Here is a 57,183-nt window from a genome sequence, read left to right on the forward strand (position 1 = left end):
ACGGTGCGCCTAGCCTGGCAGCACTGGTTCAGCGTGGCCTAAGCGACGGGCCAGGTAGAGGTCGATCAGGTAGCGCGCAATCGAACGTGAAGCGGGCAACGGCGGCAGATCGTGGATGTTGAACCACTGCGCGTCCTCGATCTCGTCAGCCTGGGGCACGATATCGCCACCGGCGTACTCGGCGTGAAAGCCCAGCATCATCGAATGGGGGAACGGCCAGCACTGGCTGCCCATGTACTGAATGTTCTTGACCTCCACCTGCACTTCCTCGCGCACCTCTCGAATCAGGCAGTCCTCGGCCGACTCGCCCGGCTCGGCAAACCCCGCCAGCGTGCTGTACACGCCAGTGACAAAACGCGGTGAACGCGCCAACAGAATCTCGTCGCCGCGGGTCACCAGCACGATCATGCTCGGCGAGATCCGCGGGTAACTGCGCAGGTCGCAGGCCTGGCAGAACATCGCTCGCTCCCGCGGCACCTGGACCATGGCCTGGCCGCAACTGCCGCAAAAACGATGCTCCCGCGCCCAGGTGCCGATCTGGGCGGCGTATCCGAGCACTTTGTACAGGGTGTGATCGCCTTGCAGCATAAAGCCGCGCAGGCCTTGCCAGCCGCAGCCCGGCACGTCAGCGGCAGAGTTCAGTTCCAGCAAGTACACCGGCTCCCCGTCGAGGTGTCCGATGCCGTGCTCGGCGAACACCGACAAGTCCTGGCGCTTGAGCCATTCCCGAGGGAACAGCGGGCCATTGGTGTCATGTAAAAAGCCGTCGCGGCTGCGGGCGACGGCCCAGCCGCCGGGAGTGTCGTTGTCCAGCAACGTTGTGGTAATCCAGCCTTGGGTCATGTCAGTCAATCCACGAATTCGGGTTTCTGCTTACTCATATGGGCCGCGATGGCCACGCGCAGGTCGTTGGATTGCAACATAGCCGAGTTCCAGGTGGCAACGTATTCGAGACCATCATTGACCGTATGGTCACGCATATAACTGATCATGGCCTTGGTGCCGGTCACAGCAATCGGCGACTTGGCGGCGATCTGATGGGCGATTTCCATTACGCCGGCCAGCAGTTGCTCGTGATCGGGATAAACGCGGTTGACCAGGCCAATGCTGCGCGCTTCCTCGGCACCGAATTGGCGACCGGTATAGGCCAGCTCACGCAGCATGCCGTCACCGATGATGCGTGGCAGGCGTTGCAGGGTGCCGACGTCGGCAGCCATGCCGATGTCGATTTCCTTGATGGAAAACTGTGCGTCTTCAGCCGCGTAGCGCATGTCGCAGGCGCTGATCAGGTCGATGGCGCCGCCGATGCAATAGCCGTGGATCGCCGCCAATACCGGCTTGCGGCAGTTGTCGACCGCGTTGAACGAGGCTTGCAGCTCCAGGATTTTGCGGCGCAGCAGCCGCGCGTTGCGGCCCACGTCCTTGCCAAAGGCGTTGGCCACGGAGGCCAACATCATCAGGTCGATACCGGACGAGAAATGCTTGCCGGCGCCGCTGAGCACCACGGCACGCACGGCGTCGGTGTCTTCGACCCATTGGAAAATGTCGATGATCTCGGTCCAGAACACCGCGTTCATCGCGTTGATCTTTTCCGGGCGGTTGATCTGCACATGGGCAACGTTGCCAATGACTTCGACGACGAACGCTTGGTATTCGGACATGGCAGTGATCCCTGACTGGCGAGTGATAAGGCCCGAACTATAACAAGGGTCCACCACGGCGCATCGGCCAAAAGCGGGACTGGCAAAAAACCCTGCCAGGCGCCATCCTTGGCGCTTTAAGCCGCCTTCTGTGCGGCGCTCGACGTTTTAAGGAAATGCCATGCACGCCCAACCCCTTGCCCCCGCCGATTTCGACTTCATCGAAGAAACCCTGCTTAAGTACGGCGATGACCATTCGGTGCTGAACCTGGCGGAGCTCGACGGTTACTTCACCGCATTGGTGTCCAGCCCGGCACAGGTGGATGTAGCCGAGTGGTTCCCGGCAATCTGGGGTGGTCAGAACCCTGAATGGGACAGCATGGACGACGCCCAGCGCTTCCTGGAGTTGTGCGTACGTCACAGCAACACCCTGGCCGCCCAACTGGCGACCGACGCACAAGGCTTCAAAGCACGCTTCGACGACACCGAACATCAAGGCCAAACCGTAACCCTCGCGGAAGAATGGTGCTTTGGCTATATCCGAGGCGCAGCCATCGGCAACTGGCCGCAACTGCCTGCCGAACAGGCCGCGCAGTTGGAGAAAATCTCCTGGTGCGCCGAGCAGGACAACTTCGAGTTGCCGGCCGACCTGGATGTGCAGGCTCACCAGCAACGCGTCAGCGAGATCGAACCGGCCGCGCGGGCCCTGCATGATTACTGGTTGAGCCGGCGCTAAACCTCGACAAGCACTGCACCTTTGGCCGATTATTCGGGTCCGCCCGTCGGCCACTCCGTCCCACCTTGCCTTGATCAGGAGCCTTGTACCTTGAGTTCGCAGAAAACCGTGACCGTTACACCGCCCAACTTCCCCCTGAACGGCAAGGTCGCACCGCCCGGCTCCAAGTCCATTACCAACCGCGCCCTGCTGCTGGCCGCCCTGGCCAAGGGCACCAGCCGCCTCAGTGGCGCGCTGAAAAGCGACGACACCCGCCACATGTCGGTGGCCCTGCGCCAAATGGGCGTCACCATCGATGAGCCTGATGACACCACCTTTGTCGTCACAGGCAGCGGCAAGCTTCAATTGCCTGCGCAACCGCTGTTCCTGGGCAATGCCGGCACGGCGATGCGCTTTCTCACCGCCGCCGTCGCCACCGTCGAAGGCGCCGTGGTGCTGGACGGCGACCACTATATGCAGAAGCGCCCGATCGGCCCGCTGCTGACCACCCTCAGCGAGAACGGCATCCAGGTCGACAGCCCGACCGGTTGCCCGCCGGTGACCGTGCACGGCGTGGGCAAGGTCCAAGCCAAGCGTTTTGAGATCGACGGCGGTTTGTCCAGCCAATACGTCTCGGCCCTATTGATGCTGGCCGCGTGCGGTGAAGCTCCGATTGAGGTGGCGTTGACCGGCAAGGACATCGGCGCCCGTGGCTACGTGGACCTGACCCTGGACTGCATGCGTGCCTTCGGGGCGCAGGTTGATGAGGTCAACGACACCACCTGGCGTGTAGCCCCCACTGGCTACACCGCCCATGACTACTTGATCGAACCCGACGCGTCCGCTGCCACGTACCTGTGGGCTGCTGAAGTGTTGACCGGTGGCCGTATCGACATCGGCGTGGCCGCGCAGGACTTCACCCAACCGGACGCCAAGGCCCAGGCCGTGATCGCCCAGTTCCCGAACATGCAGGCCACCGTGGTCGGCTCTCAGATGCAGGACGCGATCCCGACGCTGGCCGTGCTGGCCGCGTTCAACAACACCCCGGTGCGCTTCACAGAGCTGGCCAACCTTCGGGTCAAGGAATGTGATCGCGTGCAGGCACTGCATGACGGCCTCAATGAAATCCGTCCAGGCCTGGCGACCATCGAAGGCGATGACCTGCTGGTGGCCGCTGATCCTGGACTGGCCGGTACATCGTGCAACGCGCTCATCGACACCCACGCCGACCACCGCATCGCCATGTGCTTTGCCCTGGCTGGTTTGAAAGTGTCGGGTATCCGCATCCAGGATCCGGACTGCGTCGCCAAGACCTATCCTGAGTACTGGAAGGCCCTGGGCAGTCTTGGGGTCGCGCTGAGCTACTGAGTCAGCGGCGCCGAAATGGGGAGGGAATGCACATGACAATTCGCCAACCCTGCCCACCCGGCGCCTGTGTCTGCGACCGCGAGCAATTGCTTGAAGCCCCCGGCGCCGACCTGCGCATCCTCAACCTCACGCGCCAGGAAGAAAAACGCCTGCTCGACCGCCTCGAAGACCTCAAGAGCCTGCAAGACCTGGAGCGCATGCAACAGCTGATGTACCAGCAATTGGGCATTCGCGTGCATATCGCACCGGGACACACCGAGGTCAAAAGCATGCGCGGGATCCAGATCGTTATCGACGAACTACCGGGCATGTGCCGCAAGACTCGGCAATCGATCCCGGCGGCGATTCGCCGAGGCCTTGAGAAACGCCCGGAAATCGCCTACCGCCTGCTGGATGCCCACGACCTGTTTCGCGAAGGTTGACTCAACCGGCGACTGTCTCGGCTTCGAACAGCTGCTGCCCGACGGCCTTTGCCGTTTTCAGATGCGCCTCGGCCGCGCCGCCTTCCGAGTCCAGCAACAATTCGGACGTCACCACCTTCGCCCCACAGTAATCAAAGATGCCGTAGTCGATCTGCGTGCGCATCGCCGTGGCATAGCCGTGGCGGTCAAACGCGCCGGCATCCGCAGCGCCGAGGGCCAACAGGTGCACCTGCAAATGCCGCAGTTTTTTCACCACTGGGGTATCCGGGCCGTAGTCGATCGCCCAGCCATTGACGAACACTCGATCGACCCACCCCTTGAGCAGCCCCGGCAGCGACCACCAGTAGATAGGGAAAGCGAGCACCAAGGCGTCGGCGCGGTCGAGCCGCGCCTGTTCAGCGAGCACATCGGCCGGTGGCGTGGCGTGGTTACGGTGTACGCGGTGGTCGGCGGCGGTGTAGCGCGGGTCGAAACCTTCGGCGGCGAGGTCGGCGATTTCGTAGGTGTGGCCGGAGGCGCTGAGGCCTGCAGCGACTTGCGTGGCGATGCTGTGGGTGAGGGATTGTGGGTCGTGATGAGCAACAACGATCAGTGCGTGCATGACATTGACTCCCTTTCGGTTTAGGCTGGGCTTAGTTACTTTTGGTAAGTTAATTCAAATAAGTTACTTTTGGTATATAAGCATGTCAAGCAATGAATCCCCTGCCCCACGTCGTCGTTTGTCCCGTGAGGATCGCCTGCATCAATTGTTGGAAGTGGCCTGGCAACTGGTGCGCGAGGAAGGCACCGACGCCCTGACTCTGGGCCGCCTGGCGGAACTGGCGGGCGTGACCAAACCGGTGGTCTATGACCATTTCGTCACCCGTGCGGGGTTGTTGGCGGCGCTGTATGAAGACTTCGACGGGCGTCAGAACCAAGCCTTCGCCGATGCCATCGAGGCCAGCCGTGCAACCCTGCAAGACCGCGCCTGGGTCATCGCCGCGTCCTACGTGGACTGCGTGTTATTGCAGGGTCGGGAAATTCCGGGCGTGACCGCCGCGTTGAGCGGCTCACCGGAGCTGGAAGCGCTGAAGCGCAAATACGAGGCCATTTTTCTCGACAAATGCCGTGACGCCCTGGCGCCCTTCGCCCCCAACGGCACGCTGTCACAAGCCGGCCTGCGGGCCATGCTGGGCGCGGCGGAAGCCTTGTCCCACGCAGCGGCCGACGGCGAAATCAGCCGAGAAGAAGCCCAGCACGAATTGTTGGCGATCCTATTGGCGATGGTTAACCGCGCGCCTGTTTTGTCACCTGACCCACTGCAATCGCTGCCTCGCTAAAGCTCGGGAGCGCCTACAGGGGATCGGTGGTTGACGCTCTGTTTAGCCCCGCTCCTGAACGAATAACCGGACTTTGCGCGTCAATTGGTCAAGATGCCGATCCCGCTGCTTCTCCGCGTCGACCATCGCCCGCTTGCCGTGTTTTTGCAGCAGGTAGGTATGGATCTGCCGCACTTCGAGGGAGCTATAGATCGCGGCTACGTCCAGCACGCCCATCAGGCCATCCGTGCCGTAGTCGCGAGTGTTCATCAGCACCTGGGTGCCACGTGCGGCGCGTACTTGAAAGCCCAGGGCTTCGAACGCAGGCACCTTTTCCACGGCACACGCCAATTCGGCATGGGGATAGCGCGCCAGCACGTCTTGCATCATCCCCCGTGCCACGCCCTGGCGGCGCAAACCGGCTTTTACAGCCATGAAGGCAATGCCACAGGCTTCGGGATCATCCTTCACCGGCAGGCAAAGAAAAAAACCGATGACGGTCTCCGAGTCCTCGGCGTCGGTAGCCACGATCAGTTCGACGTCAATGCCCTTCTCCCCATTCAGCGCCTGCAGGTAAAGGTGCACTTCAAAGCCAACCGCATACTGGTAGATGTTGTAGAGCAGGTTGCTCGGCGGCAACGCGACGCTGCTGATGTCAGTGAGGTTGTCTACCACCATCTGCAGGATCTGGCCATTGATGGGCTCGGGGCATGGTGTGGTGTAGCGGGTAAGGCTGAACATGCAAATTCCTGGGGGTTCACGTCTAGGCAGCGGGGATTGTACCTGTTGCGCACGGTCTATTGCCCGCAGACCTCACGCAGGCACCCGCGCAGCCAGCGGTGCGCCAAGTCCGCGTCCAGCCGTGGGTGCCAGAGCATCGCAACAGTAAAGGTCGGCAACGTCAGCGGCAGGGCAAAGCAAAACAGGTCGCGACGGTGGGCGGTGTAGCGTTCCGGCACACTGGCGATCAGGTCGGTGTCGCGGGCCAGGGAGATGGCAGTGGAGAAACCCGCGACAATGCTGGTGATCTGCCGCGTGAAGCCCAAGGTTTCGAGCGCATCGTCGATCTGACCGCGCGCCTGCCCACGCCGCGAGACATAGACGTGCTGGCCCTCGGCATAACGCGCGACGCTGATTTCACCCAGGCTCAGGGGATGGCCGTTGCGCACTACGCCAATCAAGCGGTCGCGGAACAACGCCTGGGTCAGCACTTCAGGGCTGGCAGTGGGATCGACCACGCCGGTTTCCAGATCAACACTGCCGTCGCGCAGCAGCGTGCTGTCCTTGTCGTTTTTATTGATAAAACGCAGGCGCACGCCGGGCGCCTCTCGGGCGATGCGTGCCAGCAGCGCCGGGCCAAAGTTTTCGACGAACTCTTCGCTAGTGCGCAAGGTGAAGGTACGCGCCACCACCGCCATGTCCACAGACTGCGCAGGCCGCAGCACCGCGTGGGCAGCCTGAACCAAATCACTGACCTGTTCACGCAGCTCCACCGCCCGTGGCGTGGGCACCAAGCCGCGACCGGCACGCACCAGCAAGGGGTCGCCGGTGGTTTCACGCAGGCGGGCCAAGGCGCGACTCATGGCCGAGGGGCTCAAACCCAGGCGCTTGGCCGCGCCGGCGACGCTGCCTTCGGCGAGCAGCACATCCAGGGTGATCAGCAAATTCAGATCAGGCATAAGAGGTTCTCATCAGGCGTTTGGTGCAGGTATTCACTGCAACTCCTGCGTCTTCCGCCATGTTAGGCGACGCCGTAGATTTGTGACAGTTGCTTTCATTCAAGGAATTGCCCATGTCTACGTCCCCGCGCGGCAGCCTCATCAGCCTGTCGCTGTCCATGCTGCTGGCCTCACTCGGCACCAGCATCGCCAATGTGGGCCTGCCCAGCCTGACGCAGGCGTTCGACGCGTCCTTCCACGCCGTGCAGTGGGTGGTGCTGGCGTATCTGCTGGCGATCACGGCGGTGATCCTCAGCGCCGGCCGCCTGGGTGATCGCCTGGGGCGACGTCGGTTGCTAATAGGCGGCTTGCTGCTGTTCAGCCTGGCCTGCGGGCTGTGCGGCGGCGCGTCCTCGCTCAACGCGCTGATTGCCGCGCGCAGCCTGCAAGGCCTTGGTGCAGCCATCATGATGGTCATGGCCTTGGGCATGGTCGGCGATACCGTGCCCCAGGGCCGCACCGGCCGGGTGATGGGTTTGCTGGGCACCATGTCGGCGGTCGGAACCGCCATGGGCCCCAGCGTCGGAGGCGTGTTGCTGAGCCTGTGGGGCTGGCGTGCATTGTTTCTGGTGGGCGTGCCGATGGGCCTGCTGGCCGTCGCCCTTGCCTGGCGTTTTCTGCCGGTGGATCAGCGACACACGCCGGCATCCAGCGACCTGGGTATCTGGGCGTTGTTAAAGGATTCGTCATTGCGCACGGGCTTGGCGATGAGCGCGCTGGTAGCGGCGGTAATCATGGCCACCTTCGTTGTCGGGCCGTTTTACCTGTCCCGTGGTTTGGGGCTCGACCCGGCCTCGATGGGCCTGGCCATGGCGGTCGGGCCCTGTGTCGCAGCAATCACCGGCATACCGGCGGGCCGCCTGACCGACCGCCTGGGCAGCCAACGCATGACCTGCAGCGGGCTCGGCATTCTGCTGTGCGGTGCCCTGCTGCTGACGTTGGCTTCGGGGTTGTTCACCTACCTGGGCGCGCTGATTGTTTTGACGGCGGGCTACAGCCTCTTCCAGGCGGCGAACAATACCGCCGTGATGCGCAATGTCGCTGCGATTCGGCGCGGCACGGTCTCGGGTCTATTGAACCTGTCGCGCAACCTCGGCCTGATTGTCGGTGCTTGGGCACTCAGCGCCGTATTCGCCTGGACTGCACCCGATATAACCCACGCCACCCCCCAATCACTGGCGAATGGCCTGCACGCCACCTTCGCCGTCGCGTGCGGCCTGATCCTCCTGGCCGCGGTGATGGCATCGGGCCGAAACCGCGCCGTGAACGGCCTTCATAACCCCCACTGAGGCAAAAAAACAAAAAAGGCGTTGCGCCAGATGGGGTTACATCGCGCATCATGGGCACTTTCAAGCTCAAGGGTAACGTCCATGCGCGTTCTGTCATTGATGATGGGTCTTACGACGCTGGCCGCCAGTACGGTGTTCTGCGCCAGCGCGATGGCGAATGAAGAAAGTCAGCTGGTGCAACAGATCAACGAGTACCGCAGCCAGGTGCAGCGCTGCGGTGACCAGGGTTCCCAGGAACTGCCGCCACTGGCGAGCGACACACGGCTGGTGCTGCCGGCCACTAACGTCGGCGACCTTCAGCAGGCGCTGGCCCGGGCCGCGTATCCGATGGTGAACGTGCAGGCCATCAGCCTGTCCGGTCCCAAGGATGCTCAGTCCGCCATGAAGGCGGTGCGCGAGAGCTTCTGCCGGGTGGTGCTGGATCCGCAATTTATCGACATCGGCGTGAGCAACAGCGGTCAGGACTGGCGTATCGTGCTGGCCCGGCCCTTACTGTCCAGCGGACTGGGGGATTGGCAGACTGAAGGCCGGAAACTGCTGGACTTGATCAACGCCGCCCGTACACAACCTCGCCAATGCGGCACCCAGGCATTTACCGCGACCACCCCGTTGTCGTGGAACGACACCCTGGCCAGCGCCGCCAACAGCCACACGCGCAACATGGCCAACGGCAATTTCTTCGACCATCTGGACCACGACGGCCGCACGCCCGGCGACCGCGCCGAGCTGGCCGGTTACATCGCCAAAAACATCGGCGAAAACATCGCCGCCGGTCTGGACACCCCGCGCAAGGTTGTCGATGGCTGGCTCGCCAGCCCCGGTCATTGTGCCAACCTGATGAACCCGCAATTTCGAGAACTGGGCGCGGCCTACGCCATGGACCCGAAGAGTGATGCGGGCATTTACTGGACCGGTTTGTTCGGCACGCAATGAAGGTTGGGCAAGCGCCCAACCTCGGCGGATCCAAACGACTCAAATGAGTAAAGCATCAAAACGCCATCTATCGGATAATTGCGCTGAACTGGCAGCGTTCAACCGGGTCTGTAGCTTTGCGCCACCCACTGAAAGGCGCGCTGAAGACTCTCGATAACAAGGTGTTCCCCCAATGATGAATTGGCTGCAAAGCAGCAGCGACATGGCTGAACGGGTAATTCAGCATGATTGGGCCAACACGCCTCTCGGTCCGCTGGAGCAATGGCCGGACGTTCTGAAGACCACCGTCGCGCTGTGTTTCGCGTCGAGCTTTCCCCAGGCCATTGTCTGGGGGCCCCAGTTGATCACGATCTACAACGACGCCTTTATTCCGATACTGGGCAATAAGCCCTATGCCTTGGGAAGACCGTTCAGTGACATATGGCGCGAGGTGTGGGCTGACGTCAGCCATATCGCCGACGCGGCGTTCCAGGGGCATGCCACCTATATCGAAAACTTTCCCCTCGTGGTTGAACGCGGCCAGGCGCGGGAACAAGCCTACTTCACTTTCTGCTACAGCCCGATCCGTGATCCCCAAGGCCACGTGGTCGGCTTGCTCGACACCGTGACCGAAACCACTGCCACGGTGTTTCTCGCCAGACGCCTGGAAGTGCTGGATGCCATTGGCAACGCCGTGGTCAATGCGGCCGATGCCGAAGCCATCATGACCCGCACTACCCAGTTGCTCGCCGAACACCTGCAAGTGAGCAATTGCGCCTACGCCGACATGGACGCCGATGAAGACGGCTTTACCATTCGCGACAACTGGACCGCGCCCGGCTCGCCGAGCATTGTCGGTCGCTACAGCCTGGCAGCGTTCGGCGAGGCGGCCGTCAACTGCCTGCGGGCTGGCGAGCCTCTGGTGATCTGCGACAACCTGCGCGAGCTGCCACCCGAAGAGTCTGCGGCCTTCCAGTCCCTGGGGGTGACTGCGACTATCTGCATGCCTCTGATCAAGAACGGACGCCTGACTGCATTGATGGCCGTCCACGACAAATCCCCACGCCCATGGTCACCCTACGACCTGGCCTTGTTGAGGGAAGTCACCGAGCGCTCCTGGGCCCATATCGAACGCGTGCGCGCCGATGCCGAGGTCCGTGAAGGTCTGGCAGCGTATGCCGAGCTGAACACCTACCTGGAACAGCGGGTGGAGGAACGCACACAGGCGCTGGCCCAAGCCGAAGCCGCGTTGCACCAATCCCAGAAACTCGAAGCCATCGGGCAGTTGACCGGCGGCGTCGCCCATGACTTCAACAACCTGCTCACGATCATTCGCTCCTCGGTGGATTTTTTGCGGCAGCCTGGCCTGTCGGAAGAGCGCCGCCAGCGCTACATGAGCGCCGTTTCGGATACCGTGGAGCGGGCCAGCAAGCTGACCAGCCAGTTGCTCGCCTTTGCCCGTCGACAACCGCTCAACCCGGAGGTCTTCGACGTAGGCCAGCGGGTACAGAACATTGGCGAGATGCTGGAAAGCGTCACCGGCGCACGCATTCAGGTGCAGGTCGAGATGCCGTCACAGGCCTGTTTCGCCCGCATCGACGCGAGCCAGTTTGAAACCGCGCTGATCAACATCGCCCTCAATGCCCGGGACGCCATGGGCGGCCAGGGTACGCTGAGCCTACGGGTGGTCGGGCGCAAGCCGCTGCCACGTATCCGTGGCGATGCGGGGTCACGCCAACCCTATATCGCCATCTCCATGGCTGATACCGGGCCGGGTATTGCCGCCGACACCGTGGAGCGGATTTTCGAGCCGTTCTTTACCACCAAGGCCGTCGGCAAAGGCACCGGCCTGGGTCTGTCGCAGGTCTTCGGGTTCGCCAAGCAGTCGGGGGGCAATATCGATGTGTCCAGCACGCCCGGCCAAGGCAGCGTATTTACCCTGTATCTGCCCCAGGTCGAAGCACAGGATGTGCCGCCCCAAAGCCCTCAGGGAACGCTCGCCATGCCCCACGACACAACCCAGTGTCGGGTGCTGATCGTGGAAGACAACTTGGAGGTCGGGCGGTTTGCCCGCCAAATCCTTGAAGACTTGGGCTATCAGACCGCCTGGGCGACCGATGCCGAACAAGCCCTGAGCCTGGCCGGCCAGGATGGAATGGCCTTTGACGTCATCTTCTCCGACGTCGTGATGCCCGGTATTACCGGCGTCGCCATGGCCAAGCTGCTACGCCAGCGTCGTGCCGACCTGCCGGTGGTGTTGACCTCGGGTTACAGCGAGGAGCTGGCAGAAAGCGGCTATGAAGGCTTCGAGTTTCTGCCCAAGCCTTACTCGGCCGAACAACTTTCGCAGGTATTGATCAAGGCAACACTCAAGGACTGAGCGTCGCCCTACTCCGCCACGGCCACTTGGTTGCGGCCCAGCGCCTTGGCCCGGTACAGCGCCTTGTCGGCGGTGTTCATCAGGCCATGCAAGTCCCCATCCAACGCATGGGCCGAGGCAACACCCAAGCTGGCTGAAAGCCCCGTGACCGGTTCGGCCGGCAATCCGGAAATCGCCTTGATCAACTGCTCGGCAATACCCCGAGCGGTTTCCAGCGAGGTATTGGGCAGCAATACCGCAAACTCCTCACCGCCCAGACGGCCATACACATCAGACTTGCGAAACGACGCACTGATCACCCCTCCAATCTGGCGCAACACTTGGTCGCCGGCCTGGTGTCCGTAGGTGTCGTTGATGTGCTTGAAGTGGTCCATGTCCAGCATCAGCGCGCACAGCGGCTGTTGGTTGTGTCGGCATTGTGCGTACAGCGAATGGGCATGTTCGAAGAATGCACGACGGTTCATCAGCCCGGTCAGCTCATCGGTCTGTGCGGCACGGGTTGAAATGTTGTGGGCTCTTTCCATTTGCCGAGTCAGGCGAAACGCCTTTTCCAGCGCATCGGACAATTTGCGCGTGGCGCTGGCGACAAAGGTGGTGAACACCAGCACCGCGATGGCAACACCCACCTGCATGGGAGCCGGCTGGAACAGCAGCCAGAAGGTGCACGGCAGCAATACCAGGCCGATAGACGCCAGCGTCATGTAGCGATAGGCCGAGTAACACGACACCGCGCTGACCGACATGCCCACGGTGAACAACATCACCAGCACCTGGGACAGCCGGTCATCCGCTGGCATCACCGCTAACGCACCGGCGCCCCAGATGCCGGCAGAGAGCACGAGAGTGACCCAGTAGCGGCGCTCCCAGCGAGCCGGCGTGCGCTCGCTGTTGGGGCAGCGAAACCAGTCCATGAACATCTTCACACGCAGCAGCGACGACGCTGTGAGCAACAGCATCCAGACCAGCATAACGTCGTGGTCGAAGCGATCCCAACACAGCCAGCAGAGCATGGTAGCCGCGAGGTAACTGCCCAAAATGGCGGCAAATGACTGCCGAAACAGCTGGTGCAGACGGTCAGTCCGCACCTGCTCTTCTATAACGCAATCCTGGTCCTGCTCACGCCCAAGGCCATTCATGAAATTCGCCTGATTCGACTGCCATGACAAAGGCGCCATTGTGGCACCCTGCCAGCACCGCGGACAACTGAATCCCGCGCGGCAGAGCGGTTAACCCCCTTCAGGTCGCAGAATCAACACCCCCAGCGGCGGCAAATTCAGCGACAGCGACACCGGTTGCCCATGGCGCGGTTCATCCTGGGTAAAGACTTCGCCGCCATTACCGAAGTTGGAACCGGCATACATGTCCGCATCACTGTTGATCACCTCACTCCAGCGCCCGGCAAACGGCACACCAACGGAATAGGACTCGCGCGGCACCGGTGTGAAGTTAGCCACCACCAGCACGGGCTTGCCGTCTTTGCTCCAGCGCAGCCACGCGTAGACACTGTTGATCGCGTCATCGCCGATCAGCCATTGGAAACCTTGCGGCGCATCGTCCTGCTCGTGCAGGGCCGGCTCTTCGCGGTACAGACGGTTCAAGTCGCCGACCAGCTTCTGCACGCCTTTGTGCTCGGCGTACTGCAACAAGTACCAGTCCAGTTGCTGGTCGTGGTTCCACTCGCGCCACTGGCCGAATTCGCAGCCCATGAACAACAGCTTCTTGCCGGGATGCATCCACATGAACGCCAGGTAGGCACGCAGGTTGGCAAATTTCTGCCAGCGGTCGCCGGGCATCTTGTCGATCAACGAGTGCTTGCCGTGCACCACCTCATCATGGGAAATCGGCAGGATAAAACGCTCGGACCAGGCATACACCAGGCCAAAGCTCAGCTCGTTGTGGTGATGGGCGCGATACACCGGGTCTTGCTGGATGTAATGCAGCGAATCGTGCATCCAGCCCATGTTCCACTTGTAGTTGAAGCCCAGGCCGCCCTGTTGGGTCGGCTGGCTCACACCGGGCCAGGCGGTGGATTCCTCGGCGATCACCAACGCGCCAGGAGCCTCCAAGGCCACTACGTCGTTCAGGTGACGCAGGAAGTCGATGGCTTCCAGGTTCTCACGACCGCCGTGGCGGTTGGGCACCCATTCACCGGCCTTGCGCGAGTAATCGCGGTACAGCATCGACGCCACCGCATCCACACGCAGGCCGTCGATATGGAAGTGTTTAAGCCAATGCAGGGCCGACGCCAGCATAAAGCCGTGAACTTCGGTGCGGCCCAGGTTGTAGATCAGCGTGTCCCAATCCTGGTGGAAACCTTCCAGCGGGTTGGCGTATTCGTACAGCGCCGTGCCGTCAAACTGTGCCAGCCCGTGGGTATCGGTGGGGAAATGCGCCGGTACCCAGTCAAGGATCACGCCGATATCGGCCTGGTGCAGCGCATTGACGAAATAGGCGAAATCTTCCGGCGAGCCAAAGCGCGCACTCGGGGCGAACTGCGACAACGCTTGATAGCCCCAGGAGCCACCAAACGGGTGCTCCATGATCGGCATCAGTTCGATATGGGTGAAACCCAGTTGCTGTACATACGGGATCAGCCGTTCCGTCAGTTCACGCCAGCCGTATTGGCGGGCGACTTCGCCGGCCTCGTCCAGCTCGCATTGCCAAGAGCCCACGTGCAACTCATAGATCGACAGCGGTGCGGAGGATTTCTGCTTTTCGCTGCGCGACTGCATCCACTCATGGTCCTGCCAATCCACCTGCAACGGCGGAGCGACTTTCGATGCAGTGTCCGGCGGCAGTTGAGTGGCTAATGCCATGGGGTCAGCCTTGAGCGGCAAAATCCCATTGGCACCCAGGATCTCGTACTTGTAGGCCGCACCCGGTTGCAGACGCGGGATAAACAGCTCCCATACGCCCGAAGGATGGCGCAGGCGCATCGGATGGCGGCGACCGTCCCAGATATTGAAATCGCCCACCACCGACACCCGCCGCGCATTCGGCGCCCACACGGCAAAGCGCACGCCCTGCACGCCATCGACGCTGGTCACCTGTGCACCCAGGCAGCTGCTGAGGTCGCGATGGTTGCCTTCGGCAAACAGGTACAGGTCCATTTCGCCCAGCAACAACTGGCTGAAACTGTAGGGGTCTTCGGTAATTTGCTCACCGCCGGCCCACTGGATCTTCAGCAGGTAGGCCTGGCGCGTGGTGAAGTGCCCGACAAACAAGCCCGGCACCTGGGTCGCGTCCAGGCTGCCGATCGGCTCGCCACTGTCCTGCGCCAACACCTGGACGCTCAGAGCTTCCGGCAGGAATGCGCGGATAAATTGCCCACCCTGCTCGTCATCATGTGGCCCGAGGATCGAGAACGGGTCATGGTGCTCGGCGCGCACCAGCGCTTCGACGTCCTTGGACGCCGGCATGGCAGTCAACTTGGGCTGCAGCGGTTCTTTATGCGTGTAATTCATGACGTCTCCCCACCGCGTGCAGTTTTAGATAGAGGTGCTAGCCCACTGAGCAACCCGTGCAGCCCTTGCAGGGGCACCGGTAGCCAGGTCGGGCGATTCTCCGCTTCGTAAGCCACTTCGTACGCGGCCTTCTCCAGGCTGAACAAGGTCAGCGCGGCGTCCTGGCCTTTGGCATCCTGCCAGTCATGCGCCAGTGTAGACGTAGCTGTCTGATAAGCCTGGATAAATGCCTCGCGTGCTTCATTCAGATAGCGATCGGTCACGCGCCTGCGGGCCAGATCGGCTTGCGGCGAATGATCCACACCTTGCACATTCAAGGCCATGGCCGCCGCGTAATCAAACGAGCGCAGTACGCCGCTCACATCTTTATACGGGCTGTGCTTGCCACGCCGCTCATGCAATGGCCTGGCTGGCTCGCCTTCAAAGTCGATCAGGTAAGCATCGCCCTTCACCACCAGTACCTGGCCCAAGTGCAAATCACCGTGAACCCGAATACGCAGCCCGCCCAACGTGGCTTTCGCCAACGCCTGGACATGGGCGCCGATGGCTTTTTTCTGCGCCAGCAAGTCACTGACCAGTGCCTGATCCGCCGGGTTCAATGTGTGTTGATGCAACTTGAGCAATTGCAGCGCGCGGTCAAGCTGTGCGCCCACGTCCTTGGCCCAGGCCTGAGTGTCCTTGGCCGTAGTGACTTCGGGTTTGAAGTCCTTGTTGTCAGTCTTCGCGCCTAGCACCAGGTGCATTTCCCCCAAGCGCTGGCCGAGCAACCCGGCAAAGTCCGCCAGTTCACCCAAGGCGTTGTAGTGCTGTTCCTGCTCGGAGATGGCCTGCGCCAGTTCATCGCGAATCGCGCGTTCCAGGTTGTTCTGGGTCCAGCTCCAGGCGTCGCCCTGATTGCTCAAGTAACCCTGGGCAATCATCAGCAGGTTGTCCTGGCCATCGGCGTCGCGACGAATCATCGAGCCCAGCAGCGGCGAGATATTCGGGTAATCGGCAGCGGTGAGGTAGGCGCTCATTTCCAGCTCCGGGTGTACGCCGGCGCTGACTTTGCGGATCAACTTGAGCACCAGGCTCTCGCCCACCACCACCGAACTGTTGGACTGCTCGGCGGACAAGTAGCGTACTTGGGCGTCGTCCGTCAGTTGCAGCGGGGCCAGATGCGGCGTGGCTTCAAAGCGTAAATCGCCTTCGCTGGAAGTGAGCACCGTACCCGCCTGCAGCCCCTGGATCACCGCGCGGATGAAGTGCTCCAGGCTGAAGGCATCGGTGACCAGCCCCACCTGCCGCGTACGCCGCACACGAGCCAGAGCCAATTGTTGCGGCAAGGCACTGGTGAACTGATCTTCACCCAGGAAGCCAAAGGGCAGTTGATAGCGACTGACTTGGCCGCCGCTGGTGACATCAATTTCACTGAGCAACACCGGATGCTCCGGGTCGCCAAACCGCACGCCGTAAGCGATGTTCACGCTGTCGATGGCGGTGTCCTTACCGGCGAACCAGCGCCGCTTGGGCAGCCAGGCCGGCAACGAGGTCTGCTCCAGGGTGGTGCGACAAGGTTCTTCGAGCAATTCTTCCATGCGTTTTTTCAGTACCAGAGTGGTGAAGTCAGGGATGCTCTGCGCCGGTTCCACATGCCAACTGGGCATCTGGTTTTCCGCCGCCAGTACAAACCAATAGAAGCCGTAGGGCGCCAGCGTCAGCAGGAAATTCAACTGGCCAATGGGCGGGAAAGCGTTTCCGCCAAGCATCTCCACCGGCACCATCCCTGCGAAGGCAGAGAGGTCCAATTCCGCCGCCTGGGCGCTGCGGGACACGTTGGCCACACACAGGATAATTTCCGTACGGCCGTCTTCCCCGGTGTATTCACGGGTATAGGCCAGGATGCGGCGATTGCTCGGCGAGAGCATTTTCAAACTGCCCCGCCCAAACGCCTTGGATTGCTTGCGCACCGCCAACATGCGCCGATTCCAGTTAAGCAGTGAGTGCGGGTCTTGAGTCTGGGTTTCGACGTTGACCGACTGGTAGCCGTACAGCGGGTCCATGATCGGCGGCAGCACCAGGCTGGCCGGATCGGCGCGGGAGAAGCCGCCGTTACGGTCGATGGACCACTGCATCGGCGTGCGCACACCGTCGCGGTCGCCGAGGTAGATGTTATCGCCCATGCCGATTTCATCGCCGTAATACAACGTCGGCGTACCAGGCATCGACAGCAGCAGGCTGTTAAGCAATTCCACGCGACGGCGATCCCGCTCCAGCAACGGTGCCAGACGGCGACGAATCCCCAGGTTGATGCGCGCGCGCCGATCTGCGGCGTAGTAATTCCACAGGTAATCGCGCTCTTTGTCGGTGACCATTTCAAGGGTCAACTCATCATGGTTGCGCAGGAAGATCGCCCATTGGCAGTTGGCGGGAATCTCCGGGGTCTGGCGCAGAATATCGGTGATGGGGAAGCGATCTTCCTGGGCCAGGGCCATGTACATGCGCGGCATCAGCGGGAAGTGGAACGCCATGTGGCATTCATCGCCGTCGTCGCCCTTCTTGTCACCGAAATACAGCTGAGTGTCTTCCGGCCATTGGTTGGCTTCGGCGAGCAACATGCGGTCCGGGTAGTTGGCGTCGATTTCGGCGCGGATCTGCTTGAGCACATCGTGGGTTTCGGGGAGGTTCTCGTTGTTGGTGCCGTCGCGCTCGATCAAGTACGGGATGGCGTCCAGGCGCAGGCCGTCAATGCCCATGTCCAGCCAGTAACGCATCACCGACAGCACGGCCTTCATCACTTGCGGGTTATCGAAGTTGAGGTCGGGCTGGTGAGAATAGAAACGGTGCCAGAAGTACTGGCCGGCGACCGGGTCCCAAGTCCAGTTGGACTTCTCGGTGTCGAGGAAAATGATGCGCGTGCCATCGTACTTCTGGTCGTCATCGGACCACACATAGAAGTCCCGCGCCGCCGAACCTGGCTTGGCCTTGCGGGCGCGCTGGAACCACGGGTGCTGGTCGGAGGTGTGGTTGATCACCAGCTCAGTAATCACCCGCAATCCACGCTTATGGGCCTCGGCGATAAAGCGCTTGGCGTCGGCCAGGGTGCCGTAGTCGCTGTGTACGCCACGGTATTCGGCGATGTCGTAGCCGTCATCGCGGCGAGGCGAGGGATAAAACGGCAATAACCAAATGGTATTCACGCCGAGGTCGGCGATGTAATCGAGCTTGGCGATCAACCCGGGGAAGTCACCGATGCCGTCGTTGTTGGAGTCAAAAAAGGATTTGACGTGAACCTGGTAGATCACCGCGTCCTTGTACCAGAGCGGGTCTTTGATAAAGGTGGCAGGGTTAGGTTTCTTCGCCATTGGAAACTCCTGAATGACTTAAATTCTGCGGACGCGATGCGATCGTTGTGGGAGTGGGCAAGCCCCCTCCCACAATGGATCTGCGCAAGACTTAGGCAACCGTGATGCGCCAGATTCCAAACGGCATCTGCGGATCAAGGCGTGTCCATTGGGTCTTGCCATACCAGGTCCAGCGATGGCCGTTCATCAGGTCTTCGCCTTGGGTCTGCGCATCATCCGGCAGCCCCAGTTCCCACAGCGGCAACTCAAAGTGCGCTTCTTGGGCGTTGAATGGATCGAGGTTGATCGCCACCAGAATGAAGTTACTGCCATCCTCACTGCGCTTGCCGAAGTACAGGATGTTGTCATTCCAGGCGGTGTAGAGCTTCAACCCCAGATGCGTCTGCAACGCCGGATTTTGCCGGCGGATACGGTTGAGCTGGGCAATCTCGGCAATGATGTTGCCGGGCGCGGTGAAGTCCCGTGGGCGGATTTCATATTTCTCCGAGTCCAGGTATTCCTCTTTGCCGGGCACCGGCGCTGATTCACACAGTTCAAAACCGGAATACATGCCCCACAGGCCCGAGCCCATGGTCGCCAGCGCGGCCCGGATCAAAAAGCCTGGGCGGCCGGATTCGTGCAGGAAGGCTGGGTTAATGTCCGGCGTATTGACGAAGAAGTTCGGCCGGTAGCACTCGCGCCACGGCGACTGGTTCAACTGAGTGAAGTACTCGCTCAGTTCAGCCTTGGTATTGCGCCAAGTGAAGTAGGTGTAGCTCTGGGAATAACCGACCTTGCCCAGCCGCGCCATCATCGCAGGCGTGGTGAAGGCTTCAGCCAGGAAGATCACCTCGGGGTACTTTGAACGCACATCGCTGATCAGCCATTGCCAGAACGGCAGCGGTTTGGTGTGGGGGTTGTCGACGCGAAAGGTCTTCACGCCCTCTTCCACCCAGCCCACTACGATGTCGCGCAACTCCGTCCAGAGACTGGGAATCGCGTCGGCCGCATAGAAGTCGACGTTAACGATGTCCTGGTACTTTTTCGGCGGGTTTTCCGCGTATTTGATCGTCCCGTCCGGACGCCAGTTGAACCAACCCGGATGCTGCTTGAGCCACGGGTGATCCTGGGAGCACTGGATGGCAAAGTCCAAGGCGATTTCCAGGCCATGATCGGCGGCAGCCTGGACCAGGCGGCGGAAATCATCGCGACTGCCCAGTTGCGGGTGGATGGCTTCGTGGCCGCCCTCCTCACTGCCAATGGCGTACGGGCTGCCCGGATCGTCAGGGCCGGCGGTGAGGGAATTGTTCTTGCCCTTGCGGTGGCTGCGGCCGATGGGGTGGATCGGCGGGAAGTACAGCACGTCGAAGCCCATGTCATGGATCATCGGCAGGCGTGCGTGCACATCGTTGAAGGTGCCGTGACGGGCCGGATCATCAGTGATCGAGCGCGGAAACAGCTCGTACCAGCTGGCGAATTGCGCCGCTTCACGCTCCACATCGATCGGGTATACGGCACTGATGCTCAAATAGGCGCGGTGATCGGCCTGAGTCATCAAATGTGCACTGTCTTCGTGCAGAAACAGTGCGACCTGCTCGGTTTCCAGCAGGCCGGACAGTTCGTGGTGCAGCAGCATCAAGCGATCGCGCAGTTCGTTGTCACTGCGTTCGGCGGCCTGCAACACCAGGCTGCGGCCTTCCTGCAACTCCAGGCTGACCGGCACACCGGCCTCGTGTTTTTTGCGCAACTCATAGCAAAAGCTGGCGAAGGTATCGATCCAGGCTTCGATGCAGTATTCGTGAGGGCCCTGGTCGGTGACGGTAAATGCGCCCTCCCAACCGTTGTTGCCCACATCCGCCATCACCACGCTGTTCCAGCTTTCGTCCTGCAGCGGGCGCCAGCGGATCAATACGGCGAGTTTGTCGTGGCCATCGGCGAACACCTTGCTGGTCACGGTGACCCGCTGGCCCACTGCGGCCTTAACGGCGAATTCACCGCCATCAATCACAGGCATGGTGCTTTCGATTGCAATCCTGGGCAGCAACAGCGCCTGGGACAGCGGCAATAAGGAAACATCTGGAACCTGAGTTTCAGCAGTCATCGAGCATCTTCCCCTTACGCCCTGTGGACGCTCTTTGCTTGATCCGAATTCTGAGACGGCGACGCTCTCCCTGAGCAGGGCCGTAATAGGTCCGAGCCTGAGGCTTGGTCAAAAGTTCAGGTGGATGTTCCGCCATTGAGCGGGGAATCAAATCGCCCGGGCGGTTGTCCACCGGTAGAGCAAAGCACAAAGGAGGCCACACCGATGAATATCCCGATCCCGGCTGAAACCCCTGATCCTAATATCGACAATCCGACCCTGCCGCCCACCGAACCGGAGCCGATTCCAGAAAAAGAACCACCCGAAAATGAGCCGCCACCGGTGGAAGAGCCGCCGACAACCATGCCCCCTGTGATCGTCAGTCCTTCTCGAAACGCTTGACGATTTTCGGCATCACGCTGAACACCGCCAAGGCCAGCAACGTACTCAGGACCGCTGTCGATTCCCGGCCCAACCCGGCCGAGACCCCAATCGCAGCGGTCATCCACAGGCCGGCGGCGGTGGTCAGGCCTTTGACATGCCCCTCTTCATCATCCTTGCCTTTGATGATCGTGCCTGCGCCGAGAAAGCCGATCCCCGCGATCACGCCCTGCACCACGCGACTCATAGCATCCGCCTGATTACCTGACATCTGCGGCACCATCACAAACAGCGCGGCGCCCAACGCCACCAGCATGTGGGTCCGTACCCCGGCGGCCTTGCCCTTGCTCTCGCGCTCAAAACCCAAAATGCCGCCGAGTACGGCGGCGATGAGCAGGCGCACGGTGATCTGGGTCAGTTGTTTGGCATCGCCGATATCGGCGAACTCGGCCTGCAGGGTTTGCCACACTTCATGCCACCAAGCGTCCATGGATCCTGTCCTTTAAAGAAGCGGTTAAGTCATGGACAGCGCCTACCGCCAGTCAGTTGCCTTGAACCACGCCACGGCACCATCCCCTAAGGTTCATAGCCGATGAGAAAGGAGTTCGACATGACCCTGCGTATTGAAAACCACCTGTGCTATTTCACGCTCGACGACAATGGCCAGGAACAGAGCGTCCCCGCCACCCGAGTGAAGATATTGACGGACGATGACAAGTCCATGTCCTACGTAGAACTTGCGGGCGAGCGCACCTACATCACCGAAGCTGAAGCAGACGCCTTGACCGTCGAAGGCGCGACAGACGGACGCAACCATGTGAAGGCCACGGAGCCTGGTTCGCTGATTTGATTGATCTGTATCATTACCACTGAAATGCCCCTGCACCCCAGGCGCGCCGGGGTGCAGCAGATTGTCGCAGAGCTCACCACATGGACCATCTGATCCGCTTTTTATCGCGCTAGCTGAGTCTGTTATGCAAACAGTCCCCGGCCCATAGTTCATCTGCCTGATGGAGGCTGATGAGCGAACGACCATGAGCGAACGAATCCCAACCGTGGAAACCTTTGAGCCCATACACCCAAAGAAGGTGAAGGCCAAATCCAGCGACACCCTGATCCATACCCGCAGCTTCACCGGACTGTTCCGCACCTTGCGCGTAGCCGGTGCCGGCTTTCTGTTCCTGGCGTTTTTCGGCACCGTGTGGCTGAACTGGGGCGGGCGCCAAGCCGTGCTGTGGGATCTGGCGGAAAGCAAATTCCATATTTTTGGCGCGACGTTCTGGCCCCAGGATTTCATCCTGCTGTCGGCGCTGCTGATTATCTGCGCCTTCGGCCTGTTCGCGATCACCGTGTTCGCCGGCCGCGTGTGGTGCGGCTATACCTGCCCGCAAAGCTCGTTCACGTGGTTGTTTATGTGGTGCGAAAAGGTCACTGAGGGCGAACGTAACCAACGCATCAAGCTGCAAGCCGCGCCCTGGACCCTCAACAAACTGGCAAGACGCTCGGCCAAGCACACGCTGTGGCTGGGCATCAGCGTGCTGACTGGGCTGACCTTTGTCGGCTACTTCACGCCTATCCGCCCGTTGGCCGAGGAACTGCTGACTTGGCAAATGGGGGGCGTGAGCCTGTTCTGGGTGCTGTTTTTCACCGCCGCGACCTACATCAATGCCGGTTGGCTGCGTGAGGCGGTGTGCATGCACATGTGTCCGTATGCGCGGTTCCAGAGCGTGATGTTCGATAAAGACACCCTGACCATTTCCTACGACAGCGCCCGTGGCGAGAACCGTGGCCCGCGCAAACGCGAGGTCAAGCCGGCCGATGTCGGCCTGGGTGACTGCATTGACTGCCACCTGTGCGTGCAGGTCTGCCCCACCGGCATTGATATCCGCGATGGCCTGCAAATGGAATGCATCGGCTGCGCGGCCTGCATCGACGCCTGTGATTCGATCATGGACAAAATGGGTTATGCCCGTGGTCTGGTGAGCTATACCAGCGAGCATCAACTGCAAGGCGGCAAAACCCGTCTGCTACGGCCCCGTCTGATCGGCTACAGTGCGGTGCTGCTGGTGATGATTGCCGCGCTGGTAGTCGCACTGGTGGAGCGGCCGATGGTGTCGCTGGACGTGACCAAAGACCGTGGCATGTTCCGCGAGAACGCCCAGGGCCAGATCGAAAACATCTACAGCCTCAAGGTCATCAACAAGACCCAGCAACGCCAGGATTATCGGGTGGAGCTCGTGGAGGCCGACGGCTTCCAACTGCAAGGCAAGACCGAGATCAGCCTGGCGCCGGGGGAAATCATAGATGTGCCGGTGTCGGTGGCATTGCTCGCTGAGAAACCCGCGAGCAGTTCCCAGACATTGCGCTTCAAAGTGATGGATGTAGATGAGCCAGGGATCTATAGCGTTGCCGACAGCCGCTTTGTGGCGCCGTTGAACCGCTGAGATCTATCTAAATCAGTGAGAATCCGATGTGGGAGCGGCTTGCCCTCTCCCGGATTGGATCTGCGCTCGTATAAACATTGTTAAGGCCCCTATGAAACGCTACGAAAAATTCGCCGAAGACATTGCCGAACTGATCCGCTCTGGCGTCCTGGGGCCTGGCCAACGTGTGCCGTCGGTGCGCTACGCCAGCCAAACCTACGGCGTCAGCCCGTCCACAGTGTTCCAGGCCTATTACCTGCTGGAACGCCGTGGCCTGATCCGTGCGCGGCCGCGTTCCGGCTACTTCGTCAACACCCATGCACCGAGCCCGTTCTCTGAGCCGGCGGTGAGCGAGCAGGTGCACGAGTCCACCGAGGTGGATGTCAGCGAGTTGGTGTTTTCCGTGCTCGACTCGATCAAAGACCCCAATACAGTGCCCTTCGGCTCGGCGTTCCCAAGCCCCATGCTGTTCCCGTTGCAACGCCTGGCCCGATCCCTGGCCAGCGCCAGCCGTGAAATGGACCCGCGCCTGGTGGTCACCGACATGTCGCCGGGCAATCCGCAGTTGCGTCGACAAATTGCCCTGCGCTACATGGTCGGCGGCCTGATGCTGCCGATGGAAGAACTGCTGATCACCAATGGCGCCCTTGAAGCCCTGAACCTGTGCCTGCAAGCCGTGACGGAACCCGGCGATCTGGTGGCCATCGAGGCCCCGGCGTTCTATGCCTGCCTGCAAGTACTGGAACGCCTGAAGCTCAAGGCGGTGGAAATTCCGGTGCACCCGCGCGACGGCATCGACCTCGGCGCCCTGGCCCAAGCCCTGGCGCGCTATCCGATCAAGGCCTGCTGGACCATGACCAGTTTCCAGAACCCCATGGGCGCAACGTTGCCGGAAGAAAAGAAGCAGGCACTGGTTGAGCTGTTGCGCAGTCACCAGGTGCCGCTGATTGAGGACGATGTGTACGCCGAGCTTTATTACGGGCAACAGGCGCCCAAGCCGGCCAAAGCCTTCGACACCGAAGGACTGGTGATGCACTGCGGTTCCTTTGCCAAGAGTCTGGCGCCCGGCTACCGCGTCGGCTGGGTCGCCGCCGGACGCTATGCGCAAAAGGTCGAACGTCTCAAGCTGATGACCTCGCTGTGCCCGTCGATGCCAGCCCAGGCGGCGATTGCCGACTACCTGCAACATGGCGGCTATGACCGCCACCTTCGCAAATTGCGTTATGCCCTGGAGGAGCAACAAAGCGCCATGCTCGCCGCCATCGCTCGGTATTTCCCGGCGCAGACCCGCGTCAGCCAGCCGGCCGGAGGGTATTTCCTGTGGCTGGAATTGCCGGAACAAACGGACTCATTGAAGTTGTTCCAGATGGCGCTGGCCCAAGGCATCAGCATTGCACCGGGGCCGATTTTTTCGGCGACCCAGCGCTTCAGAAACTGTATTCGCCTGAACTATGGCAGCCCGTGGACCGAGGCCTCGGAGAAGGCGATGGAGACGTTGGGGCGGATTGTGCGGTCGTTTTGAGGGAGGGGGGGGTTGCTCTTTCTGACGCCATCGGGAGCAAGCCCCCTCCCACATTTTGATCGGGTTCACACAGTCCAAGTGTGGGAGGGGGCTTGCTCCCGATGGCGCCCGCACAGACGCTACCGACTCAACGGCCGCCACCCAAATCTAAAAAAGTCCCGGTGGCATACGACGCCTTATCCGACAACAACCAGATAATCGCTTCCGCCACTTCATCCGGCCGCCCTCCACGGGCCATGGGAATGCCGGACTCCAGCTTGCTGACCCGATCCGGGTCGCCGCTGAGGGCGTGGAAGTCGGTAAAGATATAGCCGGGGCGTACTGCGTTGACGCGGATACCCTCACCTGCCACTTCTTTGGACAGGCCGATGGTGAAGGTGTCGAGGGCGCCCTTGGAGGCTGCATAGTCCACGTATTCACCCGGCGACCCCAGGCGCGCCGCCACCGAGGACACGTTGACGATGCTGCCACCCTGCCCGCCATGTTTGGGCGACATGCGCAACACCGCGTGCTTGGCACACAGGATCGGCCCCAGCACATTGGTCCTCATGATGTTAAGGATGCGGAATTCGGACATCTCATCGACCCGCGACTTGTGCGCCACGGTGCCGGCATTGTTGACCAGGGCGGTCACGCGGCCCAACTCGGCGTCGACGCGATGAAACAACGCAATCACTTCATCTTCGATGCTGACATCAGCTCGCACAGCAATCGCCTGGGCACCCAGGCCACGGACCTGTTCCAGTACGCCCAGGGCGGCTTTTTCATCGGAGCGGTAGTTGATGCAGATGCGATAGCCTTCGCGCGCCGCCAGCAGTGCCGTTTCGGCGCCAATACCGCGACTGCCCCCGGTGATGATGACAACTTTGTCCATGCGTACGGTCTCCTGATCCAACCTGGCGTTAGGGTTGGATCCGATACTAACCGTCAGGCACTGTTTTTGTCAGGCGCCTGTGCGTCCTCGGCCCGCAGAATATCCGCCATGAAACCATCGGCCGGCAGCGGATGCCCCAGCAAGTAACCCTGCAGGGAGTTACAGCCCAGCCGCGTGAGGAAACTCTGCTGCACGTCCGTTTCCACGCCTTCGGCGACAATCCGCAATCCCAAGGCCTGGCCGAGGGCAACGATGGCCGAAACGATGGCGGCGTCATCGCTGTCGTGCTCAAGGTCGCGCACAAAACCGCGGTCGATCTTCAACTCGTTGGCCGGCAGGCGCTTGAGGTACATCAGGCTGGAATAGCCGGTGCCGAAGTCATCGATGGACAGGTCGACGCCCATGTCCGAGAGCTGCTGCAACACCGTCATACTCGCGTCGGCATCGCTCATGGCGGTGGTTTCGGTGATCTCCAAGGTCAGGCTGTTGGCCGGCAACTGATGACGATCAAGGGCGTCGGCCACACTCTTGACCAGCCCCGCATGGCAGAACTGCAACGCCGACAGGTTCACGGCGATGCGCCAATGCTCATAACCCAGCGCGTACCACACGCTCATCTGACGGCAGGCCTCATTAAGCACCCATTCGCCGATGGGAATGATCAAGCCAGTCTTTTCCGCCAGTTCGATAAAGGTGGCCGGCAACAACAGGCCCTGCTGCGGATGCTCCCAGCGCACCAGCGCTTCGGCGCCCACCGCAATACCACTGACCGCATCGAACTTGGGCTGGTAGTACAAGCGAAATTGCTCTTGGTCGAGGGCGTTGCGCAGGTCCTGCAACAACTGCAATTGCTTGCGCGCATTGGTGTTCATCGACACGTCGAAAAAGCTGTAGCCGTTCTTGCCCATGCCCTTGGCGTGGTACATCGCGGCGTCGGCGTTCATCAACAATTCCTGGGGGTTGCCACCGTTACCTGGGAACACAGCGATGCCGATACTGGCCGAGATTTTCAGCTCATGCTCGGCCACCTGGAATGAGCGGTTGATCAGCCCGACCTGCCGCTCGGCCAAGCGCAGGGCATCGTCTGGCTGGCTCAGTTGCACCAACAGCACAAATTCATCACCGCCGATGCGCGCCAGGGTGTCGTGGCCGCGCAAGTCTTCGCGCAGGCGCAGGCCGACTTCGCGCAGCAACTGGTCGCCCATGTGATGGCCAAAGGCATCGTTGACTGGCTTGAAGCCATCCAGGTCGATAAACATCAAGGCGAAGCAACCGCCCTGCTCGTTAACCGCCTGTATGGCCTGTTGAATCCGATCGGCCAGCAACGTGCGGTTAGGCAGACCGGTGAGCATGTCATGCAGGGCCAGGTGGGTCAGTTCCTGATTGGCCAGGCTGAGGGAGTCGGCGAGCACCGCGGTGCGGGCCTCCAGTCGCGCGTCGAGCAACGAGGTCAGCAACGCGATGGCAAGCACCGCCAGGGTGGTGACCAGCACCAGGTTATCCAGGCCCTTGCCGGTCAAGCCGTCCAACGCGGCAGCGCAGTAGCTGTCATCGGCAAAGCGTGCCGCGGCCATTCCGGTGTAATGCATACCGACGATGGCAAACCCCATCACCACCGCCGCCCCGCCGCGTGCCAGGCGTACATACGGCGTGTTGCGCCGCAGGTTGAAAGCTATCTGCAAGGCGGCGCCCGAGGCCACGACCGCTATTAACAGAGAAGCTCCAAACAAGGTGGGGTCGTAGTCGATACCGGGGGTCATGCGCATCGCGGCCATGCCGGTGTAATGCATGGTGGCAATGCCGGTGCCCATGACCAGCGCGCCAAACACCAATTGCCAGGCGGGCAAGCGCGGCTGGCTGACCAGCCATAAGGCAAAGCCGCTGGACATCACCGCGATCAACAACGACAGCGCGGTAATGCCGATATCGAAGCCCAAGGCAAACGGCAGGCGCAGGGCCAACATGCCGATGAAGTGCATCGACCAGACACCCACGCCCATGGCCAATGCCCCGCCGGCCATCCACAAATAAACCGCGCGGCCCTTGGCGGTCGCAATGCGGCCGGTCAGGTCCAGCGCGGTATAAGAGGCCAGGATCGCAACGCACAGGGAGATCACGACGAGGGAGGTTGAATAACTACCGATGAGCATGGGATTTCTCGCGGGCAACAGTTTTGAGACGTCCGTGCCAGGGTGGCAAAGCGCGCGATTGTAGCGAGATTAATTCTGGTGCAGGTGATTAATTATCATAGGGCCATCACCTGTAATTTGACGTCAAACTACTGGCCAGGTCCGGAGTGGTCTATAGCTCGTGTGCGACGTCACCTGCGTATCAAAGGCAGTGTGTCGCTTCAGTGTTGGCGGGTCTCGGGATAACAAAAACTAAAAATTTTAGAGGATTGTTACCCCTTTTCCAGTATAGACGCCCGTATTTTGAAATCGGGCTTAACACAAACTCCCAGCATCCTGCACTCCATAAAAATAAAATTTTTATTCCGTAAGGATATATAAAACTGTCATATCTTACAGGTGACTTTCATGCTGAGAGCGATAAACTTTACTCCACATGACATTCGGAGTTTCAGAAATGGCCATCATCGCACTTCTATACCCTAATAATACTGAGAATACTGGCCACCTGAAAGGCACTCAATGTATTCGAGACAAAGGCGGCGAAATCAAGTCTTATAGAATCGAAAACATCGGAGATGCTCAAGCAGTGACCGATATAACACCCTATGTAGAGCGAAAAATTGCTGAACGCGGAACTTTCCCCATTGACGATGGCGAGTACGTAGTAAGCACTCATCTATGTTATGACAAACAAATATGTTATGAAAAACAAAAAATATATGAAGTCTGGGGGAGAATCGACGCTTTCGAGGACACGGTCATTACCTATCATTTTCCCGGTGGAAAAGAATACCAATTAACCGACGGAGATAACCGAGTATTGAAATTTCGAGTTGCTTGTAAAGTTGACCAAATTCTAAAATACCTACCACGGTACACAAAAATAATTCTGGAATACAAAGGTCGCTCTACAACAGAATTTGGGAGTTTGATATCGTATAACCATGACTCTTTAGAGCTGCATGTTGAGAACAACTCCAAGTCATACAAATTTGCTGATTTAATATCCCTCAGAGCCATTTAACTCAGGTTGGCAAACAATGATGAGTGAGCCGAACAAAGAGCCCTTTCGTTCGGCTATCGCGCGTTGGCCTGTTGATCTTCGCTCAGCAACTACAGACTCAATTGGCTAAGACCGCACCAAGTGCGCGCAACGAGTCCTGACCACGTAGCATTATTCCCCCTCACGCCTACTCGGCTATTGACGTCTGCCCATCCCAACCGCCCCCCAAAGCGGCAATCAGTTGCACGCTGGCTACCAACCGGCTCTGCAGCAGCGTTAACACCGTGCGTTCATTGCTGAGTGCGGTCGCCTGTACCGTCACCACATCCAGGTAGGCAATCAACCCCGCCTTGTACTGGTTCTGAGTCAAGCGCAGGGATTCGCGCGCCGCTTCCAGCGCTTCGTTACTGACCACCGCCTCGTCTTCCAGCACCTTGAGTTGCACCATGTAGTTTTCCACTTCACGGAAGCCGTCGAGCACCGTCTGGCGGTACTTGGCCACAGTTTCGTCGTAGGACGCCACAGTGCGGTCGACTTCCGCCGAGCGCTGGCCGCCGTCGAACAAGGTCATGGCCAGCTTCGGGCCCACTGACCAGAAGCGGTTTGGCAGGCTGATCCAGTCAGCGTACGTGCTGCTGGAATAACCACCGGCCAGGCTCAGGCTCAAGTCTGGGTAGTAGGCGGCCTTGGCCACGCCAATATTGGCGTTGGCAGCGATCACCGAGCGCTCGGCCGAGGCGATGTCCGGGCGGCGCTCCAGCAACTGCGACGGCAGGCTCACCGGAATCTGTGGCAGTGCCGGGATGTCCTTGCTCACGGCCAGGTTGAAGTTGGCCGGCGCTTCGCCGATCAATACCGCAATGGCGTTTTCCAGCTGCGCACGCTGCCAGATCAGGTCGATCAGACTCGCCTGGGTGCTCTTGAGCTGGGTTTGCGCCTGGGCCACCGCATCCTTGCCGGAGACACCAGCGCGGTATTGGTTTTCGGTCATTTGCAGGGAGCGCTGGTAAGTGTCCAGCGTGGCTTGCAGCAAGCGGGTCTGTTCGTCCATTACGCGCAATTGCAGGTAGCTCTGCACCAGTTCCGATTGCTGGCTCAAGCGCATGGCCGCCAAGTCCGCCGAGCTGGCTTCGGCGCTGGCTTCATTGGCTTCCAGACCACGGCGCAATTTGCCCCAGATGTCGGCTTCCCAGCTCACGCCCAATTGCGCGTTGAGGGTGTCGCGGATACCACTGCTGGAACTGCTGAGGCTTGCGCTGCTGCTGCCGGTGCCCTGGCTGGCGCGGGTTTTACCGGCGCTCAGGTCGACCGTCGGGTAAAACGCCCCGCGCGAACTGCGCACCAGTGCCTGGGCCTGGCGAAAACGCGCCTCGGCCTGTGCCACCGTCTGGTTAGCCGTATTCAGGCGCACCACCAGGTCGTTGAGCTGGCGGTCGCCGTACAACTCCCACCAGGCGCCACGGGCCAAGGAATCACTCGGCGTGGCCTGACGCCAGCCCTGGGCCTCCTTGAATTGCACGGGTTCGATAACATCCGGGCGCTTGTAGTCCGGGCCGACGGCGCAGGCGCTGAGCAATACGCCGCAAAGCACCAGGCTCGCGACACGGGAACCGCGGGTCATGGCCAATTTGGCAAAGGTTGAATCGGTCATAGCGCAGTGTCCAGGGCAGCATCGGTACGCACGCCGCGCCATTTATTGAAACGATGGCGCGCGCGGTCGAGATAAAGGTAAACCACCGGGGTGGTGTAAAGGGTCAGGACCTGGCTGAAGACCAGGCCGCCAATGATGGTCAGGCCCAGGGGGCGACGCATTTCGGCGCCGTCGCCGGCGCCGAGCAGCAAGGGCAAGGCACCGAGGATGGCCGCCAGCGTGGTCATCAGGATCGGCCGCAGACGCAACAGGCAAGCGCTGCGAATCGACTCCAAGGGGCCCAAGCCGTCGTTACGCTCCAGTTGCAGGGCCAGGTCGATCATCAGGATTGCGTTTTTCTTCACCACGCCGATCAGCAGGAACAGCCCCAGCAAGGAGATCAGGCTGAACTCGCCCCCTGTCAGGTAGATCGCGAGCATGGCGCCGACGCCGGCCGACGGCAGGGTCGAGAGGATCGTCAGCGGGTGAATGTAGCTCTCATACAGAATGCCCAACACCAGGTACACCGCCACGAGCGCGCCGAGGATCATGAACGGCTGGCCTTTCTGGGTGGCTGCGAAGGCATCGGCAGTGCCGGCCATCTTGGCGATCACGTCCTCGGGCAAACCGACCTTGGCAATCGCCCGTTCGATGGCGGCCGTGCCCTGCTCCACCGTCACCCCTTCGGCCATGTCGAAGGCGATGTTTTCCGAGGCGAACTGGCCTTCGTGACTGACCCGGTCATCGGCCAGGCTGTTCTCGTAATGGGCAATGGTCGACAACGGCACCCGTGCGCCATCGGCAGTAATCACCTGCATCTGGTTGAGGGTGATCGGGTCCTGGGCGTATTTGGGGTTGACCTCCATGACCACCTGATACTGGTTAAGGCTGTCGTAGATCGTAGAAATCTGCCGTTGGCTGTAGGCGTTGTTCAACACCCCGGTGACCATGTCCATGTCGATGCCCAGGCGCTTGGCCTGGTCGCGGTCGACAATCAGCGTGACCTGGGCTGCGCCCCGGCCTTCACGGGCGTCGATGGCGGTGAGTTGCGGCAGTCCACGCAACGCAGCGACGACTTTCGGGTACCACAGGCGCAATGCGGCCAGATCACCGCTTTGCAGGATGTAGGAGTACTGCGCGCTGGTCTGGTCGCGGCTGCCGCCAAATTGCAGGTCTTGGTCAGCCATCAGGAACAGGCGCCCGCCCGGCACCAGCGGCACTTCCTTGCGCAGGCGCTCAATCACCGCCTGGGCAGAAATCTTGCGTTCGCTGATGGGCTTGAGGCGTACCAGCATTACCGCGTTGTTGGTGCCGTTGTTGCCGCCGATAAAGCCCGCCACGCTAAGCACCGCCGGGTCCTTGAGCACCGCCTTGCGGAAAGTCTCCATCTTCGGCTGCATCACGCTGAACGACAGCCCGTCATCGCCGCGCACAAAGCCGATTAACTGGCCGGTGTCCTGCTGGGGCATAAAGGTTTTCGGCACCACCACGTACAACGCCACGTTCATGCCGATGGTCAGCAACAAGCTGAGCAAGGTCAGGCGTCGATGGCGCAGTACCCAGTCCAGACTGGTGGCATAACCGGCGACCATCCGGTCGTTGATCCTCTGGCTCCAGCGCTGCAAACCGGTCATCCGGTCTTTGACGTGGGGCTTGAGCCAGCGAGCGCAGAGCATGGGGGTCAAGGTCAGCGAGACAATCAACGACACAATGATCGCGGCGGACAAGGTGATGGAAAACTCGCGGAACAGGTTGGTGACAATCCCGCCCATAAACAGAATGGACAAGAACACCGCCACCAGCGACACGTTCATCGACAGCAAGGTAAAGCCGACTTCCTGGGCGCCCAAGTACGCCGCGTTCATGGGCGGCACACCATCGTCGATATGCCGGGAAATGTTCTCCAGCACCACAATGGCATCGTCCACCACCAGGCCGGTGGCCAGGATCAACGCCATCAGCGAAAAGTTGTTCAGCGAGAACCCGTACAAGTACATCACCGCGAAAGTGCCCACCAGCGACACCGGCACCGCCAGGGTCGGGATCAGCGAGGCGCGGAAGTTACCGAGGAACAGGTAAACCACCAGAATCACCAGCCCCACGGCAATCAGCAGGGTCATCTCGGCTTCGTGCAAGGTGGCGGTGATGACCGGCGAGCGGTCCATGGCCAGGCTGAGCTTGACGCTGGACGGCAGCACCGCCTGCAACGCCGGCAGTTGAGCCTTGATCTGTCGGACGGTCTCGATGATGTTGGCGCCGGACTGGCGGTTGATCACCAACAGCACCGCCGGCTCGTTGTTGAAGAAGCCGCTGTTGTAGCGGTCTTCAACGCCGTCGCTAATCTTCGCCACATCCGACAGGCGCAAGGCCGCGCCATTCTGGTAGCGAATCAGCAGCGGCTCGTAGTCCTTGGCTTTTTCCAACTGGTCATTGGCCTGGATCTGCCAGTTGCGCTCGCTGTCTTCCAGCGACCCCTTGGGTCGCCGCTGGTTGGCGTTGGCAATGGTGTTGCGCACATCGTCCAGAGCCACGCCGTACTGGTCGAGGGCCTTGGGCTCCAGCTCGATGCGCACCGCTGGCAGGGAACTGCCGCCGATCTGCACTTCGCCCACACCCGGCACTTGGGACAGGCTTTGGGACAGGATGGTCGAGGCCAGGTCATAGAGCTGGCCCTTTTGCAACACGTCCGAGGTCAGCGACAGCACCATGATCGGCGCCTGGGACGGGTTGATTTTCTTGTAGGTAGGCATGCTGCGCATGCCGCTGGGCAGCAGGTTGCGTGACGCGTTGATCGCCGCCTGCACTTCACGCGCCGCGCCGTTGATATCACGGTCGGAGTCAAACGCCAGGATCACTCGGGTAGAGCCCTGGCTCGACGAACTGCTCATGGTGGTGATGCCGGCAATCGCGCCAAAGGAGCGCTCCAGCGGCGTGGCCACGGTCGAGGCCATCACCTCGGGGCTGGCACCCGGCAAGCTGGCCGAGACCACGATCACCGGGAAGTCGATCTGCGGCAGCGGCGAGACCGGCAACAGGTTAAAGCTCACCCCGCCCAGCAGCATGATCGCCAGGCTCAGCAGCAGGGTCGCTACCGGTCGGCGGATGAAAGGTCCGGACAGGTTCATGACTCAACCGGCTCCAGGCTTTGCGGCTCTTTGCGCCAGCGACGACCCAGGCGATCGAAATACAGGTAGATCACCGGTGTGGTGAACAGCGTCAACACCTGGCTCACCAGCAGGCCGCCGACCATCACCAAACCCAGCGGCTGGCGCAATTCAGCACCGGAGCCGGTGGCCAGCATCAGCGGAACCGCACCGAACAGCGCGGCCAGGGTGGTCATCAGGATTGGCCGGAAGCGCAACAGCGCGGCCTGGTAGATCGCGGTCTGTGGGTCGAGACCCTGGTTGCGTTCGGCGTCGAGGGCGAAGTCGATCATCATGATCGCGTTCTTTTTCACGATACCGATCAGCAGGATGATGCCAATGATCGCGATCATGCCCAGGTCATTACCACTGAGCAGCAGGGCCAGCAATGCCCCCACCGCCGCCGAAGGCAAGGTCGACAGGATGGTGATCGGGTGGATATAGCTCTCGTAGAGCACGCCGAGCACGATGTACATGGTGACCACCGCCGCCAGGATCAGCAGCAAGGTGCTCGACAGCGAGGCTTCGAACGCCTGGGCTGCGCCCTGGAACTGGGTCTGCACGCCCACGGGCATGCCGATGTCTTTCTGCGCCTGGTTGATCAGCTCCACGCCCTTGCCCAGCGCCACGCCGGGAGCCAGGTTGAACGACATCATCACGGCCGGAAACTGGCCGATATGGGCAATGGCCAACTGCGCCTGACGCTGTTCCACACGGGCCAGGCTCGACAGCCGCACTTGGCCGCCGTCGGTGGTTTTCACATGGATCTGGTTCAGTGCATCCGGGCCGAGGGTCTCACCGGACTGGGCCTGCAACACCACGCGGTATTGGCTGGCCTGGGTGTAGATGGTGGAAATCTGGCGTTGGCCGAAGGCGTCGTACAGCGCGTCGGTGATGGTCGACACACTGACGCCCAGGCGCGAGGCCGCATCGCGGTCGATCACCAGGTACACCTGCAGGCCTTTGTCCTGCAGGTCGCTGGCGACGTCGGTAAGCTCCGGCAACTGGCCGAGGGCGTGCACCAGCTTGTCACTCCATAGCGCCAGCAACTCAGAGTCCGGGGAGGACATGCTGAATTGGTACTGGGTGCGGCTCACACGGTCTTCGATGGTCAGGTCCTGCACCGGCTGCATAAACAGGCGGATACCCACCAACTTGTCGATTTCCGGTTGCAGACGCGTGATTACCTGGGCTGCGCTCAAGTCGCGCTGGCCGTGGGCCTTGAGGTTGATCAGCAAGCGTCCGCTGTTGAGGGTCGCGTTATCGCCATCCACACCGATGTAGGACGACAGGCTTTCCACCGCCGGATCCGCCAGGATGATTTTGGCCAACGCCTGCTGGCGCTGACTCATGGCCGCAAAGGAAATCGACTGCGGCGCCTCGGAAATACCCTGGATCACCCCCGTGTCCTGCACTGGGAAAAAGCCCTTGGGCACCACCAGGTACAGCACCACGGTAAGACCCAACGTGGCGATGGCCACCAGCAGGGTCAGCGGCTGGTGCTTGAGCACCCACTGCAACTTGCGCCCGTAGGCTTCGATCATCCAGTCGATCCAGGCGCCGCTGGCCTTGTAGAAGCGGCCCTGTTCTGCCTCTTTCGGCTCACGCTTGAGCAACCGCGCGCACATCATCGGCGTGAGGGTCAGGGACACTACCAGGGAAATCAGGATCGCCACCGCCAGGGTGATGGCAAATTCGCGGAACAGGCGTCCCACCACATCGGCCATGAACAGCAGCGGAATCAGCACCGCGATCAGCGAAAGGGTCAGGGAAATCAGGGTGAAACCAATCTGCTTGGCGCCCTTGAGGGCGGCGGCCAGGGGGGTCTCGCCTTCTTCGATGTACCGGGAGATGTTCTCCAGCATCACGATGGCATCGTCCACCACAAACCCGGTGGCGATGGTCAAGGCCATCAGCGTGAGGTTGTTGATGGAGAACCCAGCCAGGTACATAACGCCGAAAGTGCCCACCAGAGACAACGGTACGGCGATGGACGGAATAATCGTGGCGCTGACCCGGCGCAGGAACAGGAAGGTCACCATCACCACCAGGGCAATGGCGATCAGCAATTCATGTTGTACGTCCTTGACCGAGGCGCGGATGGTCTGGGTGCGGTCGGTGAGGACGGTGACGTCGAGGCCGGCAGGCAGATTGTCGGTGATGCTCGGCAGCAACGCCTTGATGCGGTCCACCACCTCAATGACGTTGGCACCCGGCTGGCGCTGGATGTTCAGCAGCACCGCCTGGTTTTCATTGGCCCAAGCCGCGAGGCGCTCGTTTTCGGCGCCGTCGACGATCTGTGCCACATCTTTAAGGCGCAACGGCGCGCCATTGTTGTAGGCCAGGATCAGTTCGGCGTATTGCTGGGGCGAGACCAACTGGTCGTTGGCGTCGAGCATCGACACCCGGGTCGGGCCGTCGAAGTTACCCTTGGGTTGGTTGACGTTGGACGCCGCGATCAAGGTGCGCACATCCGACAAGTTCAGGCCATTAGCCGCCAGGGCTTCGGGGTTGACCTTGATCCGCACGGCCTGACGCTGGCCGCCAGCGATGCTGACCATGCCGACGCCACTGATCTGGGCAATTTTCTGTGCCATGCGCGTGTCGACCAAGTCATTGAGCTTGGGCAGCAACATGGTCTTGGAGCTGATAGCCAGGGTCAGCACCGGGGTATCCGCCGGGTTGACCTTGTTGTACACCGGCGGCGCAGGCAGGTCCTTGGGCAGCAAATTGGTGGCGGCGTTGATCGCGGCCTGCACCTGTTGCTCGGCGACATCCATATTAATGTCGAGGTTAAAACGCAGGGTCAGTACCGAAGCGCCGCCGGAACTGGTGGACGCCATCTGGGTCAAGCCGGGCATCTGCCCGAACTGGCGCTCAAGGGGCGCGGTAACCGCGCTGGTCATCACGTCGGGGCTGGCGCCGGGGTAGAGGGTCATCACCCGAATGGTCGGGTAATCCACCTGGGGCAAGGCCGAGACCGGCAGCAAGCGGTACGCGATGATGCCGGCCAGGACAATGGCCAGCATGCTCAGCGTGGTGGCGACCGGGCGAAGGATAAACAGCCGCGACAGGTTCATGCGCCGACCTTTTGCGCCTTGCCAGCGTCAGCGCCGGTCTCCCCTTTCGCTGCCGGTTTGCCTTGCAGGTGCTCAGTCGGGGTGGTCGGGACTTCAGTGCTGTCGTTGACCACTTCGATTTCGCTGCCTTCCTTAAGGCGGTCGGTGCCTTCCAGCACCACACGGTCGCCAGCGACCAAGCCTTCCTTGATCACGGTGTTTTCACCGTCGGTATCACCGACCACAAGGGGCTGTACCTTGACCTTCTTGTCGCCATCAAGCTTGTAGACAAAGGTGCCCGCATTGCCGAACTGAATCGCGGCGGACGGCGCCAGCAGCACGTTGTGCAGGGTGTCGGCCAGCAGGTGCACGTTGACGAACTGGTTGGGGAACAGCGCTTTGTCCTTGTTATCGAAACGCGCCTTGAATTTCAGAGTGCCGGTGGTGACGTCGATCTGGTTGTCCAGGCTCTGCAACACGCCGACGGCCTGCTGTTTCACGTCGCCACGGTCCCAGGCTTCCACGGGCAGTTTGTTGCCAGCGTGGTAACGGGCGAGCACGGTTTCCAGGGTGTTTTCCGGCAGGGTAAAGGTCACGCTGATCGGCTGGGTCTGGGTGATCACGGCCAGGGCGGTGGTGTCGTTGGCGGCCACCAGGTTGCCGACGTCGAGCTGGCGCAAGCCGACGCGACCGGCGATCGGCGCGCGGATCTTAGTGAATTCAAGGTTGAGCTTGGCGTCGTCGACCGCGCCCTGATTGGTCTTGACCGTGCCTTGGTATTGCAGGACCAGCGCTTCGGCGGTGTCCAGGGTCTGCTTGGCGATACTGTCCTGGGCATACAACCCACGATAGCGTTCCACATCGACCTGGGCGTTTTTCAGCTGGGCCTGGTTCTGCATCAGCGTGCCCTGGGCCTGGAGTAAGGCGTTCTGGTAGCTGCGCGGGTCAATCTCGGCCAGCAGATCGCCGGCCTTGACCATCTGCCCTTCTTCAAAGGCGATCTTCATCAATTCCCCGCCCACCCGGCTGCGTACATTAATGGTGTTGAGCGCGGTAACAGTGCCCAATGCCTTGTAGTACACCGGAAACTCTCCCAACACCGCCGGCGCCACGCGCACCGGTATCGGGCCCGTGGAACCGCCGAAACCAGGGCGTGCCATGCCGGTTTTGCTGGTGTGCCCGGCCGGTGCGTCTTTTTGGGCCGCGCCGCCGGGCCAGAATTTCCAGCACAGACCGGCGATAACCAGCAGCACAAGCAGGCCGAACAGCCAACGACGGGAGTTGCGGGGGGAGGATTGCATGGAATGATCAACCATTGGGCGCGAGAGCTTCTTCTTTGGGAGGCTGAAAGATAAGCACTGGGGCGCATTAAGAAAAGCGCCTTTACCGGCTATTTACCTTGGACTTACAACTTTTAACGTCTGGGTCTAGTCCGTCGGCTATTTGCCTAAACGTCTGAAGCACAAATGAAAACGGCCTGGACTAGGCCAGGCCGCAATCATGTATCACGCGTGTTACTGCAAAACGACAGCATCCACGCAAACAGTTACTTCAGAACAGCCAGAACAGCTTCGTAGTTTGGTTCTTCAGCGATTTCAGAAACCAGTTGGGTGTGCAGGACGTTGTTGTTTTCGTCCAGAACCACCACGGCGCGGGCGGTCAGGCCGCGCAGCGGGCCATCAGCGATTGCCACGCCAAAGTCCTGAGCGAAAGCAGGATCGCGGAAATCCGACAGGTTCTTCACGTTTTCCAGGCCTTCGGAGCCGCAGAAGCGTGCTTGGGCGAATGGCAGGTCGGTGGAGATGCACAGTACAACGGTGTTGTTCAGTTCGTTGGCCTGGGCGTTGAACTTGCGAACCGACGCCGCGCAAGTCGGGGTATCAACGCTTGGGAAGATGTTCAGCACTTTGCGCTTGCCGGCGAAGGTCGCCAGGGTGGCGTCCGACAGGTCGTTGGCAGTCAGGATGAAGTCTGGAGCCTGGGTGCCGACTTGCGGCAATTCGCCTTCAACCTTGACCGCGTTGCCTTTAAGGGTGACTTGAGCCATGAACAGAATCCTTATGCTGGGTTTAGTTAAACGAATTCGAGAGGCGGAAGTTAACCACAAAGTGCCGTGCCTACCTACCGCCAGACACAAATTGTCATGCCCACAGGTTGTGGTTTAATTGCGCGCTTTTCGCCTGCCCTTAAAGGAAACCGTCGTCGATGAATCCGCCTGCCACCAAAGTTCTGGTCATTGGTTATGTCTGGCCGGAGCCGCGTTCTTCGGCCGCTGGCGGGCATATGATGCAGATTCTTGAGACCTTTCTTACACAAGGTTGGGACATTACCTTCAGCAGCCCTGCTGCACTCGGCGAGCACAAAGCCGACCTGCTCGCCCTGGGCATTGCCGAATGCGCCATCGAGCTCAATAACAGCAGTTTCGACGACTTTATCCGCGAGTTCGCTCCGGATATCGTGCTGTTCGACCGTTTCATGATGGAAGAGCAGTTCGGCTGGCGCGTGGAGAAGTGTTGCCCCAACGCATTGCGCGTGCTGGAAACCTGCGACCTGCAAAGCCTGCGCGACGCTCGCCAGCAACGGCTCAAGAACCACCTTAAGACCCATCCCGACAGCGACGACTTCAGCGCTCTGTTTGCGCCCGCCCTGGAAGATGAGTTCCAACTGATGGCCGACACCGACGTGGCCAAGCGCGAGATCGCGGCGATTTACCGCTGTGACATCAACCTGATGATCTCCGACGTGGAAATGCGCCTCCTGACCGAGCAGTTCAAGGTGCCGGCCGCCCTGCTCCACTGGTGCCCGCTGATGCTGGAGCCCGTGACCGAAAACTTCGTCCCGTTTGACGACCGCGCGCATTTCCTCAGCATCGGCAACTTCCGCCACGCGCCCAATTGGGACGCTGTGCTGTGGATGAAGAACAGCCTGTGGCCGCTGATTCGACAACAATTACCCGGCGCGCAGCTGCATATCTATGGCGCTTACACCCCACCCAAGGCCACCGCCCTGCATAACCCGGCCCAGGGCTTTCATGTGATGAACTGGGCTGAAGATGCGCTACAGGTGATGAGCGCAGCACGCCTCTGCCTGGCCCCCCTGCGCTTCGGCGCGGGCATCAAGGGCAAACTGGCGGACGCGATGTTGTGCGGTACGCCGAGCATCAGCACGCCGATCGGCGCCGAGGCCATGGGCGATGAGCAACCATGGCCCGGCATGATCGAAACCAGCGCGCCTGCCTTGGCCGCCGCTGCCGTGGCTTTGTATCAGGACCGCGAGCGCTGGACCCAGGCCCAGGAAGACGGCCGCCAGTTGATTGCCCGCCGCTATGACCAGAACGTCCACGGGCCTGCGCTGGTGGAATGTCTGGAGCACTGCCGTCGCCACCTCGCCGCCCATCGTCGCGACAACTTTACCGGCAGCATGCTGCGCCATCACGCCCACAAAAGTACCCAGTACATGTCCCAGTGGATCGAGGCAAAAAACCGCGTGCTGTAAACACCGACGCTGGCAGGGTCGCGCGCAAGGGGGCATTATTCGGGTCGCAACCAACAATAAAAGCGACGGCAGCATGACCCGAGCAGCGCGAATCACCGACCCTTCCTACGAGCTGATGGACGATCACAATGGTCTGTCCATCATCTATCGCCAGCATGGTTTCCCCTGTCCGCTGGTGCGCTGGCATTTCCACAAGGAATACGAACTGCACCTGATCGTCGCCAGCTCGGGCAAGGTGTTTATCGGCGACTACATCGGTAATTTCTACCCTGAAAGCCTCTTCCTCACCGGCCCCAACCTGCCCCATAACTGGATCAGCCAGGTGGAAGAAGACGAGGTGGTGCCCAAGCGCGACATGCTGGTGAACTTCACCGATGAATTACTGGAAAACGGCAGCCATATCTTCACCGAGCTGAAAACCCTCACCCCACTGCTGGAACGTGCCCAGTACGGCATCGAGTTTCGTTGCAGAAAGACCATTGCCCAGGCCATGACCCTGATGCAACGCATCGAGGACGCGCAGGGTATGGCGCGCCTGGGGCACTTCTTTATCTTGCTGGAAGTGTTGAGTACCTGTGAGGACTACCAACTGCTGTCCGGCGTGACCACGCCGCAACTGGCCGATGAACACAGCATCGACCGTACCAACCGGGCGGTGGATTACATCTTCGCCCACTACGCGCGGGAGTTGCCGCTGGAGGAAGTGGCGGAACACTTGGGCATGAAGCCCACGTATTTTTCCCGGGTGTTCAAGCAGGCCACCGGGCGCACATTTATCGAATTCGTCAACAGACTGCGCATCAGCAAGTCATGCGAGTTACTGGCAGATGGCGACAAGGCCGTCACCGATGTGTGCTTTGAGTCGGGGTTCAACAATATCTCCAACTTCAACCGACGTTTTCAGCAGCTTAAGGGCATGACCCCTTCCCACTACCGGCGCCTGGCGGTGCAACGGCTGACCGAGCAGAACCTGGCTTGAAGGTTTCAACGGCTGTGTGACCGAGTGCAAAAAAGTATCAGTCCAAGTGCTCCCAAGGATTTGTCACAACCCCATTTGAAGGCTGTAATCAACGCACACTCTTCCTGACTCCTCGTAGGAAGACACAACAACAATAACTGTCCTTCTGTAGCCCCTGGGCGCGGAAATGGAGTGCGCGATGAAGTTCACAGCAAAAGCACTGCTTGTCTCCACCTGCATGACAACCTGCATGACCCTCAGCGCCGTCAGCTTTGGCGCGCAGACCCTGACCATTGCCACCGTCAACAACAGCGACATGATCCGCATGCAAAAGCTCTCGAAGACCTTCGAGGCCGAGCATCCAGAGATCAAGCTGAATTGGGTGGTGCTCGAAGAAAACGTGCTGCGCCAACGCCTGACCACCGACATCGCCACCCAAGGCGGACAGTTCGACGTGCTGACCATTGGCATGTACGAAGCCGCACTCTGGGGCGCCAAAGGCTGGCTGGAACCGATGAAGGATCTTCCGGCTTCCTACGACCTCGACGACGTTTTCCCTTCTGTGCGTGACGGTTTGTCCGTCAAAGGCTCGCTGTACGCCCTGCCGTTCTACGCTGAAAGCTCGATCACGTATTACCGCACCGACCTGTTCAAGGACGCCGGACTGACCATGCCCGAGCATCCGACCTGGACCCAGATCAGCGAATTCGCGGCCAAACTCACCGACAAAACCAAAGAGCAATACGGCCTGTGCCTGCGCGGCAAAGCCGGTTGGGGTGAAAACATGGCGCTGATCACCACCCTGGCCAACGGCTATGGCGCGCGGTGGTTCGATGAAAAGTGGCAGCCTGAATTCAACGGCCCCGAATGGAAAGACGCGCTTAACTTCTACGTCGACAACATGAAGAAATCCGGCCCGCCGGGTGCGTCCAGCAACGGTTTCAACGAAAACCTGGCGCTGTTCAACAGCGGCAAGTGTGCAATTTGGGTCGACGCCAGCGTGGCCGGCTCGTTTGTCACCGACAAGTCCCAAAGCAAGGTGGCCGACAGCGTAGGCTTCACCTTCGCGCCCCACGAGAAGACCGACAAAGGCACTTCGTGGCTGTATTCCTGGTCCCTGGCGATCCCGACCAGCTCCAAGGCCAAGGACGCCGCCAAGGTGTTCACCAGTTGGGCAACCTCCAAGGAATATGGCGCATTGGTTGCCAAGACCGACGGCGTGGCCAACGTACCGCCTGGCACACGCAAGTCGACCTACAGCGACGAGTACATGAAGGCTGCACCGTTCGCCAAGGTGACCCTGGAATCGCTGAAAGTCGCCGACCCGACCAAACCGACGCTCAAGCCGGTGCCGTATATCGGTATCCAGTTGGTGACCATTCCTGAGTTCCAGGCGATTGGTACCCAGGTCGGCAAGTTCTTCTCCGGTGCGCTGACCGGTCAGCAAACGGTCGATGCTGCACTGACCGCCGCGCAGACCACCACCGAGCGTGAAATGAAGCGGGCGGGTTACCCCAAATAACCCTGGTCTCACCACAGTCAAATGTGGGAGGGGGCTTGCTCCCGATAGCCATCTACCAGTTGATGATTCAGTGACTGATACACCGCTATCGGGGGCAAGCCCTCTCCCATCCTGACCGCATTCCGATCCTTGCTTCGCAATGGCCTTGATTATCATGAATACAGCACCCAAAAACCGCCTGGCCAACCCCGGCTGGTTCCTCGTCACGCCCTCGGTCGCCATGCTGTTGCTTTGGATGATCGTGCCCCTGGGCATGACCCTGTACTTTTCCCTGATCCGCTACAACCTGCTCTACCCCGGCGAAAACCAATTCGTGGGGCTGGAGAACTTCACCTACTTCATCACTGACTCGGGCTTCTTGCCCGGTGCCTCCAACACCCTGTTGCTGGTAGGTAGCGTATTGCTGATCAGCGTGGTGTTCGGCGTGTTGATCAGCGCGCTGCTGGAAGCCAGTGAATTCTTCGGTCGCGGCCTGGTGCGGGTGTTGCTGATTTCTCCGTTCTTCATCATGCCCACCGTCGGTGCGCTGATCTGGAAGAACCTGATTTTTCACCCGGTGTCGGGAATCCTCGCTGCCGTGTGGAAGTTCTTTGGCGCAGAACCTGTTGACTGGCTGGCGCACTACCCGCTGCTGTCGATCATCATCATTGTGTCGTGGCAATGGCTGCCCTTCGCGATCCTGCTGCTGATGACCGCCATGCAGTCCCTCGACCAGGAACAAAAGGAAGCGGCACGTCTGGACGGTGCCGGCGCCATTGCGATTTTCTGGCACCTGACCCTGCCCCACCTGGCCCGCCCGATTGCCGTGGTGGTGATGATCGAAACGATCTTCCTGCTCTCGGTATTCGCCGAAATCTTCACCACCACCAACGGTGGCCCCGGCTATGCGTCGACCAACCTCGCCTACCTGATCTACAACCAGGCGCTGGTGCAATTCGACGTGGGCATGGCCTCGGCCGGCGGCTTGATTGCCGTGGTCATCGCCAATATCGCGGCGATCATCCTGGTGCGGATGATCGGCAAAAACCTGACTGACAAGCCTTGAGGGCCGCGCCATGACGCTTCAACAATCCCGCCGCCTGCAAAGCCTGTTGCTCGGCACGTTGGCCTGGGCCATCGCGATCCTGATTTTCTTCCCGATCTTCTGGATGGTGCTGACCAGCTTCAAGACCGAAATCGATGCGTTCGCCACGCCGCCGCAGTTCATCTTCACGCCGACGCTGGAGAACTACCTGCACATCAACGAGCGCAGCAACTACTTCAGCTATGCCTGGAACTCGGTGCTGATTTCCTTCAGCGCTACCGCCCTGTGCCTGCTGATCTCGGTGCCGGCGGCCTACTCCATGGCGTTCTACGAAACCAAGCGCACCAAGGGCACGCTGCTGTGGATGCTGTCCACCAAGATGCTGCCGCCGGTAGGCGTGCTGATGCCGATCTACCTGCTGGCCAAGAGTTTTGGCCTGCTGGATACGCGCATTGCGCTGATCATCATCTACACCCTGATCAACCTGCCGATCGTGGTCTGGATGGTTTACACCTACTTCAAAGACATCCCCAAAGACATCCTCGAAGCCGCACGCCTGGACGGCGCCACCCTCTGGCAGGAAATGGTCCGGGTACTGCTGCCGATCGCCAAGGGCGGCCTCGCTTCCACGGTGTTGCTGTCGCTGATCCTGTGTTGGAACGAGGCGTTCTGGTCGCTGAACCTGACCTCATCGAACGCGGCGCCGTTGACCGCGCTGATCGCCTCCTACTCCAGCCCCGAAGGTTTGTTCTGGGCCAAATTGTCGGCCGTCTCGACCCTCGCCTGTGCGCCGATCCTGATCTTTGGCTGGATCAGCCAGAAACAGCTGGTGCGCGGTTTGTCCTTCGGCGCAGTTAAATAATAATTTCTAGCGGAGGGCCCATCATGGCCAACCTCAAAATCAAGAATTTGCAAAAAGGCTTCGAAGGTTTCTCGATCATCAAAGGCATCGACCTGGAAGTGAACGACAAGGAGTTCGTGGTCTTCGTCGGCCCGTCGGGCTGCGGTAAGTCCACCCTGCTGCGCCTGATCGCCGGCCTGGAAGAAGTTACCGAAGGCACCATCGAACTCGATGGCCGCGACATCACCGAAGTGACCCCGGCCAAGCGCGACCTGGCGATGGTGTTCCAGACTTACGCGCTGTATCCGCATATGAGCGTGCGCAAAAACATGTCGTTTGCCCTGGACCTGGCCGGCGTCGACAAGAAGCTGGTGGAGAGCAAGGTCAACGAAGCGGCGCGCATCCTCGAACTGGGCCCGTTGCTGGAGCGCAAGCCCAAGCAACTCTCCGGTGGCCAGCGTCAGCGCGTAGCGATTGGCCGCGCCATTGTGCGCAACCCGAAGATCTTCCTGTTCGACGAACCACTGTCCAACCTCGACGCCGCCCTGCGTGTGCAAATGCGCCTGGAGCTGGCGCGCCTGCATAAAGAACTGCAGGCGACCATGATCTACGTGACCCACGACCAGGTCGAAGCCATGACCCTGGCCGACAAGGTGGTGGTGCTCAACAGCGGCCGTATCGAGCAGGTAGGTTCGCCGCTGGAGCTGTATCACCAACCCGCGAACCTGTTTGTGGCGGGCTTTCTTGGCACGCCGAAAATGGGTTTCCTCAAGGGCAAGGTCACGCGTGTCGAGTCCCAGACCTGCGAAGTGCAACTGGACGCCGGCACCTTGATCAACCTGCCGCTCAGTGGTCCGACCTTGAGCGTCGGCAGCGCGGTCACCCTGGGCATTCGTCCGGAGCACCTGGAAATCGCGTCGCCTGGCCAAACCACCCTGACCGTCACCGCCGACGTCGGCGAACGCCTGGGCAGTGACACCTTCTGCCACGTCAACACCGCCAACGGCGAGCCGTTGACCATGCGCATCCGCGGCGACATGGCCAGCCAGTACGGTGAAACCCTGCACCTGCACCTGGACCCGGCGCACTGCCATCTGTTCGACACTGATGGCGTGGCCGTGGCCCGTCCACTGCGCGCTGCCGCCTGATTTCGCGAGTATTACGTTATGAAATTGAACACACAGAACCTCACGCAACTGGCTGAGCAGGTGAAAATCCCGGCCTACGCCATTGCCGACACCCGTCAGGGCATCGCCCATATCGGCGTCGGCGGCTTCCACCGCGCGCATCAGGCGTATTACACCGATGCGCTGATGAACACCGGTGAAGGCCTGGACTGGAGCATCTGCGGCGTCGGACTGCGGGCCGAGGACCGCAAGGCCCGCGACGACCTGGCCGGCCAGGACTACCTGTTCACCCTGTATGAACTGGGCGACACCGACGACACCGAAGTGCGCGTAATCGGAGCCATCAGCGACATGCTGCTGGCCGAAGACAGCGCCCAAGCCCTGATCGACAAGCTCGCCAGCCCTGAAATCCGCATCGTCTCGCTGACCATCACCGAGGGCGGTTACTGCATCGACGACAGCAACGGCGAGTTCATGGCCCACCTGCCCCAGATCCAGCACGACCTGGCGCACCCCACGGCGCCGAAAACCGTGTTCGGTTTTATCTGCGCGGGGCTGACCCAACGCCGCGCCGCCGGCATTCCCGCGTTCACCGTGATGTCCTGCGATAACCTGCCCCACAACGGCGCCGTCACGCGCAAGGCATTGCTGGCGTTTGCCGCCCTGCACAATGCCGAGTTGCATGACTGGATCGAAGCCAATGTGAGCTTCCCGAATGCCATGGTCGACCGCATCACTCCCATGACCAGCACCGCCCACCGCCTGCAATTGCACGATGAACACGGCATTGACGATGCCTGGCCAGTGGTGTGCGAACCCTTCGTGCAGTGGGTGCTGGAAGACAAATTCGTCAACGGCCGCCCGGCGTGGGAAAAGGTCGGCGTGCAGTTCACCGACGATGTGACGCCCTATGAAGAGATGAAGATCGGTTTGCTCAACGGCAGCCACCTGGCCCTGACCTACCTGGGGTTTCTCAAGGGTTATCGGTTTGTGCACGAGACCATGAACGACCCGCTGTTCGTAGCCTACATGCGTGCCTACATGGACCTCGACGTCACGCCAAACCTCGCGCCGGTACCGGGCATCGACCTGACCGACTACAAGCAGACGCTGGTGGATCGCTTCTCCAACCAGGCGATTGCCGACCAGTTGGAGCGCGTGTGTTCGGACGGCTCGTCGAAGTTTCCCAAGTTCACCGTGCCGACCATCAATCATCTGATTGCCGATGGGCGTGAAACAGAGCGCGCGGCGCTGGTCGTCGCAGCCTGGGCCTTGTATTTGAAGGGCGTGGATGAGAATGGGGTGAGCTACAAAATCCCCGATCCGCGGGCGGAATTCTGCCAGGGGTTGGTGACTGACGATGCGCTGATCAGCAAACGCCTACTGGGCGTAGAAGAGATTTTTGGCACGGCTATTCCCAACTCGCCGGCGTTTGTGGCAGCGTTCGAGCGGTGCTATGAGAGTCTGCGTGATAACGGCGTCACCACTACCCTGAAGCACCTCCTGAAGAAACCGGTTTAAATGTGAGAAGGGGCTTGCCCCCGATGAGGGTGTGTCAGTCAAATATCTTTCACTGACCCACGGCCATCGGGAGCAAGCCCCCTCCCACACTGGACCGGGTTGCCAATCCAAAAAAAATAACACTGCTGAGCACACCATCATGACCCAGCAAAACCTGTTCCTCGGCATCGACTGCGGCACCCAAGGCACCAAAGCCATCGTCCTCGACGCCTCCAGCGGCAAGGTGCTGGGCCTGGGCGCCGCCGCGCACACGTTGATCAGCGGCGCCAATGGCCGTCGCGAACAGCACACCCAGGAATGGCTGGACGCCTTTACCGAAGCCACCCACCGCGCCCTGCAACAGGCTGGCGTGGACGGCCAGGACATCCTTGGTATTGGGGTTTCCGGCCAGCAGCACGGGCTGGTACTGCTGGATGACCAAGGCCAGGTCTTGCGCCCGGCCAAGCTGTGGTGCGACACCGAAACCGCGCCGGAGAACGACCGCCTGCTGCAACATCTGGGCGGCGAAAGCGGTTCACTCGAACGGCTGGGCGTGGCCATCGCACCGGGCTACACCGTGTCCAAGCTGCTATGGACCCGCGAACAACACCCGGACATCTTCAAGCAAATCGCCCATATCCTGCTGCCCCACGACTACCTCAATTACTGGCTCACCGGCCGTGCCGTCGCAGAATACGGCGATGCGTCCGGCACCGGCTATTTCAACGTGCGCAGCCGTGACTGGGATGTGGCACTGCTCAAGCACATCGACCCCAGTGGTCGCCTGGAACAAGCCTTACCGCAACTGATCGAAGCCGATCAAACCGTGGGCAGCATCCTGCCTGCCATCGCCGAGCGCCTGGGCATCAACCCCAACGCCATCGTCGCCAGCGGCGGCGGCGATAACATGATGGGCGCGATCGGCACCGGTAATATCGCGCCCGGCGTGATCACCATGAGCCTGGGCTCATCGGGTACCGTCTATGCGTTTTCGGACCAACCCAACGTCAGCCCCCAAGCGTCGGTCGCCACATTCTGCTCATCCAGCGGCGGCTGGTTGCCGTTGATCTGCACGATGAACCTGACCAACGCCACAGGCGTGATACGCGAGCTCTTCGAACTGGACCTGAACGCGTTCAACAGCCTGGTCGAGCAAGCGCCGATTGGCGCCGACGGCGTCAGCATGCTGCCGTTCCTCAACGGCGAACGCGTACCCGCCCTGCCCCACGCCACTGGCAGCCTGCACGGCCTGACCATGACCAACCTGACACGCGCCAACCTGTGCCGCGCCGTGGTTGAAGGCACCACCTTCGGCCTGCGTTACGGGCTGGACCTGCTGCGCCAGACCGGCCTGCAAAGCCAGAGTATCCGCCTGATCGGCGGCGGCTCGAAAAGCCCCGTGTGGCGGCAGATGGTCGCCGATATCATGAACACCGAAGTGATCTGCACCGAACAAAGCGAAGCCGCCGCCCTCGGCGCGGCGATCCAGGCTGCGTGGAGCCAATCCGGCGAATCCCTGGCCAGCCTCTGCGACAAATGCGTGAGCGTCGACCCGGCCAGCCGTACCCTGCCGGTGGCGGCCCATGTCAGCGCCTATCAACTGGCTTACGAACGCTATCAACAGCACGTGGCAACCTTTTAAGAGCGAACGACTATGTATCTGGTGTGTGGTGAAGCGCTGTTCGATTTTTTCAGCGAGGAAGATGCCAGCGGGCAGGCCTCCAAGGTCAACTACAAGGCGATTGCGGGTGGCTCACCGTTCAACGTCGCGGTGGGGTTACGCCGCCTGGGCATCGAGGCCGGGTTGTTCGGCGGCCTGTCCACCGATTTCCTCGGCCGACGCTTATTGCAGGTGCTGAAAGATGAAGGCGTCAGCGAACAGTTCCTGGTGGAATTCGCCGCGCCGACCACCCTGTCCATGGTCGCCGTGGGTGCCAATGGTTCACCGCAGTACAACTTCCGGGGTGAGGGCTGTGCGGACCGGCTGCTGCAAGCCGAGCATTTGCCGGTACTCGGTGATGACGTGCGTGGGCTGCATATCGGCTCGTTCTCCCTGGTGGTGCAACCGATTGGCGACACCCTGCTGGCCCTGGTACAGCGCGAAAGCGGCAAGCGCCTGATCAGCCTCGACCCCAACGTGCGCCTCAACCCGCAACCCGACATCCAGCTCTGGCGTGACCGCGTCGCCGAGCTGGTCAAACATGCCGACCTGATCAAGGTCAGCGATGAAGACCTGCACCTTCTGTACCCTGACCAGTCGCCGGAAAGCGTGCTGCAAGGCTGGTTGCAACACCGCTGCCAGTTGGTATTCCTCACCCGTGGCGGCGACGGCGCCAGTGTGTTCAGCCGCCAACATGGCACCTGGTCGCAACCTGCGGTCAAGGTGCTGATGGCCGACACCGTGGGCGCCGGCGATACCTTCCAGGCTGCGTTGATTGCCTGGCTGACCGAGCAGCAGTTGGATTCGGTCAACGGCCTGCAACAACTCACCCGCGCGCAGATTGACGCCATGCTGGGCTTTGCGATTCGCGCGGCGGCAATGACCTGCACCAAAACCGGCCCGGACCTGCCGTATCGTAAACAGTTGGGCTGAACACCCGGTTTCATGAAGGTTTTGTCAGCCAGGCCTCGATTAATCGATGGTTAATCCCGCAAGCCGACAGTGAAGTCGAACCCACTTGCGGAGCACCTTCATGAAACTACGTACTTTACTGTGTGGCGGCGCGCTGGCACTGGCAGCCGTCTCGGGCCTGGCCCAGGCCGACAACCAGAAACCCGTGCCTTACCAATACGGCATGCCGCTTAACATCAAGCATGTGATCGCCATGAACGAAGCGCCGACCAATGACTGCAAAGTCATCGACGCCGATATCAAGTTCGTGGACAGGGCTGGGAAAGTTGAAGATGTGGGCTATCGGAAGCTGTCCGACGCGTGCAGCTTCCAGAATTGAGCGTTGCACTGTCACACAGCAAGCCCGCGTAGATAGGCGTATTCTTGCGGGCTTGTCCCAAGGCCGAAAGGAATCGCCATGTCGTTCAGTTTTCGTACCCTCGCCACCACAACCGCCCTGCTGTGCTTTGCCCTCGCACTGGTCTGGGGGTTACGCCCCGATCTGCTGCTCGGTATGTGGGGAGTGAATTCTTCAGACGCCACAGGCCTGGTCGCCCGCCGCAGCGCCGCGCTGTTCCTGGCCATCGGCATCATGTTTTACCGGGCCCGCCATGCGCCGCCTTCGGACACGCGTCGCGCCATGACCAGTGGCTTTGCCATCGGTTGCCTGGTGCTGGCTGTGCTGGGCTTGAGTGAGTGGTTCAATGGCAACGCCGGGCCGGGGATCTTCCTGGCCGTGGCGACCGAAACCGTATTGGGCCTGGCGTTTATCCAAGCCCACAGGTCTTCGGTGGTTCACCCTCAGGCGTCTGCCTAGTAATAGGCTCGACCTCCCGCTCTTTGCAGAGCGGGTGCAGGGGTATTTTTCAGATCTTCACGCAACCCGGCGATCAGGTTGCAAATCGCTCGACTGCTGTCGAGTTTGTCCGTCTTGATGCCTTTGACCTCCAAATCCACCCGGTCACGGTCGCGATCGTCATAGATCTTGATCGTCAGCGAAGCATCTTCGGCTTTGGTGCATTCGCACCGTTTGGGCAGGAAACTTCCTTCAATAATGCTGCGAAGCTCTAATTCCGAAAGCATGGCCAACCTCTCCTTTTTTGAGACTGCCAACAGAGTCTTATGGGTGTGGCAGACGCCTGCCTGCCGCGTCTTGCCGACCTTGGAAGACGTTTCAACTACCAGCCTACTCGGCAAAATACGCTTGCGTTGTAACCATTCCTCATAAGGAACGCGAAAGTTTATATAACTTAAACAGGTCCCCGTCCGTAGTGTTTATAACATCGTCGAACAGCCACGATTAAACGTTTAACCCTGCACTTCGTGTGCGTATGCCATCACTCTTTCAGCAACATGTCGCAAACTATCAAAGTTGATATTCGCCCCGGAATTCACCGCCACCAGTGTCTGCCCATGCACGCCTCGTTGCGCCACGTACTTGCGAATGCCCGCCACCGCCAACGCGCCAGAGGGTTCGGTGATGGAACGGGTGTCGTCGTAGATCAGCTTGATGGCGCTGCACAGTTCGTCATTGCTCACGGTGATGACTTCGTCCACCCACTCCCGGCAGATTTCAAAACCGTAGGCGCCGATCTGCGCTACGGCGGTACCGTCGGCAAACCCGTCGACGCTCGGCAACACCACCCGCTCACCGGCGCGCAGGGCGGCCAGCAGGCAACTGGAGCCTTCGGGCTCGACACCGACGATGCGCACCTCAGGCCGCAGGTATTTGACGTAGGCCGCGATACCTGCGATCAGACCGCCGCCACCCACCGGCACGAAGATGGCGTCCAACGGGCCCTGTTGCTGGCGCAGGATTTCCATGGCCACGGTGCCCTGGCCGGCGATCACGTCCGGATCATCGAAGGGCGAAACGAACGTGGATCCGGATGTCTCGGCCAGTTGCAGCGCATGGGCCAGGGCAAACGGGAAGCTCTCCCCGTGCAACACCGCTTCGGCGCCTCGGGAGCGCACGCCCAACACCTTCAACTCGGGCGTGCTGCACGGCATGACGATCCGCGCCTTGATCCCCAACTCCTTCGCCGCCAGTGCCACGCCTTGCGCATGGTTCCCCGCCGATGCGGTCACCACACCGCGCGCCTTTTGCTCGGCGGTGAGCTGCACCAGCTTGTTGTAGGCGCCGCGAATCTTGAAGGAAAAGGTCGGTTGCAGGTCTTCGCGCTTGAGCAGCACCTGGTTACCCAGCAGCGCCGACAATGCCGGCGCGGCTTGCAGGGGCGTACGCAACGCCAGGTCATAGACCGGCGCGGCGAGGATCTTTTTTACATAGTGTTCAAGCAATGCCGTATCAGCGGTGTGGGGGACGGGGCACGTGCTCATGGGTGTCTCCTGGTTTTCAAGGGCCCTGGAGACGGAAAAACAAAACCCGCCTCTAAGGCGGGTTTGGGTGCAGCCGTGTGCTATCCCGCCAAATGAGGAATGGCGGTAATAATGCTTGGCTGGCTGCGGAAGGTTTGAAATGTCATGTCACGAAATTAACCGGGCGTCACCGGGCAAGTCAATGGCCAAGCGCCATTTAGCGTTTGGGGGTTTACGATAGATATACGAAACATATACGCTTTGTATATCAACTTTTAAACAGTGAACCCCATGGGCATCGTCAAAATCACCGACCAACTGCATGAACAACTCCGCCTGGCCAGCGCGGCCATGGACCGCTCCATCAACGCCCAGGCCGAGTTCTGGATCAAGATCGGCCTGCTCGCCGAACTCAACCCCAACCTGCCGTACAACGAGCTGATCAACAAACTGTTGCTGGACAAGCCCGACCTGATCCGGGGGCGCAGCTGATGATCAAGACTGCCGCTCATCTGGCTGTGATGCGCGAATCCGGGCGCCTGCTGGCTCAAGTGTTTGACATGCTCGACGGGTTTGTCGCCGCCGGCCGTTCCACCTTGGAGCTGGACGCCGCCGTCGAAGCCTTCATTCGTAACGACCTTAAAGCCCGCCCCGCCAGCCTCGGGCAATACGACTACCCCTTCTCCATCAACACCTCAATCAACGAAGTGGTGTGCCATGGCATGCCCAGCGCCAAGGAGATCCTCAAGGACGGCGACATCATCAACATCGACATCACCCTGGAAAAAGGTGGCTTTATCGCCGACTCCAGCAAGATGTACATGATTGGCAACGTCGCCCCCAAGGCGCGGCGCCTGGTGGAAATGACCTTTGAGGCGATGTGGGCCGGGATCCGCCAGGTCAAGCCCGGCGCACGCCTGGGTGATATCGGCCACGCGATCCAGAGCCACGCCCAGGCCAACGGCTACAGCGTGGTGCGTGAATACTGCGGCCACGGCATCGGCAAGCAGATGCATGAAGAACCGCAAATCCTGCACTTCGGCCGACCCGGCACCGGGCTGGAACTGCGCGAAGGCATGGTGTTTACCATCGAACCGATGCTCAACCAGGGCAGTTCCAAGGTGCGCAGCCTGAAAGATGGCTGGACGGTGGTGACCAAGGACAACAGCCTGTCGGCGCAGTGGGAGCACACGGTGGCGGTGACGGCGGATGGCTTTGAAGTGCTGACCTTGCAAACACAGCCAGTCGAATAACCTGTGGCGAGCGGGCTTGTCGAAGAAGTATTCCCTCGCCCCCCTTACATCGTCGCGCCCGCCATCCGTTTGAGCGCCAGTACCATCAAGCCGGCGCCCAACCCCATCGCTGTCAGGAACAATGGGTACGACACCCACCACGGTGTACCCGCGGTCATCATGCTGAACTCCGACATACCGCCAATGCTGGCGATCAGGTTGAGCGGCAAGAACACCACGTTGATCAGCGTCAGCTTGCGCAACAGGTTGTTCATGCTGTTGTTCATCAGGTTGCCGCGCGCATCGATCAGCCCGGAAAACACGTTGGAATAGATCTCCGCCTGTTTGTAGCACTGGTGGTTCTCGATGATCAGGTCATCGATAAGGCCGAGAATTTCAGCACTGAAGTGCTCCTTTTCCCCATGGTTACGCAGCCGCGACAGCACGGCGCCGTTGCTGTGCAGCGCGTTGATGTAATAGATCAGGCTTTCGCTGAGGCTGAACATCTGCATCAGGTGATGGTTGCTCATGGACGCGTTGAACTGCTGCTGCAACTCCCGTGCAACCAGCTTGATCACCTTGAGGTGGCCCAGGTAGTGGTGGATGTTGTTGAGCAACAGGTCGAGCAATACGTCCAGCGGCGTGTGCAACGGCCGGCGCTGGCCCAGGCCACTCAGTGGGGTCTCATCAGTGGCGATCACCAGCAGGCGGCCGGGTGAAAACAGCAGGCCGCACGACGCCACTTCGAACACCAGGTTGCCGCCACCGGAATAGTTCTCCGGGCGCTTCCAGATCAGGAACAGGTTGTCGGGATGAAATTCGATGCGTGAGACTTCGTCCGGGTCGAGCGCCGACGCCAACGCATGCTCGTCGAGCTTGTGGTGATCTCGCAGCCACTCGCGCTCGGCCAGGTCGGGGTTGTTGAACAACAGGATCGGGGCCGCGTCGCTGTGCCCCGGACGTAACTTTCCACCGTTCAGTTCAAAGCGCTGGATCATCGCGCGTCACCACACCTGGCCCTGGCGTTTCAGCTCCAGGCGCCGCACAAACTCTTCCAGCACCAGGCTGTACAGGTCGTCCTGCAAGTAGGCATCTTCGATGCCAGCATCCAGGTTCGGGTTGTCGTTGACCTCGATCACTACCACCTTGTCGCCGGACTGCTTGAGGTCCACACCGTACAGGCCGTCGCCGATCAGGTTGGCGGTCTTCACCGCCAGTTCCACCACCGCCTTGGGCGCTTCATGGACGGCCAGGGTGCGGCATTCGCCGTTGATGGCCTGGCCGATGGCCTTGTGGTTATAGATCTGCCAATGGCCCTTAGACATGAAGTACTGGCAGGCAAAAATCGGCTTGCGATTGAGTACGCCGATGCGCCAGTCGTACTCGGTGTAGAAGAATTCCTGGGCCAACAGCAGCACCGAATGCTCGAACAACTCGGCGGTGGCCTTGAGCAAGGCTTCCTGGCTTTCGACCTTGATCACGCCACGGGAGAAACACCCGTCGGGAATCTTCAACACCAGCGGAAACCCGAGGCGCTCGCCGACCCGTTCGAAATCTTCCGGTCGCTCCTTGTAGAGAATCTCGGTGGCGGGCATGCCCAACTGATGGCTGTTGAGCAAGTCGGTGAGGTAGACCTTGTTGGTGCAGCGCAGGATCGACGCGGGGTCGTCCATCACCACCAGGCCTTCGCTTTCGGCTTTTTTGGCAAAGCGGTAGGTATGGTTGTCAACGCTGGTGGTCTCGCGGATCAGCAAGGCGTCGTATTCGGCCAGCCGCGCGTAGTCCTTGCGCTCGATCAGCTCCACATCGATGCCCAGGCCCTTGCCCACGCGGATGAAGTTCTCCAGGGCACGGGCGTTGGAGGGTGGCAGCTGCTCCTGTGGATCGTGCAGGATTGCCAGGTCGTAACGGGCCAGGCGCCGCGAACGGGGTTGGCGCCAGATCTTGCGGCTGAAGTTATCAAGGGCATGGGCGAACTGATCTTCCTGATCGTCACGCAACTTGTGCAATACGCCGGATTTCACCCCTTCGATATGCCAACCGTTATTCTTTCTGAATTCAACCAAGAGGATCGGACACGGGAATGTTTCAAACAACTGGCGGGCCAATTCCTGCAACGGTTCTATATTGGTCCTGCCGAAGTAAAGTGTCAGGGTAAACCCTTCGGTATTACTGTAGAGGTGATGACTCAAGGCTTTATCAAGGGTTTTATCCAGGTCATCCAGCGCCAGGCCGTACAGCGACTTCTTAGTCAATTCACTGATGGTGCGCACCGAAGGAATCACCTTGTGTCCGCGCGCTTCGGCCAGCAACGAGCAGTAGTAGCCGTGCCCCAGGTACTTGTAGCTGCGGCACAGGTTGATCACCTGCACACGCTTGCCCGTCTCGTTTTGCCGTGTTTGCTCAAGGTATTCCTGGGCGGTGACGATGTCTTCGCTGGGAAAGTAGGAGGCCCAATCTTCCTTGCGCTCAACAATAATCACCACTTGACTGTTACTTCGAGGCGACGCAGAAAAAAAGCCCTTCGAAGTTATTGTCGCCGCGACAATTTGCTCGGATACTTCACGCCAATGACCTTGTACCGCCGACATAATATTTGATCCGCTTTAGAGAACTCGACCTTTTCTATTAAGCACGATCTTTTAGGGAAGTCCCGTTTCGTTACGCAACTTTTACGGCGGTTATATGGCTCTTTTCTCTCGCGTTGCATTACCCGGTGATGTACCGGCATTGGTCGCATTGGAACAACAGTGTTTCACCAGTGACCGGCTCTCATCGCGCAGTTTTCACTGGATGATCAGCCGCGCCCACGGCCAGTTGCTGGTAGCGGAACAGGACGGGCAGTTGCTCGGTTATGCGCTAGTGCTGTTTCGTCGTGGCAGCGCGTTCGCGCGCTTGTATTCCATCGCCATTGCCGCCCACGCACGCGGCCTCGGGCTGGGCAGGCAGTTGCTCAGCCATGTCGAGGCCTGCGGGGTGACGCACGGGTGCGCGCACCTGCGCCTGGAGGTGCGCACCGACAACCCCGGCGCCCTTGCGCTGTATGAGCGCAATGGCTACCGGCGCTTCGCCCAGGTCAACGACTACTACGCAGACCACACTCCGGCCCTGCGCCTGGAAAAAACCTTGGTCAGGCCACCTGCTTGATCCCGGCCTTGGCTTCCAGCTCACGCACCAGCGGCAGTACGCGTTTGCCGAAGTACTCCACTTCTTCCTGGAAGTGCAGGAAGCCCGCCAGCACCAGGTCCACGCCTACGGCCTTGAGTGCAACGATGCGCTCAGCAATTTGCTGCGGGGTGCCGATCAGGTTGGTCTTGAAGCCATCGTTGTACTGCACCAGGTCTTCAAAGCTGGACTTGGCCCAGTTGCCCTCGCCTTCGGGTGACGCCTTGCCCGCTTGCTTGGCCGCGTCGCCAAAGGCATTCACGGCTTCCGGGTCGGCCTTGTCGATGATCTCTGCGAGCACGGCGCGGGCTTCTTCCTCGGTGTCGCGGGCGATGATGAATGCATTCACGCCGACTTTGACCGAGTGGTTATTTGCGGCAGCCTTGGTGCGAATGTCATCGACCTGGGCCTTGATGCCTTCCGGGGTGTTACCGTTGGTGAAATACCAATCCGACACCCGCGCCGCCATGTCCCGCGCGGCCCGTGAACTGCCGCCCTGGAACACTTCCGGCTGGCCCAGCGGCTTGGGTTTGAGGGTGTAGTTGTTGAAACGGTAGAAGTCGCCCTTGAAGGTAAAGTCGTCCTGGGTCCAGATGCCTTTGAGGGCGCGGAT

General features: G+C 60.5%; 48 protein-coding genes and 1 pseudogene (2 of these 49 only partly in view). 27 read left to right on the plus strand and 22 right to left on the minus strand.

Going from position 1 to position 57,183, the window contains the following annotated elements:
• Positions 1–42: the end of a TSUP family transporter gene (locus G9Q84_RS15545; RefSeq protein WP_032886830.1), read on the plus strand. It extends 738 nt beyond the left edge of the window; 42 of the gene's 780 nt are visible here — the last part of the coding sequence; its start codon lies beyond the left edge, outside the window; the stop codon is at positions 40–42.
• On the opposite strand, the gene nudC is transcribed toward G9Q84_RS15545, so the two are convergent.
• Complete coding sequence (gene nudC / locus G9Q84_RS15550; RefSeq protein ID WP_032886832.1) at positions 10–843, minus strand: NAD(+) diphosphatase; 834 nt, start codon at positions 841–843, stop codon at positions 10–12. The genes G9Q84_RS15545 and nudC overlap by 33 nt on opposite strands.
• A 5-nt stretch (positions 844–848) precedes the next feature.
• On the minus strand, positions 849–1,661 hold the full coding sequence (locus G9Q84_RS15555; protein WP_181643658.1) for a crotonase/enoyl-CoA hydratase family protein: 813 nt from the start codon (positions 1,659–1,661) through the stop codon (positions 849–851).
• Positions 1,662–1,821: 160 nt separating this feature from the next.
• Between G9Q84_RS15555 and G9Q84_RS15560 the strand changes: the two genes are divergently transcribed.
• The 3 genes from G9Q84_RS15560 (at position 1,822) to G9Q84_RS15570 (ending at position 4,145) form a co-directional block, all read left to right on the plus strand.
• Complete coding sequence (locus G9Q84_RS15560; protein ID WP_032886834.1) at positions 1,822–2,376, plus strand: UPF0149 family protein; 555 nt, start codon at positions 1,822–1,824, stop codon at positions 2,374–2,376.
• Between the two features lie 90 nt (positions 2,377–2,466).
• A complete protein-coding gene (locus G9Q84_RS15565; protein WP_032886836.1) occupies positions 2,467–3,723 on the plus strand; it encodes a 3-phosphoshikimate 1-carboxyvinyltransferase in 1,257 nt (418 codons plus the stop codon).
• Positions 3,724–3,755: 32 nt separating this feature from the next.
• Positions 3,756–4,145 carry a hypothetical protein gene (locus G9Q84_RS15570; RefSeq protein WP_032886837.1) on the plus strand — a complete coding sequence of 130 codons (390 nt, stop codon included), beginning with the start codon at positions 3,756–3,758 and terminating at the stop codon, positions 4,143–4,145.
• Between the two features lies 1 nt (position 4,146).
• On the opposite strand, the gene G9Q84_RS15575 is transcribed toward G9Q84_RS15570, so the two are convergent.
• Positions 4,147–4,746, minus strand: a complete 600-nt coding sequence (locus G9Q84_RS15575; protein WP_181643659.1) for an NAD(P)H-dependent oxidoreductase — start codon at positions 4,744–4,746, stop codon at positions 4,147–4,149.
• Positions 4,747–4,828: 82 nt separating this feature from the next.
• Between G9Q84_RS15575 and G9Q84_RS15580 the strand changes: the two genes are divergently transcribed.
• The gene (locus G9Q84_RS15580; RefSeq protein ID WP_122757153.1) at positions 4,829–5,464 is read left to right on the plus strand and encodes a TetR/AcrR family transcriptional regulator; all 636 of its coding nucleotides are present in this window, start codon (positions 4,829–4,831) and stop codon (positions 5,462–5,464) included.
• Positions 5,465–5,506: 42 nt separating this feature from the next.
• On the opposite strand, the gene G9Q84_RS15585 is transcribed toward G9Q84_RS15580, so the two are convergent.
• Together G9Q84_RS15585 and G9Q84_RS15590 are read right to left on the minus strand one after the other, a co-directional pair.
• The gene (locus tag G9Q84_RS15585) at positions 5,507–6,184 is read right to left on the minus strand and encodes a GNAT family N-acetyltransferase (RefSeq protein ID WP_181643660.1); all 678 of its coding nucleotides are present in this window, start codon (positions 6,182–6,184) and stop codon (positions 5,507–5,509) included.
• A gap of 56 nt (positions 6,185–6,240) precedes the next feature.
• Complete coding sequence (locus G9Q84_RS15590; RefSeq protein WP_181643661.1) at positions 6,241–7,122, minus strand: LysR family transcriptional regulator; 882 nt, start codon at positions 7,120–7,122, stop codon at positions 6,241–6,243.
• A gap of 113 nt (positions 7,123–7,235) precedes the next feature.
• Between G9Q84_RS15590 and G9Q84_RS15595 the strand changes: the two genes are divergently transcribed.
• From G9Q84_RS15595 to G9Q84_RS15605, 3 genes are all read left to right on the plus strand, one after another.
• A complete protein-coding gene (locus G9Q84_RS15595) occupies positions 7,236–8,450 on the plus strand; it encodes an MFS transporter (protein WP_181643662.1) in 1,215 nt (404 codons plus the stop codon).
• Between the two features lie 81 nt (positions 8,451–8,531).
• Complete coding sequence (locus G9Q84_RS15600) at positions 8,532–9,383, plus strand: CAP domain-containing protein (protein WP_032886845.1); 852 nt, start codon at positions 8,532–8,534, stop codon at positions 9,381–9,383.
• Between the two features lie 172 nt (positions 9,384–9,555).
• The gene (locus G9Q84_RS15605) at positions 9,556–11,742 is read left to right on the plus strand and encodes a GAF domain-containing protein (protein WP_095185858.1); all 2,187 of its coding nucleotides are present in this window, start codon (positions 9,556–9,558) and stop codon (positions 11,740–11,742) included.
• Positions 11,743–11,750: 8 nt separating this feature from the next.
• On the opposite strand, the gene G9Q84_RS15610 is transcribed toward G9Q84_RS15605, so the two are convergent.
• The 4 genes from G9Q84_RS15610 to G9Q84_RS15625 form a co-directional block, all read right to left on the minus strand.
• A complete protein-coding gene (locus G9Q84_RS15610) occupies positions 11,751–12,917 on the minus strand; it encodes a GGDEF domain-containing protein (protein WP_032886848.1) in 1,167 nt (388 codons plus the stop codon).
• A 51-nt stretch (positions 12,918–12,968) separates the two neighbouring features.
• Entirely contained in the window at positions 12,969–15,206 is a 2,238-nt protein-coding gene (glgB, locus tag G9Q84_RS15615; RefSeq protein WP_122753602.1) for a 1,4-alpha-glucan branching protein GlgB, read from the minus strand.
• Positions 15,203–18,550: a maltose alpha-D-glucosyltransferase gene (gene treS, locus G9Q84_RS15620; protein ID WP_032886850.1), complete on the minus strand. Its 3,348-nt coding sequence runs from the start codon at positions 18,548–18,550 to the stop codon at positions 15,203–15,205. The genes glgB and treS overlap by 4 nt, the downstream gene beginning before the upstream one ends.
• 91 nt (positions 18,551–18,641) lie before the next feature.
• Positions 18,642–20,630, minus strand: coding sequence for an alpha-1,4-glucan--maltose-1-phosphate maltosyltransferase (locus tag G9Q84_RS15625; RefSeq protein ID WP_181643663.1), 1,989 nt, complete (start codon positions 20,628–20,630; stop codon positions 18,642–18,644).
• 204 nt (positions 20,631–20,834) lie between these two features.
• On the opposite strand from G9Q84_RS15625, the gene G9Q84_RS15630 reads away from it, so the two are divergent.
• Complete coding sequence (locus G9Q84_RS15630) at positions 20,835–21,011, plus strand: hypothetical protein (protein ID WP_163033259.1); 177 nt, start codon at positions 20,835–20,837, stop codon at positions 21,009–21,011.
• Here the strand turns inward: G9Q84_RS15630 and G9Q84_RS15635 are convergent.
• Complete coding sequence (locus tag G9Q84_RS15635; protein ID WP_032886852.1) at positions 20,989–21,480, minus strand: MgtC/SapB family protein; 492 nt, start codon at positions 21,478–21,480, stop codon at positions 20,989–20,991. The two genes, G9Q84_RS15630 and G9Q84_RS15635, sit on opposite strands and share 23 nt — an antisense overlap.
• Before the next feature lie 120 nt (positions 21,481–21,600).
• On the opposite strand from G9Q84_RS15635, the gene G9Q84_RS15640 reads away from it, so the two are divergent.
• From G9Q84_RS15640 to mapR, 3 genes are all read left to right on the plus strand, one after another.
• Complete coding sequence (locus G9Q84_RS15640) at positions 21,601–21,840, plus strand: DUF3203 family protein (RefSeq protein ID WP_032886853.1); 240 nt, start codon at positions 21,601–21,603, stop codon at positions 21,838–21,840.
• 184 nt (positions 21,841–22,024) lie between these two features.
• A complete protein-coding gene (gene ccoG / locus G9Q84_RS15645; RefSeq protein ID WP_181643664.1) occupies positions 22,025–23,434 on the plus strand; it encodes a cytochrome c oxidase accessory protein CcoG in 1,410 nt (469 codons plus the stop codon).
• A gap of 91 nt (positions 23,435–23,525) precedes the next feature.
• A complete protein-coding gene (gene mapR, locus G9Q84_RS15650; protein ID WP_032886855.1) occupies positions 23,526–24,935 on the plus strand; it encodes a GntR family transcriptional regulator MpaR in 1,410 nt (469 codons plus the stop codon).
• Positions 24,936–25,062: 127 nt separating this feature from the next.
• Here the strand turns inward: mapR and G9Q84_RS15655 are convergent, their stop codons facing one another.
• Together G9Q84_RS15655 and G9Q84_RS15660 are read right to left on the minus strand one after the other, a co-directional pair.
• A complete protein-coding gene (locus tag G9Q84_RS15655; protein WP_032886857.1) occupies positions 25,063–25,809 on the minus strand; it encodes an SDR family oxidoreductase in 747 nt (248 codons plus the stop codon).
• Positions 25,810–25,862: 53 nt separating this feature from the next.
• Complete coding sequence (locus G9Q84_RS15660; RefSeq protein ID WP_095185863.1) at positions 25,863–27,959, minus strand: putative bifunctional diguanylate cyclase/phosphodiesterase; 2,097 nt, start codon at positions 27,957–27,959, stop codon at positions 25,863–25,865.
• A gap of 436 nt (positions 27,960–28,395) precedes the next feature.
• Here G9Q84_RS15660 and G9Q84_RS15665 point away from each other — a divergent pair, with 436 nt between their 5' ends.
• Entirely contained in the window at positions 28,396–28,965 is a 570-nt protein-coding gene (locus tag G9Q84_RS15665; RefSeq protein ID WP_095185864.1) for a hypothetical protein, read from the plus strand.
• A gap of 166 nt (positions 28,966–29,131) precedes the next feature.
• On the opposite strand, the gene G9Q84_RS15670 is transcribed toward G9Q84_RS15665, so the two are convergent.
• The 5 genes from G9Q84_RS15670 to tpx form a co-directional block, all read right to left on the minus strand.
• The gene (locus tag G9Q84_RS15670; protein WP_032886861.1) at positions 29,132–30,595 is read right to left on the minus strand and encodes an efflux transporter outer membrane subunit; all 1,464 of its coding nucleotides are present in this window, start codon (positions 30,593–30,595) and stop codon (positions 29,132–29,134) included.
• A complete protein-coding gene (locus tag G9Q84_RS15675) occupies positions 30,592–33,699 on the minus strand; it encodes an efflux RND transporter permease subunit (protein WP_181643665.1) in 3,108 nt (1,035 codons plus the stop codon). Before G9Q84_RS15675 ends, G9Q84_RS15670 begins: the two co-directional genes overlap by 4 nt.
• Positions 33,696–36,797: an MdtB/MuxB family multidrug efflux RND transporter permease subunit gene (locus tag G9Q84_RS15680; protein ID WP_032886863.1), complete on the minus strand. Its 3,102-nt coding sequence runs from the start codon at positions 36,795–36,797 to the stop codon at positions 33,696–33,698. The genes G9Q84_RS15675 and G9Q84_RS15680 overlap by 4 nt, the downstream gene beginning before the upstream one ends.
• Positions 36,794–38,092, minus strand: a complete 1,299-nt coding sequence (locus G9Q84_RS15685; RefSeq protein ID WP_181643666.1) for an MdtA/MuxA family multidrug efflux RND transporter periplasmic adaptor subunit — start codon at positions 38,090–38,092, stop codon at positions 36,794–36,796. Before G9Q84_RS15685 ends, G9Q84_RS15680 begins: the two co-directional genes overlap by 4 nt.
• 230 nt (positions 38,093–38,322) lie before the next feature.
• On the minus strand, positions 38,323–38,823 hold the full coding sequence (gene tpx / locus G9Q84_RS15690; protein WP_032886866.1) for a thiol peroxidase: 501 nt from the start codon (positions 38,821–38,823) through the stop codon (positions 38,323–38,325).
• Positions 38,824–38,981: 158 nt separating this feature from the next.
• Here tpx and G9Q84_RS15695 point away from each other — a divergent pair, with 158 nt between their 5' ends.
• The 11 genes from G9Q84_RS15695 (at position 38,982) to G9Q84_RS15745 (ending at position 50,671) form a co-directional block, all read left to right on the plus strand.
• Positions 38,982–40,271: a glycosyltransferase gene (locus G9Q84_RS15695; RefSeq protein ID WP_181643667.1), complete on the plus strand. Its 1,290-nt coding sequence runs from the start codon at positions 38,982–38,984 to the stop codon at positions 40,269–40,271.
• Positions 40,272–40,344: 73 nt separating this feature from the next.
• Positions 40,345–41,250 carry an AraC family transcriptional regulator gene (locus G9Q84_RS15700; RefSeq protein ID WP_099602877.1) on the plus strand — a complete coding sequence of 302 codons (906 nt, stop codon included), beginning with the start codon at positions 40,345–40,347 and terminating at the stop codon, positions 41,248–41,250.
• A gap of 217 nt (positions 41,251–41,467) precedes the next feature.
• On the plus strand, positions 41,468–42,751 hold the full coding sequence (locus tag G9Q84_RS15705; protein WP_401381034.1) for an ABC transporter substrate-binding protein: 1,284 nt from the start codon (positions 41,468–41,470) through the stop codon (positions 42,749–42,751).
• Positions 42,752–42,905: 154 nt separating this feature from the next.
• Positions 42,906–43,796, plus strand: a complete 891-nt coding sequence (locus tag G9Q84_RS15710) for a carbohydrate ABC transporter permease (protein ID WP_050442832.1) — start codon at positions 42,906–42,908, stop codon at positions 43,794–43,796.
• A 10-nt stretch (positions 43,797–43,806) separates the two neighbouring features.
• Positions 43,807–44,637 (plus strand): carbohydrate ABC transporter permease, encoded by an 831-nt coding sequence (locus G9Q84_RS15715; RefSeq protein ID WP_032886872.1) that lies wholly within the window; start codon positions 43,807–43,809, stop codon positions 44,635–44,637.
• A gap of 23 nt (positions 44,638–44,660) precedes the next feature.
• Entirely contained in the window at positions 44,661–45,764 is a 1,104-nt protein-coding gene (locus G9Q84_RS15720; protein ID WP_095185869.1) for an ABC transporter ATP-binding protein, read from the plus strand.
• Between the two features lie 18 nt (positions 45,765–45,782).
• Positions 45,783–47,264 (plus strand): mannitol dehydrogenase family protein, encoded by a 1,482-nt coding sequence (locus G9Q84_RS15725; RefSeq protein WP_181643669.1) that lies wholly within the window; start codon positions 45,783–45,785, stop codon positions 47,262–47,264.
• A 139-nt stretch (positions 47,265–47,403) separates the two neighbouring features.
• Positions 47,404–48,885 (plus strand): xylulokinase, encoded by a 1,482-nt coding sequence (gene xylB, locus G9Q84_RS15730; protein ID WP_181643670.1) that lies wholly within the window; start codon positions 47,404–47,406, stop codon positions 48,883–48,885.
• 12 nt (positions 48,886–48,897) lie between these two features.
• Positions 48,898–49,836, plus strand: coding sequence for a carbohydrate kinase family protein (locus tag G9Q84_RS15735; RefSeq protein WP_032886876.1), 939 nt, complete (start codon positions 48,898–48,900; stop codon positions 49,834–49,836).
• 100 nt (positions 49,837–49,936) lie between these two features.
• Complete coding sequence (locus G9Q84_RS15740) at positions 49,937–50,194, plus strand: DUF2790 domain-containing protein (protein ID WP_181643671.1); 258 nt, start codon at positions 49,937–49,939, stop codon at positions 50,192–50,194.
• A gap of 78 nt (positions 50,195–50,272) precedes the next feature.
• Positions 50,273–50,671 (plus strand): hypothetical protein, encoded by a 399-nt coding sequence (locus tag G9Q84_RS15745; RefSeq protein WP_181643672.1) that lies wholly within the window; start codon positions 50,273–50,275, stop codon positions 50,669–50,671.
• Here G9Q84_RS15745 and G9Q84_RS15750 read toward each other — a convergent pair.
• Both G9Q84_RS15750 and ilvA read right to left on the minus strand, forming a co-directional pair.
• The gene (locus G9Q84_RS15750; RefSeq protein ID WP_095185874.1) at positions 50,668–50,937 is read right to left on the minus strand and encodes a DUF1652 domain-containing protein; all 270 of its coding nucleotides are present in this window, start codon (positions 50,935–50,937) and stop codon (positions 50,668–50,670) included. The two genes, G9Q84_RS15745 and G9Q84_RS15750, sit on opposite strands and share 4 nt — an antisense overlap.
• Positions 50,938–51,162: 225 nt before the next feature.
• Entirely contained in the window at positions 51,163–52,194 is a 1,032-nt protein-coding gene (ilvA, locus tag G9Q84_RS15755; protein ID WP_181643673.1) for a threonine ammonia-lyase, biosynthetic, read from the minus strand.
• A gap of 270 nt (positions 52,195–52,464) precedes the next feature.
• Here ilvA and G9Q84_RS15760 point away from each other — a divergent pair, with 270 nt between their 5' ends.
• Together G9Q84_RS15760 and map are read left to right on the plus strand one after the other, a co-directional pair.
• Positions 52,465–52,665 (plus strand): ParD-like family protein, encoded by a 201-nt coding sequence (locus G9Q84_RS15760; protein WP_025855286.1) that lies wholly within the window; start codon positions 52,465–52,467, stop codon positions 52,663–52,665.
• Positions 52,665–53,426: a type I methionyl aminopeptidase gene (map, locus tag G9Q84_RS15765; protein WP_181643674.1), complete on the plus strand. Its 762-nt coding sequence runs from the start codon at positions 52,665–52,667 to the stop codon at positions 53,424–53,426. The genes G9Q84_RS15760 and map overlap by 1 nt, the downstream gene beginning before the upstream one ends.
• A 44-nt stretch (positions 53,427–53,470) precedes the next feature.
• Here map and G9Q84_RS15770 read toward each other — a convergent pair whose 3' ends face one another.
• Together G9Q84_RS15770 and G9Q84_RS15775 are read right to left on the minus strand one after the other, a co-directional pair.
• Positions 53,471–54,403 (minus strand): magnesium transporter CorA family protein, encoded by a 933-nt coding sequence (locus tag G9Q84_RS15770; RefSeq protein WP_181643675.1) that lies wholly within the window; start codon positions 54,401–54,403, stop codon positions 53,471–53,473.
• A 6-nt stretch (positions 54,404–54,409) separates the two neighbouring features.
• Complete coding sequence (locus tag G9Q84_RS15775; RefSeq protein WP_032886887.1) at positions 54,410–55,996, minus strand: RimK family protein; 1,587 nt, start codon at positions 55,994–55,996, stop codon at positions 54,410–54,412.
• 94 nt (positions 55,997–56,090) lie between these two features.
• Here G9Q84_RS15775 and G9Q84_RS15780 point away from each other — a divergent pair.
• Positions 56,091–56,540: pseudogene (locus tag G9Q84_RS15780) on the plus strand (GNAT family N-acetyltransferase); the annotation flags it as partial.
• Here G9Q84_RS15780 and sfnG read toward each other — a convergent pair.
• On the minus strand, positions 56,536–57,183 hold the 3' portion of the coding sequence (sfnG, locus tag G9Q84_RS15785) for a dimethylsulfone monooxygenase SfnG (RefSeq protein WP_032886892.1). Its footprint extends 438 nt past the window's final position; the window shows 648 of its 1,086 coding nt (coding positions 439–1,086); its start codon lies beyond the right edge, outside the window — the gene reads right to left on this strand; its stop codon occupies positions 56,536–56,538. The pseudogene G9Q84_RS15780 and the gene sfnG sit on opposite strands and share 5 nt — an antisense overlap.

This window comes from Pseudomonas sivasensis, from assembly GCF_013778505.1.
Classification (GTDB): domain Bacteria; phylum Pseudomonadota; class Gammaproteobacteria; order Pseudomonadales; family Pseudomonadaceae; genus Aquipseudomonas; species Aquipseudomonas sivasensis.

Excerpts from the sequence above, each read along its gene's own strand:
- G9Q84_RS15570 (WP_032886837.1), top strand. The coding sequence starts at position 3,756 with ATGACAATTCGCCAACCCTGCCCACCCGGCGCCTGTGTCTGCGACCGC.
- treS (WP_032886850.1), bottom strand. The coding sequence starts at position 18,550 with ATGGCGAAGAAACCTAACCCTGCCACCTTTATCAAAGACCCGCTCTGG.
- xylB (WP_181643670.1), top strand. The coding sequence starts at position 47,404 with ATGACCCAGCAAAACCTGTTCCTCGGCATCGACTGCGGCACCCAAGGC.
- G9Q84_RS15665 (WP_095185864.1), top strand. The coding sequence starts at position 28,396 with ATGGCCATCATCGCACTTCTATACCCTAATAATACTGAGAATACTGGC.
- G9Q84_RS15655 (WP_032886857.1), bottom strand. The coding sequence starts at position 25,809 with ATGGACAAAGTTGTCATCATCACCGGGGGCAGTCGCGGTATTGGCGCC.
- G9Q84_RS15720 (WP_095185869.1), top strand. The coding sequence starts at position 44,661 with ATGGCCAACCTCAAAATCAAGAATTTGCAAAAAGGCTTCGAAGGTTTC.
- G9Q84_RS15695 (WP_181643667.1), top strand. The coding sequence starts at position 38,982 with ATGAATCCGCCTGCCACCAAAGTTCTGGTCATTGGTTATGTCTGGCCG.
- G9Q84_RS15725 (WP_181643669.1), top strand. The coding sequence starts at position 45,783 with ATGAAATTGAACACACAGAACCTCACGCAACTGGCTGAGCAGGTGAAA.
- glgB (WP_122753602.1), bottom strand. The coding sequence starts at position 15,206 with ATGAATTACACGCATAAAGAACCGCTGCAGCCCAAGTTGACTGCCATG.
- G9Q84_RS15640 (WP_032886853.1), top strand. The coding sequence starts at position 21,601 with ATGACCCTGCGTATTGAAAACCACCTGTGCTATTTCACGCTCGACGAC.
- G9Q84_RS15745 (WP_181643672.1), top strand. The coding sequence starts at position 50,273 with ATGTCGTTCAGTTTTCGTACCCTCGCCACCACAACCGCCCTGCTGTGC.
- G9Q84_RS15660 (WP_095185863.1), bottom strand. The coding sequence starts at position 27,959 with ATGCTCATCGGTAGTTATTCAACCTCCCTCGTCGTGATCTCCCTGTGC.
- G9Q84_RS15590 (WP_181643661.1), bottom strand. The coding sequence starts at position 7,122 with ATGCCTGATCTGAATTTGCTGATCACCCTGGATGTGCTGCTCGCCGAA.
- G9Q84_RS15760 (WP_025855286.1), top strand. The coding sequence starts at position 52,465 with ATGGGCATCGTCAAAATCACCGACCAACTGCATGAACAACTCCGCCTG.
- G9Q84_RS15600 (WP_032886845.1), top strand. The coding sequence starts at position 8,532 with ATGCGCGTTCTGTCATTGATGATGGGTCTTACGACGCTGGCCGCCAGT.
- G9Q84_RS15635 (WP_032886852.1), bottom strand. The coding sequence starts at position 21,480 with ATGGACGCTTGGTGGCATGAAGTGTGGCAAACCCTGCAGGCCGAGTTC.
- G9Q84_RS15685 (WP_181643666.1), bottom strand. The coding sequence starts at position 38,092 with ATGGTTGATCATTCCATGCAATCCTCCCCCCGCAACTCCCGTCGTTGG.
- ilvA (WP_181643673.1), bottom strand. The coding sequence starts at position 52,194 with ATGAGCACGTGCCCCGTCCCCCACACCGCTGATACGGCATTGCTTGAA.
- G9Q84_RS15710 (WP_050442832.1), top strand. The coding sequence starts at position 42,906 with ATGAATACAGCACCCAAAAACCGCCTGGCCAACCCCGGCTGGTTCCTC.
- G9Q84_RS15770 (WP_181643675.1), bottom strand. The coding sequence starts at position 54,403 with ATGATCCAGCGCTTTGAACTGAACGGTGGAAAGTTACGTCCGGGGCAC.
- G9Q84_RS15700 (WP_099602877.1), top strand. The coding sequence starts at position 40,345 with ATGACCCGAGCAGCGCGAATCACCGACCCTTCCTACGAGCTGATGGAC.
- G9Q84_RS15630 (WP_163033259.1), top strand. The coding sequence starts at position 20,835 with ATGAATATCCCGATCCCGGCTGAAACCCCTGATCCTAATATCGACAAT.
- G9Q84_RS15670 (WP_032886861.1), bottom strand. The coding sequence starts at position 30,595 with ATGACCGATTCAACCTTTGCCAAATTGGCCATGACCCGCGGTTCCCGT.
- G9Q84_RS15750 (WP_095185874.1), bottom strand. The coding sequence starts at position 50,937 with ATGCTTTCGGAATTAGAGCTTCGCAGCATTATTGAAGGAAGTTTCCTG.
- mapR (WP_032886855.1), top strand. The coding sequence starts at position 23,526 with ATGAAACGCTACGAAAAATTCGCCGAAGACATTGCCGAACTGATCCGC.
- G9Q84_RS15740 (WP_181643671.1), top strand. The coding sequence starts at position 49,937 with ATGAAACTACGTACTTTACTGTGTGGCGGCGCGCTGGCACTGGCAGCC.
- G9Q84_RS15560 (WP_032886834.1), top strand. The coding sequence starts at position 1,822 with ATGCACGCCCAACCCCTTGCCCCCGCCGATTTCGACTTCATCGAAGAA.
- ccoG (WP_181643664.1), top strand. The coding sequence starts at position 22,025 with ATGAGCGAACGAATCCCAACCGTGGAAACCTTTGAGCCCATACACCCA.
- G9Q84_RS15580 (WP_122757153.1), top strand. The coding sequence starts at position 4,829 with ATGTCAAGCAATGAATCCCCTGCCCCACGTCGTCGTTTGTCCCGTGAG.
- nudC (WP_032886832.1), bottom strand. The coding sequence starts at position 843 with ATGACCCAAGGCTGGATTACCACAACGTTGCTGGACAACGACACTCCC.
- map (WP_181643674.1), top strand. The coding sequence starts at position 52,665 with ATGATCAAGACTGCCGCTCATCTGGCTGTGATGCGCGAATCCGGGCGC.
- G9Q84_RS15675 (WP_181643665.1), bottom strand. The coding sequence starts at position 33,699 with ATGAACCTGTCCGGACCTTTCATCCGCCGACCGGTAGCGACCCTGCTG.
- G9Q84_RS15610 (WP_032886848.1), bottom strand. The coding sequence starts at position 12,917 with ATGGCGCCTTTGTCATGGCAGTCGAATCAGGCGAATTTCATGAATGGC.
- G9Q84_RS15680 (WP_032886863.1), bottom strand. The coding sequence starts at position 36,797 with ATGAACCTGTCGCGGCTGTTTATCCTTCGCCCGGTCGCCACCACGCTG.
- G9Q84_RS15625 (WP_181643663.1), bottom strand. The coding sequence starts at position 20,630 with ATGACTGCTGAAACTCAGGTTCCAGATGTTTCCTTATTGCCGCTGTCC.
- G9Q84_RS15555 (WP_181643658.1), bottom strand. The coding sequence starts at position 1,661 with ATGTCCGAATACCAAGCGTTCGTCGTCGAAGTCATTGGCAACGTTGCC.
- G9Q84_RS15735 (WP_032886876.1), top strand. The coding sequence starts at position 48,898 with ATGTATCTGGTGTGTGGTGAAGCGCTGTTCGATTTTTTCAGCGAGGAA.
- tpx (WP_032886866.1), bottom strand. The coding sequence starts at position 38,823 with ATGGCTCAAGTCACCCTTAAAGGCAACGCGGTCAAGGTTGAAGGCGAA.
- G9Q84_RS15575 (WP_181643659.1), bottom strand. The coding sequence starts at position 4,746 with ATGCACGCACTGATCGTTGTTGCTCATCACGACCCACAATCCCTCACC.
- G9Q84_RS15605 (WP_095185858.1), top strand. The coding sequence starts at position 9,556 with ATGATGAATTGGCTGCAAAGCAGCAGCGACATGGCTGAACGGGTAATT.
- G9Q84_RS15705 (WP_401381034.1), top strand. The coding sequence starts at position 41,468 with ATGACAACCTGCATGACCCTCAGCGCCGTCAGCTTTGGCGCGCAGACC.
- G9Q84_RS15715 (WP_032886872.1), top strand. The coding sequence starts at position 43,807 with ATGACGCTTCAACAATCCCGCCGCCTGCAAAGCCTGTTGCTCGGCACG.
- G9Q84_RS15775 (WP_032886887.1), bottom strand. The coding sequence starts at position 55,996 with ATGTCGGCGGTACAAGGTCATTGGCGTGAAGTATCCGAGCAAATTGTC.
- G9Q84_RS15585 (WP_181643660.1), bottom strand. The coding sequence starts at position 6,184 with ATGTTCAGCCTTACCCGCTACACCACACCATGCCCCGAGCCCATCAAT.
- G9Q84_RS15595 (WP_181643662.1), top strand. The coding sequence starts at position 7,236 with ATGTCTACGTCCCCGCGCGGCAGCCTCATCAGCCTGTCGCTGTCCATG.